Here is a 57,671-nt window from a genome sequence, read left to right on the forward strand (position 1 = left end):
AAGAGGGTTGATTTGCCAGAGCCAGAGTTACCCATGATGACCGTGAATTCCCCTTCATAGATATCAAGATCAACATTACGGATGGCATGATGTTGTTCACTTCCGCTGTTGTACGTTTTGCACAGATTCTGTGCACGGATAATCACCTTTTTGGACAATTCGAATCACTCCCGAGTGCAATATAGGATTCATTCTAGAGGAGGGATGTTGAGGAAGCCTTATCAAATTATGAATAAAGTATTACAGCTGTTGAGTGTGGGCTCAGCAGATCGGCAGATAGAACCGGAAGGTTGTACCTTGTCCTTCTTTACTAGTAAAGGAAATATGGCCTCCATGTGCTTCAATAATGCTTTGGCAGATAGAAAGGCCCAGCCCTGTACCTTCCTGAACACGTTGTTCTGCATGACTCGCCTGGCCTCTGAAGTAACGCTGAAAAACAAACGGCATGTCCTGTACACGTATTCCCTGACCCGAATCGGCAATCGTCACATTCAAATGCTCAGATTCCAGTTCCATATCTATACGTATCGTGTCTCCTGGAGCTGTATGCTTGAGGGCATTGGCGGCAAGATTGGAGATCACCTGTTCAATTCGAGTGGGGTCGATAGCGATTAACACATTGGGGATGTAGTTGGGTCCTTTATAAATAAGCCCCTTTGTTAGGACAACATGTTCAATAGGTTTCAACATCGTCTCCAGTATAGGCCCACTGTACAACTCACGGGTTTCCACCGAAATTTGCCCCAATTCCTGAAGTGCATGAACTAGCAGATCCTCCACAAGGCGGGCTGTTTTATCCGTATGGGTTCGCATCACTCCCATATATTCCATCAGCGTCTCCTGATCGTTGCATAGTCCTTCCTCAATAGCTTCTATGTATGCTTTTATCGTGGTAATTGGTGTTTTAATGTCATGAGATATATTGGTGATGAGTTCTTTTTGTGCTTGTTCCTGCTGAATACGCTGCTCGCTCATATGTTTAATCTCCGTGCGCATGAGATCAAACATGGCATATACTTCGAGCAATTCATCGTTCCGGTTGTACTGGATTTTTTCTTCATAATTGCCTTTAAGCATGGATTCCGCATGTTGCTTCAATTGATGGATGGGAGAGAGCAGGTGTTTGTCCAGTTTTTGTTTCATCCAGAATAGAAATAAGCTCAGAATCAGTGACAGGAGCATGAGCGCGCTAATCAATATAACCGGAAAAGTCATCGATTGCTGAACCGTAACCATCGCTTGGGGGATGGAAAAGATGGCATTGCCGATCTGACTTCCCGTGGGTCCGTCCATCACAGGAAACGCCATATCAAGCAAATCGTTACCATCCGCGGCCTGAGTGGCATGATGCAGATCATAATGAAGAGCTGTACGCAGATTAACTTGCGTCCCTTCAGAGGTGGGGTTGGAGGACAGAATGACTTTTCCATCCAAGTTTAGATAGGTAAGCAGAACCCCGGTCTCTCTGGCGGTGGAACGTATGACTCCACGAATATTTTGTTCATTAAGATGCTGATGATTTTGCTCCAAAGCGAGTAAGATCGGATTGACCTTGAGTCGAACCTGATTCAAGGATAGATTGGATTCGCCTGAATTTCGATCTTGTAACAACATCATCGACAGTGCAAGGATACTTAAAACGATAATAATGAGAAGCCCAAGTGTTGTTAACAACCAGCGTTTGGACCAGCTGTTCAATGACATGTGGGAGCCTCCAATCTCACTTATTCGTAATTGAATTTGTAACCGACACCCCATACCGTCTTCAGAACGGTCGGATGCGAGGCATCTGCCTCGATTTTTTCACGCAGTCTGCGAATGTATACGGTTACGGTATTTTCATCGCCGTAGGTTGCATATCCCCAGATGGCGTCGAGCAACTGGGCTTTGGAGAATACCTGATTCTTATGGCTTGCCAAGTAATGAAGTAATTCGAATTCCTTGGCAGACAGAGAAACTTCCAATCCGTTTAATGTAACTTTATAGGCTTTTTTATCAATCAACAGGTTTCCAAGATGCAGCAGATCTGTTCTGTCTCCAACGGATGTCATACTGTCATAACGCCTGAAGTGGGCATTAATCCTTGCTAACAATTCGCTCAGCGAGAAGGGCTTGGTCATATAGTCGTCTGCTCCAAAGCCAAGACCAAGTACCTTATCGGTATCACTGCCTCTGGCACTTAGAATGAGGATGGGGATATTGTTGCGCCTTCTGATCTCTCGACAGACCTCGATCCCGTCCATGTCCGGAAGCATAATGTCCAGAATGATGTAGTCTGGCTGCAACATGTCCATCATCTGCAGGCCGTCCTGACCATTACCGGCTACTGCCGCTTCATACTGATTCTTCGTCAAATAGTCTCGCAAAATGCGCGAGATATCATGTTCGTCTTCAATAATAAGAATTTTGCGTGGATTAGCTTGCATATGTATCGCTCCAGTATAAGAATATCAAAATAGAAAATAGAGCTTTGGTTGAGTCTGTAAGGAACCTATGTTTTTCACTATACAGGTTTGTTCATGATGCGTCATGGAAAAATGCTAAAAGCTGTGCGGGAAATTACCAGCTAGTTAGAATGAAGATAGGCCTATAAATACACAATAAGGTATTTTTTTAAAATAAAAGATAGTACTATAGAATCAGAGAATCTAAATGTTATTTCTAGGGAGAAATAAAAATATGAGTGAAAAGACTAGTCGTTTATTTCAACTTATAAATGCCATCTATGCAAAGCCAGGGATAACTGCGAGTGAACTTGCGACGAAACTCGAAGTATCCCAAAGAACGATTTACCGTGATATTAGTCAGATCTCTTTATTCACGACGTTGATGCTTGAAGATGAAGAAAAACGAAACGGAGGGTATCGTTTTCTGAACGAAAACTTTTTGGATCCCATTCGTTTTAATGAAGAAGAAGAACTAGCTTTCACTTTGCTTCCTTCACTACTCGAAAGGGATAAACGTCCTCCCGGATTTGACAGTGCATATGATAAAGTAATGGCTTCCCATCGAAAGAATCAGACCCAGCGCAGTAATCTCGTCCGTGATATTACGGATATGATTCAGATGGGAACCCCTGCGTACCGAACAGAGTATCCTAATTTTCTTCATGAAATCATTCAAGCGATATTGGACAAGCGAACGATTGACACCGTATATCATACTCAATCCAGGGATGAAACAAGCAACCGAATGATCGATCCGTATTATCTGATTCCAAGAGAACAACGTTTTTACTTAATCGGTTTCTGTCATAGAGCACAAGGTATGAGAGTTTTTCGATTGAGCCGTTTCCAGCAAGTACATATCACGAACGAAGTATTCTATCTAGGCGATTTCAATATTCAACAATATTTAAAAAATACATGGTCGATTCATCCGGGACAGCGCAACACTCGGTTTAGGGTTCGTTTTGATTCGAAAGTGGCTCGTTACATTCGGGAGGAGGAGCTCTTTGTTCAACCATGGATGAAAGAGTTAGCAGATGGATCGCTTCTATTTGAAGTAACGGTGAACAATGAGCATGAATTCATCATGTGGTTACTGCAGTACGGCCCCGACGCAGAGATTCTGGAACCACAATCGGCACGAGAAGAGATGAAAGCACGCATGGCAGCCTGGATGAGAATGTATCAATAATACTTTTGAGAGGAGAAAGAAGGCAGGATGGATGAGCAGATGAGGAATCGAAAGAAAAACTATACAGATTGGTTGAGGCGCAAAAGGAAATCGAATGGACAGTCCTACTCCGAAAATACGATCAGCTCATATGTTTCTGCACTAACTACGGCTCCGGCAAGATTAAATGGAGTCTCGTTGGAAACAACGAATGTATTCGAGGTGGATTCGGTTAGCGAGTATTCTCAGATACGATTGAGAATGGAGCAGGCTCAAAATTTTAATGAGATCAATGAAAAAGCGGGAAATCGCGCCTTTCAGTACAGTTTGGCGTATTACGAGGAGTTTCTTAGAGGATTCGAGTCCAGAGGAAGTCTGGCATTGGAAACAAAGCCATTGGGAGAACAATACGCTATTTCAGACGCCAGACTGAAGCTGTTAGATAAAAATATCATCCTATACGGTCCTCCAGGGACTGGGAAAACGTATCATACCGTCTTGTACGCTGTGTCCATCATAGAGAATAAACCTTTGGACGATATCCGCGAAGAAGCGGAGACGGCTGGTTACGATCATATCAAATCACGATACGATGCTTATAAGGCTCAAGGACAGATTGCTTTCACAACATTTCATCAATCTTATGGTTATGAAGAATTTATCGAGGGCATTAAACCTCAGATGTTAGCTGATGAGGGGCAAGAAAATTCGAGTGGAGACATTTCCTATGAAATTGCTCCTGGAATTTTCAGACGTTTTTGCGAAGCGGCGCAAAAACCTATCGTTCAGGATCAAAATGATTATGGTATTCGCCAGGACCCGACGATATGGAAGGTTTCGTTGGGTGGCTCCGGGGAAAATGCCATCAAAACGGATTGCTTCAACCATGACCGGATTCGAATCGGGTGGGATTCTTATGGGGAAATCTTGAATGAAGAAACGAACTATGAGCACGGTGGTCAAGCTGTTCTGAATAATTTCATCGTGGAGATGGCTATCGGAGATTTGGTCCTCGTTCTGAATGATAAGGCGACCATTGACGCAATCGGCGTCGTCACAGGAGACTACGAATGGCTTCAGGACGCGCCGCAATTCAAGCGGTCACGCAAGGTGAGCTGGCTAGCCAAGAATATCCGGGAGAACGTACTGGAGTTAAACGGCAATACCAACCTGACCCTTAGCTCCGTCTACCGTCTTAGTCGAATTACATTGGCAGACGTATTATCCATCTTGGAGAAAAAAGAGAGTGCTCCCATGAAGTCGGCCATTCAGAATAATGAGAAAAACTATGTATTCATTATCGATGAAATCAACCGCGGTAATATTTCCAAAGTTTTTGGTGAGCTGATTACCCTTATTGAGGGTAGCAAGCGTCTGGGTATGGCAGAGGAAACTCGTTTAACGCTGCCTTACTCACAAAAGCTCTTTGGCGTACCTAACAATGTCTATCTTCTAGCCACGATGAATACGGCAGATCGCTCAATAGCCCGGCTGGATATGGCTCTGCGGCGGCGGTTTACTTTTGCAGAGATGATGCCTGATCCAGGATGTCTTGCCTCACATACGGTTAGCGGACAATTAATCAATTTATCGCAGATGCTGGAGACGATGAACCGTCGAATCGAAGTATTATATGACCGTGAGCATACGATTGGACATGCTTATTTTATTGAAGTGAACAAGGCTCCGTCTTTGGAGTTGCTGGGACACTTGTTTCAGCACACGATTATTCCTTTGCTACAGGAATATTTCTACGACGATGTTGAGAAAATTCGGCTTGTTCTTGGAGATAACAATAAACCTGAAGAAGAGCAATTTATTGTTCAGACCGAAGTGAACGTTCAGAGGTTGTTTGGCAATCTGGAAAATGTGAATCTGGAAGATGAGATGGTCTATAGGGTGAATACAGCAGCCTTTGAAAAAGTAGAATCCTATCTGAAAATATACGAATCAGCAAACTTGGATTAAGTGGGGAGCACATGAAGAGCCGGCTATTAGAAAGTCGTAAAACTAGAATCACCGACATTCCACAACAGAAAAAGATCTTTACTCTTAAAGAGTATGAGGGACTATGCAAACATAGCAATGGAAAGGTGCTCGGTTATCATTATCTCAATGAGCATGCCTTTGATCAATTGGAGCGGTTTATACTGGAAAACAAAGGTGGCGATCATGGGACGGATGCGCTTGAACTTCTGAGTGTCACGAGCAGGCGAGGGATCGGAAAGCTCATTAGTGCAAAAAACTATGTGGGGATCATCACGATGGCGGATGGCACACAGATTGAGATTTTGCCCAAAGTATTTGAACGAAATAATGAAAGCTCGGATGAAGAGACGAAGCGCATCTTTCTTCATATGCTAAGTGTAATAGGCGAGATCCCTTATAAGATATTCCAGCAATCGGGCCTCCACACGGAACGGCACACCATATTTGATATTTTTATTCGTATGTTCATCAATGAGGCAAACCATTTGGTGAAGCATGGATTAAAATCCAATTATGTCGTACACCAGGACAATGAACGGTTCCTTAAAGGGAAACTTCTATTTGCCGAGCATATCAAACATAATGCAGCACATAATGAACGTTTTTACATTCAGTATGATCTGTTTAGCTGCAATCGCCCGGAAAATCGCTTGATCAAATCAACCATTGAGCTGCTGTTAAAAATCAGTGCCGGCTCGCGTAACAAGAAGGATTTACATATTTTGTTGAATTCCTTTGATCAAGTGGAAAGTTCATTGAATTGGGAGCAGGATTGGTCCAGCGTGACGATGGATCGATCGAATAAGGAGTATCGAACCATTATGGAATGGTGCCGTGTATTCCTGCTTGGTCATAGTTTCACTCCATTTCGAGGTGATGGAGCAGCTTATGCGCTTCTGTTCCCGATGGAAAAGATTTTCGAGCGCTACGTGGCAGTATTGCTGCGTAAATCCCTTACACCTGAGGGACTGAAAGTTCGAACGCAGGATCAATCGAAACATATGTTTCAAAGCCCCTCAAGGTTTAATCTGCGCCCGGACATTGTCGTGGAGGGAAATGGAAAGGTTGTGGTTCTCGATACCAAATGGAAACTGCTGACATCGAGGCCGGATTACGGGATCTCCCAGGCAGATATGTATCAGGCGTATGTTTATGCTAAGAAATATGGAGCAAGGACAGTGTACTTGCTCTATCCTTGGCATCCTGGTCTTTCAATAATTAAAGAACAGGTTGTGTATGACAGCGGAGATGGAGTGAACGTAAAGATCGGTTTTATTGATTTGAGCCTGGGGAAGGAATCTGTATACAAAATAATTGAAAGTATGTTAGAAACGATGAAATAGTATGTATGTTCGAGACAGGTACTGTCGGAGTACGATGGTAGGGTTATCTTAAGTAGAACTGTTATATATTTTCATTAATTTTAATCCATAATTCTGATAAAATACTAGGGTTAAAGGTAAGAACGAGAAATCGTTATTCCTTTCGAATGGAGAAAAGTGTTATGACAGATACTAAATTAGAATTCATCCGTTCCGAATTGTCTGACATTGCAACGAGAAGACGTAAAATTGCATTTTTAATTCCAGAAATCCAAGGTATTCATTATATATCTAATGAAATAGAAAAAATGAACATACCTATTGTAAATACGAGCTTGTACTTATCAGAACAATTAAAATTAGTTGCTCCTGATCATCGTCCATTTAAAGTTAGTGCACTGTTGAGAAAACTGATTAACGATAAAAATAGAGAAATTGTATGCTTGTATAATATAGAGTACCTATTCGATCCAGAGTTACAAGTAAACCCAGTAAAGTTGCTAGAAGCAAACAGCGGGAATACAGTTCTATTAGTTTTGTGGCCTGGTAAGGCGAAACAAGGTGTACTTTATTATGCAACCCCAGAACATCCAGAGTATTATAAGAATACTGAATACGGAAATAGCATTCTGTTTTATTAATCGCGGAGGGATATATTATGAAGTATAGAGATTTAATTCAATTTGAACCTATAAAATCTGTCGTCGTTTTGAAGGATGCTGCAGAAGAGCAGCTAGCTCAGCAACTAGTTCAAACCTATGTAATATCGGACCGTATGGAAGAAGTTATTGATGACATTATTTTCGAGCAACTTCAATTTCAACGTCCTATTGACCATAAGGGGATAATGATTGTTGGTAATTATGGTACTGGTAAATCCCACTTAATGAGTGTAATAGCTTCTATTGCTGAAACTGTTGGGACATCACAATACATCCATCATGAGAAAATTGCAAAAAAGGCTAAAGAAATTGAAGGAAAGTTCAAAGTGTTACGGGTTGAATTTGATGGAATCCAATTGCCACTTGGTGAAGTGCTGTTCCGTGAAATGAGCAATTTTCTTCAAGAAAATAGTGTGGATTATGAAATGCCAAATGTAGCTACATTGGTAAGTAACAAGGACGAAATGAAACGAATGATGGCGGCATTTCATGAGGTATATCCGGATCAAGGATTTTTGTTGGTAATAGATGAATTGCTTGATTATTTGCGAACGCGCAAAGAGCAAGAACTCATTCTTGATCTGGGCTTTTTACGAGCTATGGGGGAAGTTGTACAGTCTACTCGATTTAGATTTATTACAGGCGTGCAGGAGATGCTATTTGAGAATCCCAAGTTTCAGTTCGTAGCCAACGAGCTTCGTAGAGTTAAGGAGCGTACTGAGCAAGCGATCATAGTTCGTGAGGATATCGAATTCGTTGTCTCTCAACGCTTGTTACGAAAGGATGACCGTCAAAAGGCACTAATAAGAGAACACTTGTTAAGATTTGCTCCACTTTATGAGAATCTTGGAGAACAAATCGAAAAGTATACAGCATTATTCCCTATTCACCCCGCGTACTTAACAGCATTTGAGAATGTACGTGTTGTGGAGAAACGTGTAGCCTTAACTACCATTAGTGATGAGATTGAGAAGCTTCTTGATACGGAAGTTCCTTTAAACAGCCCTGGGATGGTCTCTTACGATAACTATTGGATGTATATCCAATATGATCGTACTTTGCGTACGGATCGAGATGTACGTGAAGTATTGGAAAAGTCGGATGTCCTGATGGATCGGATAGAAAATGCCTTTCCTAGAGCAAAGACGGCATATAAACCAATTGCTAAACGTATCGTGCGGGCGCTTTCTGTATTCAGACTTTCAACGGACGATATTAAAGTTAAGATAGGGGTCACTTCAGCAGAATTAAGGGACCAATTATTTCTGTATTTTGATTTTCCAGATTTGGACTCTGATTTCCTCAACGCAACAATAGATACGATATTGAACGAAATTATGAAGTCGGTAAGCTATCAGTTTATATCCCTTAATCGAGATAATGGACAGTATTATCTTGATTTGGACAAGGTGACCGACGTTGACTCCCTAATTGAAGAAAAATCAGGGATGCTAGTTGGCAACCAACTCGATCGGTATTACTTTGAAATTCTAGAAAAATTAACTGACGACGGATCTCCTAGTATAGCGTCTGGTTACCGAATTTGGCAGCACGAGCTGAATTGGTGGTTAAGAAAGGTAACACGTCCGGGATACATTTTTTTCGGTGCGCCGAATGAACGTTCCACTGCACAACCAGAGAGGGATTTCTACATTTACATGCTCCAGCCATATGATCTCCCAAAATTCAAAGATGAAGCGAAACCGGATGAAGTATTTTTTAAGCTAGATACAAAGGATGAATCATTCCATACTGCACTTCGTCTTTACGCAGGCGCGAGGGAAATGTCCATTACTGCTTCAAGTGCAACGAAAAAGCTGTATGATGATAAAGCCGCGGAGTTTTCAAGAAACTTAATGAACTGGCTTGTTGAGAACATGCCATCCGCTTATAAAATGACGTATAAAGGAGTAACGAAGAAACTCGCTGAATGGAGCCTATCGGCTCCAGCTCAAGCAACAGTTCGGGAAATCATTGATGCAGCGGCAAATGATTGTTTAACTACATGGTTTGAGGAGAAATATACGGATTATCCCACATTCCGACTTAGTAACATTAGTATTACTCGCGAAGCCATGCTAAAGAATTATATTCCAGAGACATTATCGAATATCTCTAATCCAAAAACCAAGACGGCAAGAATTATACTAGAAGGTTTAGTATTACTGGATGGAGAGAAAATAAATGTGCAGAAATCCGGATATGCCAAATGGGTCTTGAACTTGTTAAATAACAAAGGCCATGGACAGGTACTTAATTCTTCTGAATTAATTGAACTTCTCCAATCTCAAGGGGATTGGGAAGTCAAGAAGACGATAGAATTTCAATTAGAACCTGAGCTTCTGAGTGTAATATTAGCTGCATTAGTCTACACTGGCGATATAGTGATCACGATTAATGGGGAAACTTATGATTCTATGAAGTTTAACCGATTAATTGCTTTGAAGGCAGAAGGAATTGCTGAATTTAGCCACATTAAGAAACCAAGTGATCTACCATTAGCAGAGTTGCGAGCATTGTTTGACTTATTTAATATTAGTCATGGGCTACTACAGCCAGATTCACAAACGAATGGGGTTCAGACTCTGCAAACTAAAGTACAGCAACGGTTAACTCAACTGGTTAAACTACAGCACGAGCTTAAAGACAAAATTCCTACATGGGAATTACCGCTCCTGTCGGATGAGGAATTGCAGGAGTATCAAAGCAAACTCCAAAGTTTGAATCAGTTTCTGCAGAGCCTTCAAGTGTTCGATACACCGGCTAAACTGAAAAATTTCAAAAAAAGCATGGACGAAATTCAAGACCAGCATGAAAAACTCTTGCTAGTGGATAAGCTTATTAATTGGCGTGAGCTTGCTTCTGAAATCACTAAGAAAGCGAACTATATCGTAAGCGCTAGTAACCATGTTTCAATTACTGATGAATGGTACGTACAGGTTGAGGGTGTATTGGGAGACTTATACGACGCTATAAAGTTTAATAGCGACTGCGGTGCTGAACTTAAGGTGATAGACCAATTAAAAGCTCAATATATTGATTCCTATTTCGCGCAACACGCAGCATCAAGCTTAGGAGCTACGGATGAGAATCAACTTAATCAACTTAAACGTGATGGACGAATCGATACTTTGCAAAAGATTTCTGGAATCCCGATTCTGCCTACTCAACAACTACAAATATGGAAGGCAAAATCCGATGAATTGAAGATTTGCTGGAAGTTACAAAAAAGTGAGTTAGAGCATTCTCCGATTTGTCCACATTGCCGATTCCGTCCAAAGGATGAAAAGTTCTCTCAACAGGTAACAGTGGGACAGTTGGAAATCGACTTAGAGGAATTACTTAATTCTTGGACAAGTACCTTGTTGACTAACTTAAATGATCGCGAACTTCGAGAGAATATTGAATTGCTCACGGGAGAGCAGAAACAGTTAATCAAACAGTTTATGGAAGATAAATCATTGGGGGTTCCCGTTGATGTGCGTTTAGTCCAAACAATTAAGGAAGTGTTCGAAGGAATACAGAAAGTTGAATTGCCATTAACCCGGTTGCTAGAGATGGTCGGTAACGGAAGTCCGTTGACTATTGAGGAACTACGAGTACGCTTTGAACAATTAGTAAGAGAACAGGTCGGTTCCCAATCGTCTAATCGAGTTCGAATTATGTTAAAGAAGGAGTAACTTAAGATATGAGTGATGAATTACAACAAGGAATCCTTTTTGATATGGAAAATGAAACCCAAACAGGCTTAGTAACTTGTTTGGGTTTAACATTTGAGAACGATGAAGCGCGTCGCGCATATTTTACAAAGGAATTACGTGAAAAGCTACCGGAACTCAAGAAAATTGAGGGTTATCCAGAAGGTAAAGATGAGCATATATTGGCATTGTCCGATCCACCATACTATACAGCATGCCCGAATCCATGGATTAATGATTTTATTTCGCTTTGGGAGACGCAAAAAAAAGATGTCTATGGGATAAATTGCGACTTCTTCGATAGGGAGCCATTTGCTGCTGATGTTAGCGAAGGGAAAAATGACCCTTTATATAATGTTCACAGCTACCACACAAAAGTACCCTATAAAGCGATTATGAGGTATATATTACACTATACTAATCCTGGGGACATTATTTTAGACAGCTTTTCCGGCACAGGGATGACGGGAGTTGCCGCACAAATGTGCGGTAGTCCTTCAGTACTAAAAGAAATGGGTTATAGGGTGGGAAATGACGGAGTTATTTCACAAAATGGACTTAGTTCTACTTCTAAGTTAGGGAAAAGGAAAGTAATATTAAAAGATTTGTCTCCGGTGGCAACACATATCTCTCGAAATCAAAATGGCACGTTTGATGCTGCAAAGTTTGAACGTGAGATTGATGAAATAGCAAGTAAACTTGCGCTTGAACACTCTTGGATGTATGAGACTAATCATTCAATAGACGGACAGATACAAGTTGATGGCAATGGAAGGATTACTAAAGGAGAGGTAAACTTTACAGTATGGTCTGATGTTTTGAACTGTCCATTCTGTTTAAATGAATATGTTTTTTTTGATGTAGCAGTTAATGAAAAAGAAGGTAAAGTTGATGATCAGTATTTCTGTCCTAATTGCAATGGAGAAATATCAAAGAAAACTTCAAATAAAACCTTTGTTTCTAAGTATGACAAGGCAACAGATTCTATTATAAAAATAATTAAACAAGTCCCTGTATTGATTAATTATACTATTAAAAATAAGACATTTAACAAGAAGCCAGATATAGATGATTTATCACTTATTGACAAGATTGAGAACAGTGAAATGAACTATTCGTTTCCAATTAAGAGACTGCCTGAAGGGGATGAAGCAAGAAGAAATGATATAAATGGAATCACGCATGTACATCACTTCTTCACAAAGAGAAACTTAATAGTTTTAGGACATTTAAATGAATTAGTTAAGAAAGGAAATAATCCATATTTAGGTTTTTTATTTTCAAGCTTACTGTATCGAGCTACACAAATGAACAGAATCCATTTGAAAAAATATTTTTTTGGTGGAGGAGGATTCAATGCTGGCTATTTAAAAGGAACATTATACGTTTCATCTCTTCCAATTGAAACAGCAATTATTAAACAGATAAAAGATCGAAAAAAGGCAATTGTAAATGGTTTAAGAAATATTGTTGGCGAAAATGGTGATTTTTCCATAAGTACTTCTTCTGCAACGGAATTAAATTTTGCTAGTAATAGTATTGATTATATCTTTACAGACCCTCCATTTGGTAGCAATATAATGTACTCCGAACTTAATTTTATTTGGGAATCTTGGCTCGGTGTGTTTACTAACAATGATACTGAAGCAATTATGAACAAGACTCAAAATAAACACTTAACAGAATACCATGCTCTAATGGTTAAAAGTTTCAAAGAATACTTTAGAGTGTTAAAGCCAGGTAGATGGATAACGATTGAATTCAGTAATTCACAGTCCAGTGTTTGGAATTCTATTCGAGATGCTCTTGAAAAGGCAGGATTTATTATTGCCAATGTTGCTGCACTAGACAAGAAGCAAGGAAGTTTTAAAGCCATAACAACATCTACAGCAGTTAAACAAGATTTAGTTATTTCAGCGTATAAGCCAAAAAGTGATTTTGTTGAGAAAATCATGCTTGAACAAAACACGGAGGCTTCAGCATGGTTATTTGTGCAGCAACATCTAGAGAAATTACCTATATTTATTGGTGAGAAGGGAGCAGCAGATTTAATCGTTGAAAGAACACCGCGTATTCTATTTGATCGTATGATCGCCTACCATATCCAAAATGGTTATATTGTCCCGGTTTCTTCAGCAGATTTCCAAATTGGTGTAGAGCAAAGATTCCCTATGAGGGAGGGAATGGCTTTTTTGGAAACACAGGTTGCTGAATATGATAAAAAGCGTATACATGCAAAGGAATTTTCTCAAATTTCATTGTTCGTTTCAGATGAAAACAGTGCTATTGAGTGGGTTAGACAGCAACTTATGAAAAAACCTCAGACTAGGCAAGAGCTGCACCCACAGTATATGAAAGAAATTCAACATATAGCAAAACATGAAATTTTACCTGAATTGAACACGCTACTTGAACAAAATTTTCTAGTTTACGAAGGAATCGAGGATGTGCCCAGTCAGGTTCACACATATCTCAGTTCAGGATTTAGAGACTTGAGAAATCTACCTAAAAATGATTCTTTTTTAAAACTTAAAGCCAAGAATCGCTGGTATGTTCCAGATCCAAACAAGCAAGCAGACTTAGAAAAACTACGTGAAAAATCGTTACTTCGGGAATTTGTGACATATAAAGATGAGTTAGTCGGTAACCGTAAAAAGCTTAAACAATTCCGAACCGAAGCTATTCGTGTAGGTTTTAAAAAAGCTTGGGGAGAAAAAGATTATCAAACAATTGTATCAATTGGTGAGCGCCTTCCGGAAAAAGTACTTCAAGAGGATGATAAATTGTTAATGTATTACGATAACGCACAAATCAGACTTGGCCTTTAGTTAAGGAAGTGTAGACAATTTGAATAATAATTGGCGTCAAAAGGTGCTTGAACATTTTCAAGCACCTTTCTACTCTATTACGTTAGTGACTGACCCTGATTCCTTGCTGCAAGATGAGATCATTATTAGCCAATTGCAGAAGTTAGGGGTAAAAGTTATAGGATTTCAAGATAGGGCCGTATTTAGGTATTGGTACGAAAGTGAATATAGACAAAAAACGTTCCATATGAATTTGCTAATACATCCTAAATCTGATGATACTAGTGATATTCCCTACGATATATGGGTTAATAGCAAACAAATTTCAATAAGCAAAAGTGAACTGTTCCCAATGTTATCGGCTCCAGTAGTAAAGGAGCTCGATTTTAGAACCCTTGATGCACTATCTTTGGTTGATGATATTCCAGTCAGAAGGTCAGACAATGATACCATTGACTTCTTATTTAAACGCATTTACAAATTGCCATATGACTCCGTTGATTCTGTTGCAGAAGTTATCTTACTTTGTATAAATCGTCATCAACTTTCCTTCTCCATACCTGAAATTCTTGATAAATATCTTAGTGAAGTGTTGAATCAGAAAAACACAGATCCACGATTGAGTCTGTCAGATTTCATTCAGGATCCAGATGTAATGTATTCTTTTTTGCAGAAAGAATGGAGGTTTTTCTTAGAACAGGGAGCTTCAAAAACCCATCCATTTTGGGATACTAAATTACTAGATGCACTTGCTGGTCTATTTCGTATAGGAAAATTATTGCCTATATCGAATGAGAAAGATATACTGCCTAATACTTTATTATTTGGAGTAAAACCGCATGATGAAGAACAGTCCAGAGTCATGTCTATTAAGGAGCACTTTAATCAGATCGAAAAAATGCTAGAAATTGAAGTTGATCGACGTGGCTGGATCAATCTTATTGGATTATTCAGCACAGCGAAAACAATCATGTTTGCGTTGGAGTCTCCATTGGAAATTAGTGAGAAATTAAGGTTTCTTGAGCAAGTCATAGAAGAACGATTTGCTAACTGGTTAAAGGACCACTACGGGGCTTTGGCTTCGTTATCAGATCAGCATACACCAGTTATGCTTCATAAAGTAGCTGAGTATGTGCACCTCCAAGGAAGCCCCAGAAAGGCTATAATTGTAATGGATGGTTTGAGCTTTGTGCAGTGGGTTCAGATACGTTCTGAGCTACAGTCTTCTTTAGATTTTAAGGAAAATGGTACATTTGCTTGGATTCCTACACTGACTTCAGTGTCTAGGCAGGCCATATTCTCAGGAGAAATTCCAAAGACATACTACTCAACTATTGGTACAACAGCTAATGAGGAAAAAGAATGGAAGGCTTGTTGGGCTAGATATGGTATTCCGCCGATTCACATCACATATGAAAAATCATTAGGGCAAGGGGAATATGAAAAGGCTAAAATTAGGGCATTATCTAAATCGAGTATTAAAGTTGCTGGACTCGTAGTTGATATTGTTGATAAGTTAACACATAACACAATTCAAGGCCATAGAGGGATGCATGGGCAAATATCTATATGGTTAAAAACCGAGTACTTACAATCATTACTTCAAGATTTATTGGATGCAGGATATGATGTATATATAACCTCTGATCATGGCAACAAAGAAAGCATAGGTATCGGAAGCATTCGTGAAGGCATGTTGGCGGATACTCGAGGAGAGCGTGTTCGGATCTACAATTCAGAGGAGTTACGAGATCGGGCTGCTCAGAAGTACTCGTCGGATAAATGGGAACCCATTGGACTTCCAGATGATTTTTATGTATTGACGGCTAAAAGTGGAGAAGCTTTTGTTAAAGAAGGCGAAGTTGTTGTAAGCCATGGTGGAACCAGCATTGAGGAGGTTATCGTGCCTTTCGTACGAGTTAAGAAAAGAAAAGAATGAAGGTGTCAGATTGAAAAAAGCAGTTGGATTCGATCAAAAATTGCAATTGCACCAGTTAGACCGTATCGTACAGGAACTCTCAAGATCGGAAAGTAGACAGCAGCTATATGATGTTGTTGATCAGAGTTTGATGGCGGATATTGGTGGTTCAAAGGCCAGAATGAATGCTAGAACTATTTTATTTAAAATTTGGGTCTTAGTCGACAATGAAAATGAGGAAATCCGGGATCGAGGATTGAAATTGTTTGTTAACGCCTCAAGAGAGGAACGATTGCTTCTACACTGGGGAATGATACTTCTTGCTTATCCATTCTTCAGGGATGTTGCTGATCAAGTGGGACGTCTTTTTCAGCTTCATGGGGAATTTTCAACTATGCAGTTGAGCCGTAAAATATTCGCGTTGTATGGTGAACGTAGACGCGTAAGTGTAGCATTAAACGCCGTACTTGGAACTTACAAACACTTAGGGATAATTAGTGAGCAGAAAAAAATATATGTGAGTGCTGCAAAGATATCGATTTACAAGTTGGAGTACAAACTATGGCTTATTGAGGTCATGTTAAAATCAGTCGAAAAATCAGCCATAGAATTAAAGCAAATAGCTGTGGAACCTTGTTTGTTCCCATTTAGTCTAGATATAACTGAAAGCGATTTGAGAAATGGTCAGCTACAAATCACGCGGCAAGGTTTAGACATGGTGATGATTGGTTTGAGATAAGGCGGTGAATGAATGATTAAAGTAGGTGAAGTCGTACAAGGAGCTCAGTTTCCAGAGAGTGTTGAAATTAAGAAAATTGAGGCCTTCGATGAAGGCTTCTTTTCTATTTCTGCAAGGACGGGATTCGAATCGATACTATGAGTTGATGTTGGATGAAGCTGACATTGAATCTTTAAAAAGATTAAGTGGGCAGATTGAACAGCAGATAGATGCGAGTGATCTCCTGCATTATCAGCGTTACTATGCATTGTCAGTCAATAGTAAATATTCTTCGAAAAGGGCATTGGGCAATAATAATTTAATACCCAACAACAATCATTAGGCAAGCATGCCAAATCACCTGAGGCCATATTTAATCAACATATTTCAAGTAATGCGTATCTATTCAATAGCAATAGCAATCTGGTTATTGAGTTCGAGCATTATGCTGCCGATGAGATTGTTACTGAACTTGAGATCGACAGATATACCAAAGAAATGGCATATAATAAGCGAGTAAATCAAATTTTGAAAAGAATAGGTAGTAAGCATTATGGTTCGAAAGTGCGAACATTGGCTTTAGTGGAAATCAATGATAAAGAGGAATTCCGAGAGGGAGCCGATCCAAAATTTGCTGTTCGAGAAGCACTACGAAAAGGTGGCAGATTGACGCAGTTTATTCATCCGTTGACGGACGAGAAAAAGATGGATGATTCACGTATGATAAGTTCAATCTTGGATTTACTCAATGATGCGGGAATATTAAGTAATAATACAACCCGGCTTCCTATGGATAAATGTGTCTTATCTTTTGATTTAATAAAATTGAATAATAAGTACTTTCCTGTGGTCTCTAGAATGTCAGGTACCGAAGTTTGTATGAAGATGCTGGGGGTAGAATCGTGGACTCGGCTAGGCGATGCTCCATTCTATGTCGACCATATTAAATTATTAGATAAGCCGAAAAACAGTAATAGCACTAGTGCGATATTCTATCAATTCATGATAGCTATAGTTGAGGAAGAGTTAAGGCACTGGCCTGGTGAAATTGTTGTGTTGTTAAACGCTTCTCTGAGAAATGGCTGGCTACCTTCAATCACCAACAGCAGAATTAATTACGATGAAATTCCCCTTTTGGATGAGCGATTACAAAACGAAACTCGCCTAAGATTTGTTCGGATCAATACCAATGAGGATGTGCCGCAGTATCGGATCATTAATACAATGAGAAAAGAAGCATTTAATAAGGAATCTGGCATTTTCAAAGACGCAGTAGGCATTTACTATGGGATCGGCGGAAGGCCTACGGCTTGGTCTGGGGTGAAAAATAAAGATATCAAGTTTAATGCACCTTCTAAAATGCTTTTGCAGCAGACCGCAGTTGAGTATATACCACTTGGTCCATTCAGTGATGATGAGAGAGATCAATTAGCTATTTTGGTCGATCAGTTAAGAAGAGTTGGTCTTACTTATGATAAGCATACGAAGTTGCCTTATACGCTTAGAATTATAGAAATTCTCAAGAAATACATGCATCATGATGAATGGAAATTCGCCGCATCATTAGATGAAGAGGTTGAAGTTGAGGCTGATGACGTAGTTCTGGTTACCAAAGAGCTTGTTAATTTGGATTAGTATTGAGCTAGCCTCGCAATATGCGAGGCTTATTGTAATATTCACTGATAAAATAATAGAACGTATGTTCGAGACAAGTCGTTGTCAAGAAGATAAGGTATCATATAAATATAAAAGATAGTGATAGTTATATTTATCCATTCACCTGATATAATAGACCTACAAATGTTTGGGAGGAAAGATGATGTATACCAATACGATGAATGCCATAGTTCAAGAAGTCATCAGACTTCTTAACCATCAGAGAAATCTGTTGAAAGATATGTTAAACGAGGAAGAATTGTTGAAGGATGGACAGAGCCAAGAGCGTTCTGTGGATGTGGTGCTGGCAGAACAATGGATAGAAACGCTTGAAGATGAAATAACCAAGGTAGGCGGGCTGGAGATGACGCTGGCTGTAGTAGGCACGATGAAAGCCGGCAAATCAACCACAATCAATGCAATTGTGGGACGGGAAGTGTTGCCAAATAGAAATCGTCCTATGACAACACTCCCCACCATCATTCGCCATAAAGTTGGCCAGACTACTCCGACCATCACGCTGCCTAAATTAGGGCCGTTTAATCATGCCCTTAGTACTTTGCGTGGAGCAATGGAGCGTTTACCCGAAGATGAAGTGAATCAGCTTTCATTTGCATCTACGGAAGATGGCAAAAGCTTGATACAAGAAATTTTGACAGGGGATTTAAAGGAGCTTGGACCTAGTTATTCGGGCGCAGAAGGAATTTATTTATTCTTGAAAGTTCTTAATGATATTTCCCGTCTGTGTAATGAAGAGAAATTAAATGTAACCTCTCCGATCATAGAGTATTCATCGATTACGGAATTCCCGGTCATCGAAGTGGAATTTCACCACCTGAAGGGCAAGGAACAACAATTGCAAGGAAGTCTCGCCTTAATTGATACTCCGGGACCTAATGAGGCAGGGCAGGGGCATCTGAAAAAAATTCTCCAAGAACAACTGCAGAAGGCTTCGGCGGTATTGTCTGTTCTTGATTATACTCAATTGAATTCTGAAGCTGATGCGGCAGTCAGACAAGAGATTGATTACATATCCAGTTTTTCCAAAGATCGATTGTATGTGCTGGTCAATAAATTCGACCAAAAGGATCGCAACTCCATGGATGCTTCTGAAGTGCAACGGTATGTAGGCAAAGAACTGTTTGAAGAAGAAATCCCATCTAATCGGATTTTCCCTGTTTCAAGTCAATTTGGTTATTTGGCAAACTATGCGCTACATGAACTTGATTCAACTGGAATTTTGCCGACTCCGGAAGAAGCCAAGTGGGTAGAGGATTTTGGACAGCGTGCTCTTGGAATTGATTGGGAGGAAGATATAGAGGATGCTGACTTGGCAAGAAGAGGGGCGCAAAAGTTATGGAAAAAAAGTAATTTTTCCGAGCCTCTGGAACAGGTGATTTCAGAGTCATACAGCAAGGCGGCATTCGTTTCCCTTTCATCCGCGGTGGACAAAATGCTTCATTATGACAATGAGGTGATCGACTACTTGAAGATGCGCAGCGGCAGCGTTGCGATTGGCATAAACGAACTGAAGAAGCTGATCGTAGAGCTTGAGCAAGATATTGAACGAATTGCTCAGGCGAGTCAGAGAGCTGACGATCTGTCCTCAAAAACGTTGGGGAAACTAACTTCCATGACCAATGATCTTTTTAGTGATGGTGAACGTACGATAAAACACGTTATTGAACAATTATTCGATCATGGGAAGCGTTTAGAAGACGCACGCAACCAGGCTGAGACAGAAGGGAGACGCAAAAAGAGGGGAACGGGTATTTCTGTGTTCGATACGCTTAAGTCTATTCTCAATGCGCCTAGTCAAGATTTCATTACTTTAGAAACAAACGGTCCCAATGTGTTTTCCAGCAAAGAAGAGGCAGAAGACTTTATTACGAAAATCAATAAAGTACTCGAAAAGGATATGGGAGTCATTTCAACGGAGATCCAGTCTCGTGTGACCCAAATTATCCACTCCCTAGAGCGTGACATAAATAAGGAAGTACAAATTAATGTTTCCAACATTTTGGAGCACGCCGCAGATATTTTAAATGAATTCTTTGATTTAAATCTATCTTTTGAAAATCATAAAATAAAACCGATCAAAGTAGATTTTAATCAGCTTAGCAGTAAATTTACGGAAGAGAAGACTGTGGAAAAAACCAGAACAAGATATGAGAGAAAATGGTATACACTTTGGTTAAAAGAGCATGCAGTCTCTTACAAAGTCAGCGAGCAAGAATATCACGTGGATACTAGAGAAATAGGCAAGCAAGCTGTGAAAGAATTAAAAAAAGCCCATCAGCAACTTCACAACGATTTGAATGCATACGTAACTAAAGAATTAGGCGGTAACGTAAAATCGTACTTTGATGGACTTAAGCAATATCTGGACAAATACCGTGGGAATATTTTAGATGGCCTTACTGACAAGCAAGCGGATGAGAAAGTGTTGGGAAAGTTATTAGCGGCTATGAAACAGTATCTTTCAGTAGCCGAGAATCACATTGAAGATGTTACTCCCGTGCATTTGGAGTTGAAGCAGATAAATAATCTTGCCAAGGAGGTTGTACAAGCATGACGACTGTCACGGATAACGATCAACGGGAATTGGAAGACCTCCTGGAGAAAATACCCGTGCTTCATGATAAACATATCGTCGATTTAGTGAACGGCCTGGAAGTGGCCAAAGATCATATACGGGTACGAGAGAGTTCCAACAACAGTTTCTTTCAAAGGATGGTTGATTCGTTCTCTGGAAAATCGGCATTACGGCAACAACGGATCGACCAGAACCTGTCGACAGGTCTGGAATCTGCCGTGGTGTGGCTTGAGCATCTTCAAGCCCAGCAGATCCGCAGCGATCGTGCGCTTGCTCATGTGACTTATAAACTTACTGAAACCAGGGCGGGAGTGCAAAAATTGGCTCTACGGCACCTGGAACTGCGGGAAGAGGTTAGCCTCATCTGCGAAAGAATGGGCGAATTGGAAGAGAAATTTCTGGGACAAATGAAAGAGGTCAATCTGCGTTTGGATTCTATCGATATGAGACAAAGTGCTATGGCGCAAATGCATAAGGAGTTTGATCGATGGGAGAGTGGCAGCTATGCTGGATTTTCTCCTCTCTCTCAGCTCACGATCGTGCTGGAAAGCCTAAGCTGGGGTGCCTTTGGAAAATATGATGAGCATAACTCGGAATTCAGGGAACAATTATTCGATAAATGCGTTATTACGCTAAAGCGGCTTGAGGGAGTTCCCCCGAGATTGATTCCGACGAACGAATGGTTGTCCGCCATGAGCCAAGATCGGGCAATAGCTAAAGAATCGCTGGTTTATATGCTTAGTTCGAGCAAGCATAATCATAGGAAAGTGGCTCTGAATACAGCAATAAATGACACGCTTAACCTTCAACCGGGGGAGCATACAGGAAAAAATATTGAGACGATTATACAAAGTCGGGATCTGCCTTATGTTTTTAATGGAAGAACACTAAGCAAGAGGTTATACAAGGAATCTTGTGTAAGGCTGGAGAGTGAGGGGTTTTATGTCTCGGGTTTTTGATCGGTTTGGGTTAGTTTTCTCAGGTGGTGGAGCCAGAGGAGCGTACGAGGTTGGGGTAGCAAAATATCTTGCAGAGCATAATTATGAGCCTAGTGCATATTCAGGTGCCAGCATCGGCGCTCTCAATGCTGTGCTGCTTGGGACGGCGCCGACGTTTCGGGAGGGAATCACCCGATTGGAACAGATATGGAGATCGATACAGCAAGATGAGATTGTCAAGTTGGACCCTGGAGCTTTTGCATTGGTTATGCTTCACGCACTTGGAGCAAGGGTACTGCATTCCCACCCGCAGTTGGCTATTTTGGGTTCGTTGTACCAGTTGGCAAAGGATAACATTACATTCCTAGGCAATATTTCTGATGTCAGCAACAAGATGCAGAACAATTCAATGTATGCTTCTTTGCAAAAGGGATTGTTGGATGACGGATTTTTGAGAAAACTATTAAACGATGAGTTGGAGCTCGATAAAATGACTTATCGAGTTCCCATTTGGATATCTGCATACCGCAGTAGAGGGACTACTAATGATATACTTGCTTATTTGTTATCATCATCAGGAATTAAGGATAATCCGGAATCGGATTATTTTGAGTTTGCAAAGATTCCTAGCGAGGAGAGATTGCAAGTTATTCTGGCTAGTGCGGCCATTCCGGTTGTATACGGCAGTCACATTGTGAAAGGAAAGCACTATGTAGACGGAGGAGTTGGAGGGCAGCGCACAGCCAGAGGAAATACCCCGTTGGCTCCGTTAGTGCAAAATGGATTCAAGCAGTGTATCGTTGTAAATCTATCGGATGGATCTATGTTTAATCGTCATGAATTACCGGATGCGAATGTCATTGAAATCAGGCCTAAGAAATCTCTCCACCCGAAGGGGATCGCTTCTAGCCTTCTTGATTTTAGAGAAGAACGTATTGAAGAATTAATGGCATTAGGGTATGAAGATGCAAAAAGATGCATTTCCAACTCCGTTGCAGCAATGGAACTGGTAGGTGAGAGCAGGAGAAGTGAGGACATGCGAGAAGAGGCGATCAAGGTTCTGGATAGTGACGGTTTTGAAGAAGTAATTGGGAAATTATAGATTTACTTTATGAGCGTTGAATCGTACTAAGGGGTCTCTAACTGCATTACTGATGTCTAATAAAGACTCACATTAGAAATGACGAGATGAGGTGCCGTCAGCTCTAATGTGGATGTGCTCAAGGCGTAATGCGATTTCTGGCTACCTGAGTTGAATTAAACTTGATTCAACTCAGGTAGCAGACTTTCCTCGGATCCTCGATACTCGGCAGGGGAAGTGCCCATGCGGGATCGGAATACCCGATGAAAATAGGAATAGCTTGCAAAACCGCAGGATTCGGCAATATGCTCCAGTGTCATTTCACTGTATTTCATACGTTCCAGTGCTGCATTCAGACGGATCTCAATCGCGTATTGAATCATGGTCTGGTTGTAGTGCTCCTTGAATAAACGGACTGCACGCGACAGGCTGAGTCCGGCATAACGTGCGGCTTCTTCAAGTTTAAAGGTAACCGTGGCATGCTCCTCAATAAAGCGTTTTAACTTTAGCGCAGAGGAAACTGCCCGATCCGTCTGAATATTCTCGGTGATTGCCCGGTCGATATATAGACATAATCCGCGTAGTAACGCATCCTTTAGCTCCGCATTTTCCTCAAGAGGTCCACGACGCTTCTCCAGTAGCATATTTCGCCATAGGCTGATCAGCTTATCATCCACTCCAATTCGGCTTACGGTAGCTCGTTGCTGCCGTTTCCACCAGTGATCGATCCAGCTGCCTTCGCAGAATAGATAATAATCTCCACTGGACAAACGTCCTTCCTTATGTGGTTCATCGACCACGAGATGATAGTCGTCGCCAGGCTTCAAGAGTAACAAATCCCCGCTGGTCATCCTGAATTCTTCATCCTGTACATATACTTTGCACGAGCCTTCGGTCTGCAGGCGGAACAGATAAGTTTGCAGCTCGCCCTTCATATTATGAGTGAACGCCTTATAGTGGTATGAGTAGTCACAGATCAGCACAGATGTCTCTAACGTATCCAAAGATGAAATCCCCCAATATGTTCATCCTTTTACATCATAAGTTTAACTTAACATTTACACGAAAACGGAGAGGACAGAAAGAACCTGAAGAAACGAAGTGTTCGCCTTTATCTCCAGATTTTATCCTTTTGAAAAGGAAATCAAGAAAATCTGGGGATAACAGCGATCGGAAGGTTGTTCTGTCATCGGAGTGCCAGTGTAAATATCTTCAGTTGAAATTATCTACATTCAATAGATGCAAAATGATGGAAATAAAATTTGATCAGATAGTTCATGTTCTGACTATATTGTATATGTTCATTCTAGCCTGTTTTGCGTTAGGATGATACCAGATAGAGCAATGAAAGCAAATTTGAGAACAGAGGTGTATCCTACATGAAAAAACTTAATATTGGTTTGCAATTGTTTACACTCCGTGATGAAACTGCAGCAGATTTTCGTGGTACGTTGCGTAAGGTAGCGGCCCTTGGATATGAAGGTGTGGAGTTTGCCGGATATGGCGATATTCCAGCTGAGGAAATGAAAGCGCTACTAGATGAACTTGGACTGAAAGGATTCAGCAGCCACGTTTCACTACATGCGATGCGCGAAGACTTGCAAAAACAAATCGATTATCTGAAAACAATTGGTGCACAATATATCATTTGCCCTTACCTGATGCCAGAAGATCGTCCTGAGAGTGCAGAAGGTTGGACCAAGCTATTCGCTGAGTTACAACAATATGGAGCTGAAGCAGCGAAACAAGGATTGATTTTCGGATACCATAACCATGACTTTGAATTCCACGGCCAGGTTGGCGATGCCAATGCGTTTGATGCCATGTTCGCTCAAACATCACCGGAAGCGGTGAAAGTGGAAATGGACGTATGTTGGGTACAATTTGCGGGACAAAATCCGATCGAGTATATTAAACAATATGCGGGTCGTTTGCCGCTGCTTCATCTGAAGGACTTCAGCAAAGACGAACAGGGCCAGATGAAAACACTGGAACTGGGACAAGGTTCAGTTGACCTGCCAGCTGTTATTGAAGGCGCTACGAATGCAGGCGTGGAGTGGTTGATCGTGGAACAGGATGTCTGTCAGAATCCTCCACTTGAGAGCGTATCCAATAGCTACAACTGGCTGAAGCAGAACTATTTGAACCAATTCTAATGGACCATCGAACCATGAAAAATGCTAATCTATTTGTCAAAGGAGACTTATGTACATGAGTAAAATTAAAGTTGCTGTATTCGGCTGTGGAGCCATTGCCGAGCGCAGACATATCCCAGAGTACGCTGCCAATGAGAACGTAGAGCTTGTCGCTTTTGCCGATCCAATTGTGGAGCGTGCGGAGAAGATGGCCGAGACTTATGGAGGTAAAGCGTACTCCAGTTACGAAGAATTGCTTGCAAACGAAACGGTTGATGCCGTTAGTGTGTGTACACCGAACTATCTGCATGCACCAATGGCGATTGCTGCTGCAAATGCAGGCAAGCATGTATTGGTTGAGAAACCAATGGCAGTATCCACTGAAGAAGGCGAGCAAATGATCGAAGCTGCTAAGAAAAATGGCGTGTATCTGATGGTTGGACACAACCAGCGCCTAATGCCTCCTCACGTGAAAGCGAAAGAAATTCTCGACTCCGGCAGACTGGGAAAAGTCCTGAATTTCCGTACTTCCTTCGGTCACCCGGGTCCGGAAGCATGGAGTGTGGACGGAGCGGAAAGCTGGTTCTTCCGTAAAGAAGAAGCGATTATGGGCGCCATGGGAGACTTGGGCGTGCACAAATCAGACTTCATCCGTTACTTGCTGGATGATGAAGTATCTGAAGTGGCTGGTTTCATCAGCACATTGCACAAAGAAGGCACTAAGGTTGACGACAACGCGACTTGCTTGCTGCGCATGAAGAGTGGAGCGATCGGAACGCTGGTAGCGAGCTGGACGCAATACAGAGCCGGAGACAACAGTACAGTTCTATGGTGCGAGAATGGTGTTATGAAGATCGGAACAGTCGAAGGCGATGAAGTTATTGTTGAGCTGACCAATGGTACAGTTGAGACGTACAAAGTCGGAGCCATGGCTACTAACGAGAAACAAGTGCCGAGTGGCGTAATTGATGCTTTTGTAGAGTCGATTGTGACCCAAACACCTCCAGCGATTTCTGGAGAAGAGGGCTTGCGTTCCCTGCAAGTTATCTTGGCAGCTTTCGAATCCGAGAAGACAGGTCAGATCATTAAGCTGTAATTCAACCGAATGACAGTGCAATTTCTAACATTTTATATGTACTAATCTATGATATAAGGGACTTATCTCAGAGAAGTGTTCTGGGGTAAGTCCTTCTCTATTTCTTCCCAGGCAAGTGTGGGAAAGTGAACAGTGTATATGGTAATTCGTGCAACAAGGTTAAAACATCTGATCGCTTGTGCAGAACAGAAAGAGGCTGACATTTCACGCTATCGCGGAATATCAGCCTCTTGGAGTCATTAAATTGAATGATAGAATGTTTAACTTTCTTTAGATGCCAGCTGGCACATTACTGCCCAGATCCAGCCATGCGATTTCAGCTGGAGTCAGCGTGATACGTGACCCTTCGTCACAGGAGAGCAGTTCTGCCTGATTCTGGGCTCCGATCAGCGCACAGGTTGGGAACGTCTGATTCAATACATAAGCAAGTGCAATCTGGATTGGTGTTGTTTTCTTGGAATTCGCCAATTGTTCAGCCCGGCGCAACCGTTCCCAGTTGCCATCACTATAGAATACACGCACCAGATCTTCGTTATCCCGAACTTCAGGTGTGAATCTTCCAGTGAAGAAACCACGCGCTTGGGAGGACCAGGATAGCAATGGAAGCTTGGTTTGATCATGCCATGCCAGCGTCTCTGCATCTGCTGATACACAGCCTTCCCAGAAAGGTTCGTTTGCTTTGGCGAGACTGAGATTCGGACTGCTGAAGGTAAAGCCCTTCAGGCCATTCGCCGCAGCGTACGCATTGGCTTCCTCCAGGCGCTTCCAGGTCCAGTTGGATGCACCGATGGCTCCGATTTTGCCAGAGTTAATATGCTCGTTCAGTGCTTCAAGAATAACACTAACAGGAGTATTTGGATCATCCCGGTGCAAGGCATACATCTCTACGTGATCGGTCTGCAGACGCTCCAGACTTTCCAACAAGTCACTACGGATGGAAGCAGCGTTAACACGTGGTCCATTCTGGTCATGATGCGCGCCTTTGGTGAGAATGACGATCTGGTCGCGGTTACCACGTTCCTTCATATAACGACCAAGGACTTCTTCACTCTGTCCACCACAATAGATATGTGCTGTATCTACAGTGTTACCGCCAATGGATAGAAATGCATCCATATTCGTAGCTGCTTTATCGTAGGCATCATGCACGAAATAATCGGTTCCTTTAATCAATCTGGAGACGGGTTTACCTGCACCAGCAATTTCGATATATTCCATAAGTCATTTCATCCTCTCGATTATAGTGTAATTCGTGTACGTTGTTCCGCTGAACGAAGGCAAGCTTCCAATACTTTCATATTAGCTACCGCATCGGAAGGGGCGAAGCGCAAATCCTTGCCCTGAAGTACAGCACGTGCCATATCATCTCCCTGTAGAGAGTAGTGGTTCACTTGCGGGACTTCAATCTCTCTGCGTTCACCACCAGCCGTTACATAGAAGTTGGAACTGCGGTCCTGTCCGCTGATAAATGCCGAAGGGACTTCAATAATCCCGTCGGATCCCAATACCTCCAGCGTGTTGCGGAAGGCTGCCCACATGCTGCTGTCAAAGGTCACGCCAACGTGATTATCGAATTCCAGCAGTCCGGAAGCCATCATATCGACTTGATCATGCTGTGGGGAGAACATGCCAATAACAGTGGCTGCACTTGGTTCTTGACCAAGTAGCAGACGTGCTACGCTGATGGAATAACATCCGATATCATACAGTGCACCTCCGCCCCAATCCCGCCGAAAGCGGACATTGCCGGATGCATTGGAGTTATTAAATGAAAATGTGCTGTGCATACCACGAATCTCACCAATCTCACCGCTGGCAATGATATCTCGGATCTGCTCATATCTTGGATGATGGCGGTACATGAATGCTTCAGCCAGATGCACACCTGCATCTGCACAAGCTTGAACCATCTCCTGAGCTTCCTGTTCTGTCAGAGCCAGTGGTTTTTCGCACAAAATATGTTTGCCTGCTTCAGCAGCCCGGATCGTCCATTCCCGATGAAGATGATTCGGCAGTGGGATATATACGGCATCGATGGAATCATCAGCGAGCAAAGCTTCATAACTGCCATAAGCCTTGTCGATCCCAAGTTGTTCGGCCGTCTGTTTGGCTTTATCTTCGTCTCGACTGGCAATCGCGGTTACTTCATTTAACTCGGATTGCTGCAGGCCTGGAATGACGGATTCCACAGCAATGCTAGCGCTACCAAGAATGCCCCAACGCAATTTTTGAACTGAATTCATGTGTTGTATCCTCCCGTTTATGAATGTATATTGTGATTATAAAGAATAGACCAATGAATTAAAATGATAATATATTGAGGTTAGTTAACACAATATTGTTGATCAAGGAGAACCGGCTATGATGAGACAAACCGTATTGCTTACCCTGCAGGATATTCCATATTTTTGTTATCCCGAGTCCGTCGGACATTATATGGACCACGTCCAGCATTCCGTGTTGCGTGAGGCTGGCGCACTGAACAACTTTAATATTCACTACGTCGCTTCGGGCAAGGGATATGTGGAAGTGGACGGGGTGGTGCATGAGCTTCGCGCAGGTCAGGCGTTTCTCTATTTCCCGCAGCAGCGGCAGCATTATTATAGTAGTGAAGATGATCCATGGGATGTACGATGGGTTCATTTTTACGGTGAACGTCTGCATGATTATATGATCGAGCGGGGGTTACATCGCAATCTATTGTGGACACTGCGGCAACGCAGCTCTTGGGAAGAGGCTCATCTGGCCTTGCTCACTGAAGCGGAACAGAACACCATGCTGCGTCCAGCTCAGCTATCCACACTGACCTATGCCGTACTTGCCGAGTTCGTGCAGCATGCAGTACCTTTAAAGAGCACACGTACCACAAGTAAGGCGGAGAGTCGGGTTCTTGCACTTCTTCCACAGATGCAGCAAGAGGCCTGTCAACCTTTCCTGTTACAGGATTGGGCGGATCTCGCAGGTGTGAGTTCGTATTACTTTTGCAAAATGTTCAAGAGTGCTGTGGAGATGACGCCCATGGAATTTATCACTCGTTCACGACTACAGATGGCGAAGCAATGGTTACTCGAACGTCCTACGGCCAACATTGGACAAATCGCGGAGGAAGCGGGATATCCCAATGCCAGTTATTTTAACCGACAGTTCATGGCTCATGAGGGGATGACACCTACGGATTACCGCGGATTGTATCATAATTAACCCGTATCCTTTCGATGTTGCCAGCGCTTGAGGTATAGTGGTTTGACACAGAGCTCAATCAAGTCTATTATGGATAAATTAAATCCGTGTATAATGAGGTGCCCTCATGAAATATTCAAAAGCGACAAATTATGCTTTGCATACGATGCTTCATCTTGTAAGCACTGCCCCCGAACAGCTGGTTAGTGTACACCAACTTGCAGAATTGCAGAAGGTATCACCAACCTATCTGTCCAAAATATTGACCAAATTGGTTAAGGCGGGCATGATCGAATCAACTTCTGGCGCCAATGGTGGTTACCGGCTTAGTCGTAAAAATCCAGATCCTTCTTTCCTGGAGATCATTCATGCGATTGAAGGTCAAGCGTCCCTGTTCGAATGTTCCCAGAATCATAACGCAGGCTGTTTGATCCAGCAGGTGATGGTGCAGGCGGAAGAAGAGATGGAAAGTTTTTTGAACAATAAGAAAATGTCGGAACTGGCTTCCCAGATGAAGGGTGCACATTCCCTGTAACTTGCACTAGAAGTGATCTTTCCCCAACCTCGTGAGAGGTAAGGAAAGATTTTTTTGTATCGTTGTACCTAATAGAAGGCGAATGGTACAATAAGGAAGGTATAGTATGCATACATACATGATCCTAATCTTACATCACATTTTACATCTCTGGAGGGACAACACATGAGCCAATCAACGATCACAGGACTGGAACAATTGCTCGCGCTTGAAAACATTCGGAACACCAAGGCACGTTATTGCCGCTATATTGATACGAAGCAATGGGATACTTTGGGCGATGTGTTTGCTCCGGATGCAGTGGCCGATTTCAGTACAGAGGGCAACCCAATTCCGGTATTAACAGGCCGTGATACGATCGTACAAGTATTCCGTGATCTGGTGGATGTTGCCGTAACCGTGCATCATGTTCATAGCGCCGAAGTTGAATTTGTATCTGAGAACGAAGCAAAGGTCATCTCCCCAATGGAAGATTGGGTTACGTTCCCGGAGGGCAATGAGAACAAATCCTTCCACGGATTTGGGCACTACCACGAAACTTTTGTCAAAATCGACGGCCAGTGGTACATCAAACATACAAGTCTGCAACGTCTTCGTTTGGACCTGTTTGAATAGTAGATAAATTATTAGAGAAGAAAAAATTATTACTAATAGAAGCCCTAAGGAGCACGATGATGCGTCCTTGGGGTTGTTTTGTATTTTGCTTCTGTGTGAAAGGTCAGTGGAATGAATACAAAGGGCGACGAGCCCTAGAAGGCACGCTCCCAGACGGGCTCTCGACCAATTGGGCTTCGTAGTTCGTCATCTTCCACTGGGAAATGTCCTATGTATGGAATTAAGTTATTTAAGTGGAAGCTTACGCTTTTTCGTTATATGATTCACGTTATAAATGTTAACAAGTTTTAATTCGAATTTTCGAGGGTGATATTTATAAAAATTTTCATTGAAGTAATAGACCACACAGAAGAAGAGGAGATCCGCATCAGGTGTCACCAAGTAGACGAAAAAATACATGAGCTCGTTAATAAAGTAAAAACCGAAACGCTCATGATACTTGGCTATCATGAAGATAAGATTAGCCGCATCAAAATTAGTGATATTTATTATTTTGAAGCTGTTGACGGAAAAGTGTTTGCGTATTGTAAGAACACCGTTCATGAGGTCAAACAAAAGCTTTATGAACTGGAGGAACTTTGCCAAGAGAAACATTGTTTTCGGGCCTCCAAATCCACCATTCTAAATATAGCTAAGATTTCCAGTGTTCATCCGTCCATCAGTGGCCGTTTTCAAGCAATATTGGATAATGGGGAGAAGGTAGTCATATCACGGCAGTATGTGCCAACGCTTAAACACATACTTGGATTATAAAAGGGGACCTATATGAAGTATTCCGAGCTCATAAAAGAAATGATTAGAGATTTCTTAATTATATTCGCTTCTATAATGATAATCATCGCTATTTTACGGCAAATCTATGCTCCTGATGCAAGTTTCGAATTACAGACTATTTTTACAATTATGGCTTTCTCTTTTCTGGGTACTTTGACCGGAATTATTTTATATACGCCGCATGCGATTAGCGAGAATAAAATGCGCATCCGAGTGATTTTACATTTCTTTTTTCTGGAAGCCCTATTAATTTCTCTGGCTGTCATATTGAATCTTGTAAACGGTACTTTCAGTATACTATTATTGGCTTTGCAAATTGCCACAGTATACGCTATCCTTCGCCTACTAACGTATAAGAATGACAAAAAGGAAGCTGAAAAGATCAATGAAAGACTACAAACATTTAAAAATAAGGTTTAGAAGATATACACAAACTGCTCCTAAATAAAGTCGTATTTGTAGCGTAAGTACACTTCATTGCGTTGTTTTTACAACTTATTGGCTCTCAACTACAGCTTATCGTTTATGCGTATACACCTGCTCTGCCATTTATTATGATGAACTCATAAAAAGTTGGAGGAGGAGTAGAGAAGCCTTATGGAGATTTTAATACTTGTCGTTACTTTGGTCTCTGAGCTGGCAATTGCGGTTTATTCCATTGCAACCAAGCAAAGCCGCAGCAAGATAAAGAGTTGGACGAGAATCGCAATGTTTATAGGATTCATGATGCTAAGCTTGGGGAAGGTTGTCGTATGGGAGTACACTTGGGGGCTGTTTGCATGCTTGCTCTTTATATTAGCGTTCAAGGAAATAGTTGCACTTCTGCGCAAACAAACAAACCCAGCACGTTACAAAGCGTTCTCTACGATATGGAAGTCCCTTCTGTTAACACTGACCGTAGTTGTTACCCTTGTTCCTGTTTTACTTTTTCCACAGTTTAGGTTGCCGCGAGTGACAGGTCCGTATGTAGTGACTACTGCCACATACAGCTATATGGACAAGAATCGAATCGAAGAATTTACGGATCAGAAAGACAAGCGGTCTGTTAACGTGGAATTTTGGTATCCTGAACAGGCAGACGTAACCTATCCTTTGCTTGTGTTCTCCCATGGAGCATTCGGTATTAAAGCAAGCAACACTTCTACCTTTACAGAACTTGCGAGCCATGGTTATTTCGTCGTTTCGATTGACCATCCCTATCATTCATTTTATACCGTTTCCGAGGATGGAAAAGTCGTGACGATTAATCCCGAATACATGCAAGAAGTCAACAATGCAAATAAAGATGGGGTTTATTCACTTGGTGAGTTTTACGAGCTTACTCAAAAATGGATGAAATTGAGAACGGATGATATGAGTTTTGTCATGGATACGATTCTGGAACAAGCCGAGCAAAAGAAAGATTCTGTATATGGACGCATCGATACACAGAAAATAGGTGTCTTCGGTCATTCTATGGGGGGTGCAGCAAGCGTGGCACTGAGCAGAGAACGCGATGACATTAACGCCGTAGTAAATATAGATGCTCCGTTCTTTAGCGAGCTTGTGTATGATAAAGTTACGAACGAAATAAATGCAAAATCCGAAGCTTTCACCATCCCGCTTCTAAACGTTTATTCGGATGATGTGTGGATACAGCTCTACAGCAGTCCTCCGTATATCGCGAATCGTATTTCGAATGAAAATTTTAAAGATGCATACAACGTTCATTTTAAAGGCGCAAAACATTTAAGTTTAACCGATCTACCTTTATTCTCGCCTATATTGGCAGACCTGTTGCATGTAGGCAGAAAAGCAAATATAGATAAATATTACGCGATTGAAACTCAAAATGAACTCATCCTTCGTTTTTTTGACTATGCTCTAAAGAATCAAGGTCAGTTTGCTCCAAAAGCGACGTATTGAGTACTAGTTCAATAAAAGACAAGAAGGAAGCCGGTCAGATTGATTAGCAGAGCTGTTGTCAACTAGAGGAGTGACAATACGGATCGTTGCAGAAATGCTGACGATCCTTTTTGATATACATTGAAAAACCAGGTCTGGACCGTCGTGGCCCTTACCTGGTTTCTTGTGTTTGATAGCGATATAACAGGTTAGGATGAAATTCTAGATCTGATGACTTGTTTTCGTGACTTTCCGTGACTGCATTCTCAGATACACCTGAGAGAAAATAACGGATGCCAGTGCGACCACAGTCATGCCCCAGAAAATATTGGTGTACGCTGAGGATAGTGGCATGTTTTGCATCGCCGTTAATGCTACGCCGGTAACAGCAACACTGAAAGCACCGCTGAAGAACTGACTAAGTTGGAACAGCCCCATACCTGCGCCCACCTGATCCATGGTCAGATTGCCAGACAATTCATTGGATACGCTGGTGGTCAGGGATGAGAAACCAACGCTGAGCAGGACATACACGGCCATGATGGCGTAGATGTTATTGTCTGCAAATAAGGCGAATAGTCCGGCAGCTGCCAGTAGTAGCCATGGTGCAAACTTCAGCAGCAACGTATTGCCATGTCGGTCAATCATGCGGCCGATCCGGTTGGACAGCAGCATGGACACGACTGCACCCGGGAAGATGACGAGTCCCGATTGAGCAGGTGTCAGTCCATATAGATGCGCCAAAATTTGAGGTAACAGGAACAACGTTGAGAAGTTATTAATGTACGATACAATCCCCAGCGAGCTGAGCATCATATATTTTTTGTCTTTAAACAAAGCAGGTTGAACAAACGGATCTGCCGCGCGCCGAATTCGGAGCCAGAACAGAAGCAGTGCCGCAGCACCGATAACAAGTGTGTACCACTGACGGGAAGTCAGGAATAATAGCACACCCGTAGTACCGATGGCAAGAAGCACAGCACCCAGCAGGTCAAATGAACCCTTTTGCGGTGTTTCCCGAGGAAGCAGTTTGAAGAATACAGGAATCAAGAATAACGTTAATCCCGTAACGATAAACAGATCATGCCATCCCAGAAACTGTGTAATACTTCCGCCAATGACGGGACCAAGTCCAAGCCCAAGTGAACTGGCGGACATGATGACAGCCATCGATTTACCCCGGCGATCATGTGGAATGTACCGGGTAATCAGCACAATGGCAAGCCCCGGAACCGATGCAGCACCCGCAGCCTGGATCAGACGTGCAATGAGCAAAATGATGAAATGATTACTGAAGAACCCGAGAACCGATGCCGCACCAAGTAACGTAAGCCCGGTCGTGAATAATGTACGAATAGGTATGAAATCCGATAGACGTGAGAACGTAATCGAGGAAATGGCAAATACAATGGAATACCCTGTAACAATCCATGAGGAAGCGACGGATGTAAGCATAAATTCGGCTGCAATTTTGGGCAGGGCCAGATTAAACATCATTGTATTCATAACAACGAGTACAACGGTGAAGCCAAGCAAGCTTACGATTAATCCTTCCTGTATTCCGGTCCGTTCCCCTGATGATGCGGTTGCGGTGTTGTTCATAAAAACCTCCTAGAGTGATGTGTATTTCGCAACATTTCAGAAACGGTGTGTAACATTTGCAAAATGTAGTATGATGTCAATCCCGTGCCAAACAGGCAGGGGTTACATAACGAAATCATTAAAGTTCGATTGGTGTCGAACATTAGAAATATATCATGGATCTGTGTTAAAATACAATGGATAGTCTGAAAAAAGGAGACTACAATATGAAGATTTTACATCATCCACAAGTATCAGATATTGAACTTTCCTCCGTATTGTACGCATTAAGCGACCCGACCCGTCTTGGGATTGTTGCCGAAGCAGCGAGAAGCGGGGAGCAGCCGTGCAGTCATTTTCATGCACCTGTTGTGAAGTCAACGATGTCGCATCACATTCGCACTCTGCGGGAAGCCGGAGTTATTCGGGTCAGAGTGCAGGGCACACAGCATTTTCTCACCCTGCGATCCGATGATTTGGAAATGCGCTTTCCAGGACTCCTGCAACCGTTATTGCAGGCCGCAGCTCAGTCGAGCACAGGTCTTTCCTAAATGTTGTCCTTTCTTCAGGTTGAAGAGGGGACATTTTTATTTTCTGAAATACCTCTAATACTGCTGCGACATTCTGTGTCGTACCATGCCCTATATAATAACGGTGAACACACAAACCATATCGAAAAGAGGTTCACAACCATTGGCAAAAACTAAAAGAGGACGCGTTTTGTGGAGTCTTCCTTCCAGGGGCCGGGGAACATGCCCGGTGTGTAGCAGTACCCGAATTAAATTGTTGTATACGCAAACAAAAACAGACGGTACAAGTCTGAAAGTATGCAAGAAATGCTCCAAAGCCGTGCAATCCAGAGTGGATAAGGCACATGTATAACATAACTGGCCTGTTCTTCGGAACGGGCCATGTCTTTTGATATAATCGAATATATTAGGAATGGATGAGATGGGGGCGGGAAGATGAGTAACATGCATCGGATTCACTGGTTTGACGAACAGATTCGGGGTGGACGTTTTCCGAATAGCAGCTGGCTTGCCCGTGAATTTGAAATCTCCCGTCGTCAGGCTCAGCGTGATATTGAATATATGGCAAGTTCCTTGCGAGCCCCTTTGGTGTATATGGCAAAATATCGGGGCTATTGTTATGAGGATCAGACTTTTCGATTGCCCCATTTGTATATGACCGAAGAAGAGCAGCGTGTGCTGAAATATCTGGCGCATCGTTACCGGCATTACGATTATGATCAATCGGACGCGGTGAAACGTGTAGCACATTTGCTGGAGCGTTTTACGTTGGAGGAACAACAGATGGGAAGTAGTGAGCTCCCAGTATTTTCGGCGCAACCGAAGCAACTGCAATTCTTTGAATTGTTGTCCCACGCCATAACTGACTTGCGCAGAGTACATATTCATTACAGGGATCACGATGGAGAACGACAGTTTTCCTTGTGTCCATTAAAGATGATATCCCAGTTTAACGCCGATTACGTGGTGGGTTATGAAGCAGACCCTGTACAGCAAGTGGCCATTCGTTTGGAGGGCATTGTTCATGTATCGATCTTGGATGAGAGATTTGAGTACAGGTCAGATACCCTCTTAGGTGGATGGGAAGAACCACTGCCTGTGCGTAAACCGTTTGTAGCTGAGGTTCGCTTGAAGGAATTGCAGCAAATGGACCTATGGCAAGGGTATCGTATCCAGGCTAGGCACGATCAGATTTATTCAATTGAATTTTATGACACGGATGCTTTCTTACAGCATTTGTTTGTTAGCGAATGGGAGGAACTTTTGTCTCCTGGGTGGCTTAGACGCAAGCTTCAGCAAAGCGCAGAAGGATTAATTGACAGGCTCGCGATAAAACGTAAGCAAAACGTGGAATAAAGCAGCATAGAGAGGAGAAGATCCGTCCTTGGCTGAGAATATTTTAGATAACCTCATCATGAAGCGGGAGTCCAAATCGTACGTGGATAGTCTGCATGCGATACTCACCCATACAGGCCAGTTTCAAGGTTCCAAGGTTGTACTTGCCGGATATACGGGCATGGCTTTCAAGCTATCGGTGCATCGCAGACTACTTCCCATGTCGGTTACAGCATATGGACAATGGGGGGAAGCACATCGTCCTGGAGTCGATAACCTGGGGATATTCACGATCTGGGATGGGGGACGTACACGTCATTCCACGTTCAGTTATTATCAGCAGGATGCAGTGAATTGGGTGAGACGGAGTATTGATGAAGGCACTGGTGTAGTTTACTGGATTCCTGAGTTTGGTGTTATTCATGGATATGATGACAGTGACCGCATCTTTTATGTGCAAGACGGATGGAGCAAGGACCCGCAGATTTTGTTGTATGACAATTTCGGCTTAAACTTTACCGGATTTTGGTATTGTCAGGTGTTTGGTGATCAGGTCCGCATCCCTGAACAGCAGATGCTGCTGGAATCCCTGCGACTGGCGATTGAGGATTGGGATATTCCCTATCGTCTGTTACCTGATCAGAATATTACTTCAGGTAGAAAGGCATATGATGTGTGGGTGGAGGCCCTGCGGAGTGGGGATTTCGATGAAACCGGTGCAGGTTATATTTTGGAATCCTTCTGCCATTCGCGAACCGAAATAAGGATGTATTTGCAGGGTGTTCGAGGGATATGGAACGAACTGGATCAGGCTTGTGCATGTTATGAACAGCTTGGGACGTTAATTGACCAAATGAAAGGATATATGGTTCAGCAGGAGAATAGACATGTCTTGCGACCAGACACCACAGAAGATTTAGCACAAGTACTCGTGAAGGCGAAAGCACTGGAGGAGCAGGCCATTGATTATTTTCGAGTGATATCCAGGAAGTATCCTGACCGTAAAAGGTCCACTATACCACGGTGGGGAGCACATTCCGCACGATAGGATGAGAGGGGAAGGGAGTGAAGGATGATGGCGACAAAAGTAGTATTGCAGGACTGGATTCAATCCCCGCAAGCTGCGAGTTTTGCTGATGAATATAGATCATGGAGCGGTGTGAGCGCATATACAGATGCGTTGTTTCGCATTTTATTACATAAACAGTGGACGGTTTTCCCACACCACATGATTGCAGGTATGACAGCAAGTGCATTCCGATTAGTGGTGGATCGGCGTCTGACGTCAGAGTCAATCTCCGCATACAATTGGATGGCAGAGAACTTTGTCGCAGCAGACTTCATTGGTGTGACAACGGGACAACATGGTGGATTTTCATTTGAACCGACTTTTCCGCTCTATCAGAAGCAGGCTCTGCTGGATATCAAAGCTTCCATTGACCGGGGCGTAGGTGCGATTCTCTGGCACGATCAATTTGTCATTGTTACTGGATATGATGATGTGGAACGGGTCTTATTCATCTGTGAAAGTCAAGGTGATGAAATCATTCGTCTGCCCTATGATTCGTTTGGTAGGAACAGTACACCCTACTGGTATTATCAGGTTCTGGAAGCCTGTGCACCTATCGATTTATGGGAAGTCTGCAAGGAATCGTTAATCCAGGCCGTGTACAAATGGGAAACCCATGACTATATGCTGCCGCCCCAAGATTACGCCTGTGGAGCGGCTGCGTATGCCGCTATTGCTGCTGCTTTGCAGTCAGGAACATATGACGCAGAACAAGCGGCAACTGTACTTCGCTATTATGCCAAATCAAGATTGGATATTGCCTCTTATGTTGCAGGACTTAAGCATCTGTCCATTCAAATGGACCAGGTCATAGACGAGTATGAGCTACTCGCAAACCTGTACACAATGATCATTGAGGAAATAGACAACTCCATCTCTTGGGATTCGAGAGAACCCGAATGTGTGCAAAGAGTAATTGAGCTTATCCGGAAGGCAGGGGCTACGGAACAACGTGCCATTGATGCCATTAAACATGTCTTTCCAGAGACGATAGGCAATCGTTTTAAGGATGTTGGATTAAGATGAATGGAGCATGATAGAGAAAATTGAAAAACTCAGCAGGAATAAAACCGGACAGGCGCAGCCGATCCGGTTTATTTGTATTGAACATATATGCACATCAACTCATGTGATCCACGCTAATCATAACTTTTACAAGAAAAAATAACCAAAATTTTAATTTTGGGGTAATCCAAATCCCCTCTTGTTCCGAATATTATATTAGATGGTCTTTTTTGGATGATGATATTCAAGGACAACAGGGGGCGGGAGTATGGTACATAATCCGGAAACCATTCAGGAATGTATCGAACATGCACGGCAAAGGCTCTACCAGATTGCAGCTCAATACCCGGAACTATGGCATCCGGAGGTTATTCGCCAATCCATGGTGCTGGATGAGTTAATTAATGAATATAACAATGCAACTCGCGGGAGAACGATCTCGAATCAACTGAAATCATGATCTTTCTGAACAAAGAATTCCAAGAGGGGATTCCGTGTGTTTGCCTTACTCTTTTACCGCCCCGAGCACAATTCCCTTTACGAAGAAACGCTGCAAGAACGGATATACGAGCAGAATCGGCAGAGCGCCAATAAAGATCTGAGCCGCGTTCACCGTACGTTGAGACATGTTCTGGAGCTGCGTTGCATCCACATTCATGTTGGAGAAATCCTGCTGTACAATTATGGTCTGCATTAACGTAGCGAGTGGATATTTGGAAGCATCATTCATATAGATCAGCCCGTCGAACCAGGAATTCCATTGACCTACCATCGTGAATAAAGAGATCGTCGCAATGGCGGGCATGGAAACAGGCAGATAGATTTTGAACAGGGTTGTGATATGGTTGGCTCCATCGATAAATGCGGCTTCTTCCAGCTCTTTTGGCACGTTGCGGAAAAAGTTCATCATGAGAATCAGGTTCCAGACAGCCACCGCTCCCGGCAAAATGAGAGCCCACATCGTATTCATCAATCCAAGCTTCTGGATCAAAATATAGGACGGAATCAATCCCCCGCTGAACAGCATCGTGAAGATGAAAAACCACGCATATAACGAACGTCCTTTAAAGTGCAGACTCTCCTTGGATAACGGATAAGCCGTCAGGAAAACAAGTGTCATACTGAGCAGTGTGCCAAGAACGGTACGTTGGACTGAAATCCAGAGTGCGCTGATAAAGTTACTGTTACCAAATGTTTTGGTATAGGCGTCCACCGTAAAATCAATCGGCCACAGTGTTACCAGATTGGCGGATGCTGCCGCTTTACCACTGAAGGAAACCGCCAGAATATGGACCAGCGGCAGGATGCACAGGATCGAGACGGCCGCGATGAATATCAGGTTGAAACCATTGAATATACGGTACCCGGTTGTTTTGTGATACACCTTGATTCCTCCTCTGCATTTTGCATAATTCGATTTGAATCGCTCGCGTGTACAAGATATAGACGAACTGAACCATTTCGATCTCTATCTTTTTTATTGAAGTCGCTGTCTGGATTTATGCAAAATGCTTCTTAAAAAATACGGTAATTGGCGATTTTGTACGCCATCCGGTACGCAGAGATGACCAGGAACATCGCGACAAATGATTTGAATAGTCCAACAGCGGTTGCAAAGCTCATTTTGCCATTCAGAATTCCCATCCGGTAGACAAAGGTATCGATAATATCGCCTTTCTCATATACCAGTGGATTGTACAGGTTAAAGATCTGGTCAAAACCTGCATTCAGGATGTTGCCCAGCGATAACGTACCTACCACGATAATCATCGGTACGAGTGCAGGCAGGGTAATATGTAATGTCTGTCTAAGCCGTGTTGCCCCATCCACCTCCGAAGCCTCATACAATGCCGGGTTAATACCCGCCAGTGCTGCCAGAAATACAATCGTTCCGAATCCAAACTCCTTCCACACATCACTGACAACCACCGTTACACGGAACCAGTCGCCATCTCCCAGAAAAAAGATCGGTTCAACACCAGCCGCCGCTAACACCTGGTTTACCAGCCCACCTTCCGGTGATAACATATCGAGCAGAATGCCGCCCAGGACAACCCAGGACAGGAAATGGGGCAGATACACCAAGGTCTGTGAGAAACGTTTGAACGTGGAGTTCCGAACCTCATTCAGCAAAATGGCGAACACCACGGGGGCGAGAAGTCCGGCCACGATTTTCATCGTAGCGATCAGCACCGTGTTCCAGATAACCTGAACACTGTCGGGATATTCGAACATGAACCGGAAGTTGTCCCAGCCCACCCATTTGGAGCCAGTGAATCCCAGCCACGGTTTGAAATCTTGAAAAGCAATAATAATGCCGCCCATGGGCACATAGGCGAACAGTAAAGTGAGCAGTACAGCAGGCAACAGCATTAGATGCAGCGGCCATGTGCGTTTGAAATTCCAGCGGGTACGTTTGCGTGGATGGGGTGTCATTTTTCGCACCGGCGTATTGGTTGTTAACGGTTGTTCTATAGCCATCAGGGTCCCTCCTTTATCTCGTCCAGCCCTGAAAGTGAGGCGAATAAGCCTCTGTACAGAGTGGAGCAACTGAATTATAGCAACGGAGAAAGGTCGACTATAGAACAACATTTCAATGCGGATGTTGAAATATTAACTTGTTGAGGAAACAGAGGTCTTCAAGTCACAGGAAAACGGGAGAACAAAAAATCATATAGAATTGTAAGGGCTTTCAATATAAAATAGGACTTCGGTGTAGAACGACTCCAAATTCAGGGACAGGGTGAAACGATGAAATTCACAGTATTTGCGAAGACGGTCATTCTCTTAATCTGCCTGCTCGTACCCATTCTGCTGCTGTATACATACGCGAACCAGGCAAATGTGGACATGGTCGTTGAAGAGAAACAACAGTCGAGTCTGAACCAGTTCAATTATTTCAGTTCGCAGGTGGATAAAAATATCGAGCAGCTCTCGCTGTATGGCCTGACATTGCTGCGAGATCCGAGTATCCTGCATTACCGTTACATGACGGACTCCACCAGCCAATATGAGAAGAACAGTATCTATCTGGATATTCTCGACAAATTATCGTTGTACCAGTCCACCAGCCGCTGGAAGAACGATATTACCATTGTCCTGCCACAAGCGGAACTTGTGTTATCCACCATGTCCAGCCGGACGGTCTACGATGAGAAGATGTTGACGTTCCCGCAACCTGGCCAATGGCAGCTGGAGAAGGGGAGTTTCACCTACTTTTTCACGGATAACTACGAGTGGAATGAAAAACCGATGAATACAGGCGTGCGAACGGTGATGGAGATTAATTTTGACCCGATGAACGTGGTTGCCATGTTGGATGATTTTAAAGAAACGCAGGGAGGAGATCCCTTCTTGCTGGTACCAGGTAACGATCCGTTGCTGAACCGTACGGCGGACCCCGAACTGGTCGAAGCGATCATGCGTGATATGCCTTTTAACGGGCCGGAGAGGGAAGGCAATCATCAATTGGAAGTGGGCGGTAAACAATATCTGGTCAGTTACGTGCACTCCAAACAACTGCAAGCGGTATACGTGAACCCTGTGGTATTGGATGATTTGTTAACCCCGATGGACAAGAGCCGAAATATGTTTATTACCTCCATTCTGTTACTGCTCGTGCTAAGTATTGGGGCTGCACTGCTTTTGTATCGAAAAGTTCAGGTGCCCATCCATCGTTTGATGAGAGGGTTGCAACAGATTCGCAAAGGGCAGCTGTCCACGCGGATTCCTGTCGATCACTCTCGGGATGAATTCGCGTACCTGACCCAGAGTTTCAACCATATGGCAGAGCAGATTCAGGAACTGATCGAGAAGGTATACGAGGAACGTATCCGTTCAAGGGAAGCCACATTGAAACATCTACAGTCACAGATCAATCCGCATTTCCTTTACAACTGCCTGTTTTATATCAAAAATATGACCCAGCTTGGCAACCGGGAAGCGGTTATTGCCATGTCGCTAAGTCTGGGAGACTACTATCGCTACATTACGCGGGGCGAGAATGATATGACGACAGTAGAGGAAGAAATCCGGCTGCTGGACCATTATTTGTCCATTCAACAGATGCGGACCAACCGGCTGACCTACGAGATCGCCGTACCGCAGCAACTGATGTTTCTCCACATTCCGCGACTGCTCATTCAACCCATCGTAGAGAATGCGGTGATCCATGGCATTGAGCCGATGGAGGGCAGTGGGCATGTCGTTGTAACGGGGATGGCGGTACCCGAACATATTGAGGGTCGGACATATACAAGATATAGCCTGTTTGTTGACAATGACGGTGTCACGCTGACAGCGGAAGAGATTGCGGAATTGGAACGGGAGATCAATGAACCGATGGGTGAGGAGATTGGAACAGGCACATGGAATGTGCACCAGCGTCTCGTTACGCGATATGGGCTGTCGTCGGGGCTTCATTTTGGAGCGATTCCCTATGGTGGACTTAGTGTAGAAATTCGATGGTTTGAGGAGGAACAACCGCATGATGAATCTGATGGTCGTGGATGATGAACATTCCGCAGTAGAGTCGATCGCTGTCTCGATACCGTGGAGAGAACACGGGATTGGTCAGGTATTCAAAGCCTATTCAGTCAAAGAAGCCTTGGAACATATGGCATCACATCAGGTCCATATTATTATCACGGATATCCGTATGCCGGGTATGTCCGGTCTGGATCTGGTCAGTCACATCCGCCAAAAGTGGGAACAGACAAAATGTATTATTTTATCGGGGCATGCTTCCTTCGATTATGCGAAGCAGGCGCTCAAACATGGGACAGTCAGTTATCTGCTCAAGCCGGTCCGAGATGAGGAACTGATCGAATCCGTGCAGCAGGCCGCAGTGCAGATTCGCCTGGAGGGTGAGAAACAATTGCTGCATCAGCGGGCCATGTATTCGGTAAGGGAACATCTGCCTGAGAAGCGGGCGGAACTGATGAAGGATGTACTGTTAGGGCATAAATTTGCGGATGCTGAACTCGAAGGCAAGCTGGAGCAATTGGAGATCGGGTTCCGTCCACAGGATAAAATGCAACTGCTGCTCATCCGGTATGATGATCATCAACCTACACATAAAGCGTTTCGACTGATGAAGTATGCCATCTCAAATGTGGTGGAAGAGATTTACGGCAGTACCTATCATCTCTGCCATACGGATGACGCCTATGATGATCTGGTCTTCATGGCCAGTCCCAAACAAACTCAGGCCGAACCGGAAATGCTAATGGGCCGACTTGGAGAGCGGTTGATCCATAGTGTGAGGCAGTATCTGAACGCGACCATTTCCTTGTCCGTTAGTCGTATGGGGCGTTTCCCGGATCAGGTGCCGCAGCTATATCATCAAGCCGTCAGTGCACTTCGCAAGCAGGCTGAGGCAGGAAAAGGATTACATCTGAATGCGTCGGCGGGAACCAATGGGGCCACGTTGAAGTCTCTTGCAGCGCTCTATGAACCGCCGGGTCTGACGACGTTACTGGAAGCCGGGCGCATGGAGGATGCACACCGTAAGATTGATCAGATCTTTGCCGAACTGTCAAACAGTGTGTTCCCGGAACATGTGTATGTGGCTTTTCATTATCTGGCGGCAGCATTCTCCTATATGGCTCATCGGGAAGGAAGGCAGTTAACCGAAGTGCTTGGTGAGCAATACCAGCAGCTGCTCAAGGATGGATATGGTATCTCGCTGCGTAGTCTGGAAACGTGGACCAGATGTGTGATGAAGCAGTGGGCAGAGAGCACAAGCGATGCGGGACAGGATGCCGGATCAACGCTGATTCGGCAGGTACAGCAATGGATTGACCATCATCTTGGCGAGGATTTATCGTTACAAGTCATTGCCGGAGAGGTGCATCTGCACCCGGTATATCTGTCGAAAATGTACAAACAATCCACAGGTGAAGGCATTAGTGATTATATTATCCGTTCCAGAATGGAACGTGCGGTTCATTTGCTCAAGCATACGGCGATGAAGATCTATGAAGTCGGTCAGGAAGTGGGGTACAACAACACGCCTTATTTCATTCAGGTGTTCCGCAAACATTATGGACTGACCCCGCAAGATTTTCGGAACGGTTAACAAATCGATATGAACATTGAAATTGTGATATATGTTTGCCTCCCCGGCTGCACTATCCTTTTCATGTAAGGTGCATTTGGCACATCTGGGTATCCAAGTTACCTGAGGAGGGGTTAGTTCATGTATAGAAAAATGATGACGGCATTGCTCGCAATCACGATGGTTGCTGTAACAGCCTGTAGTTCGGGGGCCAAGGAAGAACCGGCGAAGGAAGCCGCTGCACCACTTGCTCTGCAAGACGGGAAGTATGAACCGGCGGTTCAGATGAGTTATTTGCGGGCCTGGAATGATGACACGAAGTTCAAGAATGGGGAAACGGCACAGAACAATGTGCATACCAAATGGGCTAAGGAACGACTTGGCATCGATCTGACCACACCGTGGGCTGTATCGGTTACCAATGATGCATTTTACACGAAATTACGCTTGTCTCTGTCCGCTAACGAAGAACTGCCGGATATCGTCTCCATTCGGGGAGACTACAATCTGGTCCGGGAATTAATTGAGTCCGGCAAATTTGCGAATGCAGGCGAGTTGTTTGACAAGTATGCTTCGGACACATGGAAACAGGCATCCGAATCGGCACCCGAGGAATGGTATCCATACATGTATGAGGGCGAGCGTTACGGTATTCCGATTTTCGATTATGCGTACAACGGCGATTCGGTCATGTTCATTCGGGAAGACTGGCTGAAGAAGCTGGGACTGGAAGAACCAAAAACCATGGATGAGCTGGTTACGGTCATGGATGCTTTTACGAATCAGGACCCGGATGGGAACGGCAAGAAAGATACGTATGGTCTGACCGTGGGCATGAAAAATGCGCTCAATACCTGGATGACGGAATCCGGCTGGATCTTCGGCATGTACAACACGATGCCTGGACAGTGGAATGATGCTGGAGACGGCACACTGCAATATGGCTCCATCCAGCCAGGTGTGAAGGAAGGTCTAGCAACGATGAAAGATTGGTTGTCCAAAGGTTACCTGCCCAAAGAAGCGGGTGTCTATGACGAGATCAAGGCAGCAGAACTGTTCACCGCAGGCAAAGCTGGCATTATCGTGGGACCACACTGGATGCCAAACTGGCCGATTGATGATGTGAAGAAAAATGTGGATGGTGCCACGTACAAGGCCATTGCTTTACCTACGGGGCCAACAGGTGAGAGCCACCAGCATGGTTCTGGTGCAAGTAACGGGGTGGTGCTGATTAACAAAGACATGGCGAACCCGGAGATTTTCTTCACATATCAAAATTATCTATTCGACAACTTTGCCAACCCGGAAGTGGGCAGCGAGTTCGAACATGGCTTCGCACAAGGATATGACTATGACATCGTGGATGGCAAAGTTGTTGGTGAAGCTGAAGTGAAGGACGGCGTATCACCACTCAAATATACGATTACGTATGATGGTGCACGGATTCCGAATCTCATGATGGATACGCTGGCGGAACTTGCGAAGGGCAAGGAACCGGAGACTCCTTTTGAGAAAAATACGAAAATTGCCAACAAACCGGAAGTGTTTGTAGCCGCTGAGGTGGTCGTTGCGAATAAAGATAACGCGATCAAGAGCAAGTTCACCGGGGCACCAACCGAGACGATGAAAATGAAGAAGGACGCAATCGACAAGTTGGAGAAAGATACGTTCAGCAAGATCATCTATGGTCAGGTAGGCATTGAGGAATTTGATGCGTTTGTGACAAAGTGGAAGTCTATGGGCGGGGATGATATTACCGCCGAAGTGAACGAGTGGTATAAGACAGTTAATTAATTTAAAAAGCAGGGGAGAACTGATGAATTCATCAGTCTACCCTGCTTTTTTTGTCTCGAATAACATTTATGGAAAAATAGAACCTATGAAGTGAATACCAATAATCTATATATATTGAACTAAAACATTCACACGAGAACGAAGAGGGCAGAAATAACCTGAAGAAGCGAAGCGGTCGCCTTTATCCATAGATTTTTACCTTTGTAAGAGTGAATGAAAAAAATCTGGGGATAACAGTGATCGGAAGGTTGTTCTGTCATTGGAGTGGTAAGTGTGAATAACCTTTAGTTCAATCTATATCGTACAGATCGATTATGACTGGCAGCGGACAAAAGTTACTTGTTTTCCTAGAATCACATTCTCAACCTTCCATCCGGCATTTAACCAGGATAGTGCCTGTGTATGATTATTAGAATTATTCACCCACCATTGTTCGCGATTATACGCTGTAGGGGGTAACGTAAATCCGAGAATCTCCTCAAGCTCTGCATATGTAAGGGTGATTGAAACTTGATTCAAATAGTTTTCCAAGGGGAAGTATTTGCTGTAGCTCATTTAGTCAGACCTCCTGAAAAGGAATACAATGATTATACAACGTGGGGATGACTATAGCGAGGGCATGCCGAGAGCATACATAGATATGAAAGGAATCTGTAGATCTCTTTGACTAGGGCGTGTCTTAAATCTCACTTAAGGGCATCTTTCACCGCCTTTTCGCCCCCTGCTGCGTCACTTTCTCTTGACGTACCCCGGTACGCCTGCAAAAAAGTTCCTTGCCTGGAACAAAAATTCGGCAAAATTTGCTCCTTTCGGAGTTCTAAGACACGCCCCGCAAACAACCGTGCGTAAGCCTTATTGTTCCGGGTGTACTTGAGAGAGTAAAATAATAGGTAATATACGAACATCAATACGTATTTATAACATAGATGTCCCGGATTGATCCGGGATTCATAGAGGTTCAAGTGTGGTTGATGAACATCATAAGATGCATGGGAAGGCAGGAGATCAGATGAGTACACTTTATGATCAGGCGATGGAAGAGATGATTACGACGATCCATGAATGGTTTGATGAACAGGAAAAGCGGGATGACTTGGAAAGTGTTGTGAAGCGAACCACACTGCAAATGGGTATTTTTAATGATATTGTACTGGATTACAAACCTGGACGGACCATGGTAGACAGCCTGGATCTGGGTTTGGATGATGATGATGTGAAATCAAAGCAGGCAGGAGTCTTTACCGAGGAACAGGTACGGAACGAGATCGGGCCTAAGCTTGTAGAGGTTGTTCAGGGAAGATTGGACAAGCTGGCAGATACTCCGTTGATTGACTACCGCTTCACCTTACGAGGGAAATTCCCAACAACCGAAGGTATGCTGCAACTGACTTTATTGGAATGGATAAACGAAGAGAAAAGAAAGCTGCTCCTTGAGCGTATTCATACCTATGTAGACAAGAATCTGGAGAACAGTACATATCCAACGAAGCCATTGGATTCCTTCTTTTTGACAAGTCATCTGCTCGATCCAAAGCTGTTCCCGGAGTTGGATGTAGCATGGACCACCAGACAGTATGACCGGATTCAAGAGTTGAATCAGGGTCGTCCGGAGGCACTTGCGGAACATCGTGGTGAGATAACTCGTGCGGTGACGGCATGGGCGGAGAATCAGTTTTTGCCACAGTATTATAATGTTCAGTCTTCGCCTTATCGTACCAATGAATATTCACTAAAGCCCGGAGCAACACTGGAGTCGAACGTTGAGACACAGGAAGGCCAACATTTGGACGAGCCTGGGAAGGCGCAAACATCCGAAACTCAACCAATCGATCTGCTATTATATGCGGCGGTCATGATTCTACGTTTTGAGCCCAGTTATAGCAAACCCAGAGGTCTGACTTTCTTGGAACTCGCGAAGCAACTCGGTAGCAAACGTGCGGCACGTATGATGACAGAAGGTAGCGGAACGTATGCGAAGGACGACATTCATGTGAAAACGGAAGAAGTAGAATGCAAAGCAAATGATGTATTTGCTCTGATGACCATTCACATTCGTAAGGAAGGGGCTGGTGCCTATCAACAGGCACTTACCTTTATCACTCATTTATTGAAACAGGGCTTTCCGAAAAGTTATAAGATCAAGCTCAAGTCCAGCGTAAAGCAGTATTTGCCGATCAAAGGGCTCGCGAAGTCGGATACCCACCGATTCTTTGCCAATGCACTGGAGTACCCGGAATTGCATCCACTTCTGGAAGAGTATGCGCGTGAGGCTATCCAGGAGTTTGAGTTCTACGAGGATACCGAGGGAGAGAAAAGCTGTATGCCGGGCAGTTATGCAACCTTTGGACTGGGGCTTGTGGATGAGCAGTATTTCCCGTTGGTTGAATATTACATGGGTGAAGTGGATGATGAGCATCAGTTGATTCAGGATAAGTTCATTGCGGCATTTGTAGAACAACAGGGTGTCACGGCTCAAGCCATACCTGCGTTAGTCGCCAGCTTGCGTCGTTCGACCGATAGTCTGAAGCTGAAGATTCAGCCCGAACTGGAGAATGAGGAAATACTCGAACTGCTGGTTAGACAAATTCAAGAACTTGAGCATTATGAAGCGGAACGTGTACTCTATCCGATCTTTGGCAAAGTGGAGAAGCTCTCAACGCTTGCTCGCAAGGCCGAGGGAAGACGGAAGGAATTATTGATGGAACTTTTGCAGGCCGCAGAGAAATAAAAATGTAAACAACACAAGTAAGATTGTGCTGTGCCAGCCAGTAAAGCATTTTAGAAAAGTGAATGTGCATAAGGAGGGTGGAGAAAGTTATGGAAGCATTGAGACGAGACATCTGGCAGGGGTTGAATGCTCAGGACAAAGAGGCTTGGATGCGTAAGCTTGTTCGTCAGTTACCAGACGGTATGGTATATGAGGGTCTCGAGACATTTGAACGGTTTGGTCAGCGAATAGAGACAGGTGTATTTACGGAGGATGGGCTGAGATTTGTGTTTGTGCCTGGGGATCAAGTAACACTCGGCTGGGATCGTTGGCAGCATGGTATGAACGAAGAGACATCAGCCGACCTGCATGAAACGGTCAGTGAGTATGGTGTGGAGGACGTGGATTCGTTTCTGGCGAGTCAAATGTCGCCTGTAAGAACGGTCAACATTGCGCCGATGCTTGTTGAATGCGAACTGATCTCACTTGGCTGGATTGAAGTGTCCAAGGAGGAAGCATTTGCACAGGAAAATCCTGATTTCCCTTCAGCACTGGAGCAGTTTAAGCAGTCGGAGATCCGTGAATATGAACTGCATCAACAGTTTCGTCTGATTCGCCAAAGTGAGAATGAAGTCCGAATCCTGTGGTTCAACGAAGGAATAGAGTTGGAAGACGTTGTGAGGGAGGAAGCTGCGGCGGGTTTTGGTTTGCTGACTGAAGACGAATGGGAGTATATCTATGGCGGCGGTTGTCGCACGTTATTTTCCTGGGGTGACAGCTTCGACTATACGATGAGATTGAAGCACTTTGGAAGTCTGGAAGGCGTGGATGAAATTGTGGATGGATCGGTAGAGACGGCCTCTGTACGGGTTGAAGAAAAGGATGATCGTCCTTATGATCTGGAAATGCCAAATTTCTTCGGAGTGCAATTTGCCGGAGACCCCTACAAGTATGAGCTTACGCTCGATTCGGCTGGAGATGTGATGCCCAAAGGCGGAGACGGTGGTAGCCTGATATGTGGTGGAACAGGGCCGCTGGTTGGTTTCTTGCCTGCTGCTGCGGTCTATTATCGAGACGTTAATGCCAGTGAACTCGACTGGGAGGATTTGATGGATGCGATGGTCTATCGCAGGGTTGTTCGTTTGGCTGAACTAAAGGTTTGATGGGTTAACCGAAACAGCTATTAAGCGGTAGCATCCATACGTAGAAAGAGATTTAGTGAATTCTAAAGGGCAGTTGACAGATAAATGAATAGATCTGTCGCTGTCCTTTGGAATGTTCCATTAGGGCCAGAAGATGGAAGAAAAAGTAATGAATATTTAGATCAAAAGTTCTATACTTAACGAGTCTCAACCAAATCCATTACACAGAGAAGGAGTTAAGTATGTCCAGAGTATCCAAATGGCTCATCGTCAGTTTAGTTTCAATTTTTATACTCAGCATGTCGCAATTCACAGTCTCAGCGTCCACTTCAATAACTCAAACGGCTCAGAACGCAGAGCGATCCATTTCATCCACAGATCGGGTGCAACATAACATTCGTTTTGCAATCAGAGGCACGGAGGTGACCGTGACTACGCTTCGAACGAGTTTTGATACTGGTGAACTCAAAGAAAATGAGTACCATTTTACCGATCCAGCTATTCTCCCTAGAATACATACCGGTCTGACGACAACTTCCCATCAGTATGATCCTATCGTTAGTGACACACCAGCAGGGTTAAAAGGATACATAACTTATTATGCCACGGATGATAAGCAGCATTATTACGTTTTGTACGAGTATGACTATAGCTCGAACACACTTCGCAAGGTCCATGAGGGTGAAAACCGTATCCACTTGGAACCTCAAATCGGAATATATTATACGATCTATGAGAAAAACGTACCTAAATCCAACTACTATTCCATGGTCACAGGAAAAAAAGTATACACTCGCGGAAAGCTTTTGCTGGAAAGGGATTTTACAGATACCAAATATGTGGTATCACCGATTCCACAAACCCGTAATTTTGGGGTTTATTGCACAGATACTTTAGATTGTCACTATCTTGAATATGGCGGTATAAAGGGGAAGAAGGCCAAAGTAAGCGACTTGTGGATGAAGCCCGACCAGAAGACGGGCTTGTCTACTAAAGCTTTTCAGGTAAGTGCAGATGTTCATCTAAATGTTTCTCAAGGCAACACGAGGGATCGGAAATCAGACTGGACTGTGGTTGTAACCAAAAATGGCAAAAAAACTACACTGATTAAAGAGCGAGTGGGCTATGTGCAATCATTTATCTCACCCGAAAGAAAAACATTGGTTCTGGTCACAGAGAACGGTCTGGATAGTAAAATGGAGTCGTCCAAGGTACAAGTCTATGATTTGAAGACCCTTAAGCGGATTCGTTCCTATGATTCTCCTTATCGCGCTCGTACCGAAAGTATCCAGTGGATTACTGAGGATGAGTATATTATTGAACAGTATTTTTCCAATCCAGGCTCTTACCCGCCATCCTTATATGTTATTTCAGAAAATAAACATCTTAAATTGAATTATGGTACGTACAGTGACTGGAAAAAATATTGGAATTCTTTTCAGTTCTCTAATGTGTTTTTCCCGATGGAACCTGTAGCTATTAAGTCTGATCAGGGTGTATTGGAGTATAAAGGGCAGCCCACCTTCTATATGGAAGGTCAGCATTATGTTCCTTTAGAAGAATTCACTAAAGCATTTCATATTCAATATAATCTCGGGAAGGATCGGCTCACCTTCACTCGTGGTCAGCGTTCTTCCAGTGTGAATCAACCTTCAAAACAATTGTTGACGCTATACAATCAGACTTTTATTCCTTTAGGTCAGTGGAGTAAGGACTTGGGGCTCAAAGTGTCGGAAACAAAAGCAACTGGTTACAACAAACAATTAAGCATGAGCGATGAAGAAAAGGGAACTGATCTAGCCATGGATTCCAAAATTCTTCCTTTTCATGCAAGAGCACGATGGATGGATCGGGTAGGGGAGAGTTACCAATTAGATCCGGTAAATACAAGGCCGATGGAATCAGCTGTGCCAGACCGAATTGATGGTGTGGTGCTTAATTTTGATCGAACATTGACCATTTCCTCCTCTAAAGATTCAATTACAGAGTTGCTGTTCATCAATCCAGACTACACTTCGGTGCTCGGGAAAGTATCTTTAACGGACATACCTGAGAGGAAGTGGGGATTTAGCACAGCCAAGATTCCAGAAAACATGTTACAAGATGGTGCGCTTAACGTGATTGTTCCCGTGAAAGAAGGAAAATCAACGATGGTGTACTCCTTAAAGCTTCCAGAACCATTTGATAAAAATAAATTCTAAAGAAAATAAGCAGTTCCGGTACAGCATCATTTTTGCTGTGCCTTTTTCATTTTTTTGGGTAAATATAATCAGGCCTAATGGCTTAAGATCAGGAGTGGGGGCGCATTGAGCCCAGCCAAGGTTCCTTTTACAATAAAAGAATAGAATCTTTCGCCGACCTCTTTAAATTGACAGCATGGAAAAGGGGAATGACTTTGCCTTCATATACATCGTTTCAGTGTTGCGGCCGGGAGGCCTTGTTGCTGTTCCAACTGATGAATATTCCGGAAGCGGATCAGCTTCTCATGGATCTGAAAGACCCTCCATTACAGGGTGAACAGGCCAAGCATAGCTATGAACAAATTCTCACAGGTCTTGTTGAAGAAGGTATTATTGAATTGGACAATCAACAGATCACCATAGACCCGCAAATATACAACCTGCTTACAGGCTGTAAGCTCAGTAGTGCAATAACCAGACTAGATTTGCGTGCAACAGATGGGAAATCATCGGTGACCTATGGATTTTTGTCAGGCATGCAGATGGTTGAGTGGGTCTGGGAACCTGCACAAGATCAGGCGCTACTCACTTCTTTTGACGAATTCGAAAAAATGTTTCAGGTCATTGGGAATCGGATTGAACTACCTGATCCATTAGCTTCCAATGTGAACCCTCAATCACAGGATACAATTCGTACACCCATGCAGGTAGAAACGTTGCAGCGTCTGTCTGCGTTGGCGGTCGATTCAGCGCTGGAGATGATCGAATCTATTTTGCAAGAGGACCGGCATCTGGATCAGACTTTGATGCAGACATTGGCTAAAGGCTTTGCCACGCTGGAGAAGTGGGGGCAGTATGAAGTGTACACCCGAGGACAGGAAGGACAGCCGCAAACCATTTATTTTATAGGTAGTATCCACGGTAATTGGTTGTTCCTTGAGGGGGAAGAGAATGGTCTATTTACAGCTTTCAAGATAACGGAAGAAGAACTGGTGCAAAGCCTGTTTCTGCTAACGACGCGTTCATTATCCGTACTGTCCGGAGTTTAAGTCCGATATGAGTCATACATATATGTAAACTAAGGGGGAATCCAGTTGACCAAAATTGTCATGAAGTCAGACTATCTGAATTCACTCGCACAGCAGATTGAACAGGTGACGGCACAACTGCAACAGGTGGACAGTGTTCTCCAACATGCCATTCAGGGAGCTGCCTGGCAGTCGGGGAATCGACAGACTATTATTGGTCTGTACCAGACACATCAGCATCGGTTTCAGACGGCTGGACAGAGCATGCAGCAGCTGGCTGCATATGTAAAGACAACCCGTGAGAAGATGGAACAGGAGGATCAGTCAGGGGGGACATTTGGGCTTACGGGTATTAATCCACTCGCTCCTTTTGATGGCCCTGGGAGCACGGTAGGAACATTGACAGGAGCAGCGGCAGTTGCCAGATTGGGTTATCGCGTGAAGAACGGTTATATGATCAAGGCTCAATTGGATCGGAATTCTCCTCGCGTTCTGGTCCGTGAGAGCTATGATTCAGTTAAAGACAATAAGGCTGCGAACGGCAGACCAAGGGATTACAAAATCCATTATGTGCGTGATATCGAAGCCAAAATTGCCAATGGAACGGCTACTCCTCAGATTAAAGAAGTAGCTTCTATGATCAAGCCTGGTTATGCCGTAAAATCGGCCTTGACAGACAAGCTTGGCTGGGCAAGTGTGGGAATAGACGTGTTTACAGATACCCAAGAGAACATCAATCAGAACGCGGGCAGTGACAAAATTGCTGGTGATATCATTGGGAATGTTGTCGTAGGCGGTGCAACAACGGTAGGTGCAACGCTGTTGACTGCGGCCATCTTGCCTGCGGCGGCACCTGTGCTTGCAGTAGGTGCAGTGGGGTTGGGCGTTTCCGTAGGTCTGACTTACCTAGCTGAAGGGGTTACGATGAATATGGATTTGGACGGTGACGGGAAGGATGATTCGGTGAAGGATGTTGTTAAGCATGGTGCGAAGAAAGCCTGGTCCACAGTGGCGGGGTGGTTTAAATAAATGGCGAACAAAAAACGTTCAAAACCCTCGGCCCGTGACGTCGTTGTTTCTACAATGTATGAAGGCACTCTTTACCCAAGGGAAACATTTGAGAACTATCTGGTCATCTATGCGGCAGATGGTATTCGACTGAGTGTAGGTACGCTGGTTCTGTTTTTTCTTAACGTATTTCTGCTCATTCCCGTGTTCAGTGTCCCGTTCCAATCTATGTATGCGTATATTCTCGTGCCACCGCTAGTCTTTATGAATATATGGGCGATTGCCCTTATTGCTGCCCCACGCAGACTCCAACTGAATTATGTATTGTTCCGAGGGGTATTTGGCATCGTTTGTTCTGTGGGATTTATGGTGATTATACAGAAATTTGCCTACGGGACACTTGCTCTGACGACACCTTGGTACGCCATTGGATCATTTGCAGTATATGGTTTTGCCTTGTTTCAATACGTGAAGTTTCGTTTGCGTAAGCTACGGCAGCCCCCTCAGCGGAAAAAAGGGGATAAAAGCCCGGGTATGCCTGTTGCCACATTAACGATGATTACGGGCGGAGCATATCTTCTGGCCAATATTTCACTGGCCTTTGTTACGCAGCAGACTGTGGCTGTTGTGCTGATGTGTGTATACATTATGCTGGCCTTTGTCGTGTTTCACTTCATTATGGACTTGCATCGGTATTACTGGCTTCGCCAGGTTATGAACAAATCAGAGGGGTAATTGCAGGATAGAGACATAATTAAGGAGGGCGATCATTTTGGAAAAAAATATAGCTTCGTTTCTGCCGAATGGGTCTGTTATTCGTTTAAAAGAAGGCACCAAGAAGCTTGTCATCTATGGACGCAAGCAGATGTTAATGACAGAACCACCCCGTCAATTTGATTATATTGGCTGTCTATACCCTGAGGGTTACATTAATCCGGATTATACGTATGTATTCAATCATGAAGATATCGAAGAGATCATTTTCAGAGGGTATGTGGATCAGGAGGAAGAGGCATTTGCGGCGGAACTGGAGCGTAAGTAGCCCGAGTTGTAAAGGTCGGTTCTACATATGAGGAAATGAAAAAAAACGGATCAGTCCTAACGTGACTGATCCGTTTCGCGGAAACGCGTCGCTGTCTGTTGAAGACTGGTGCTGGTTTCCTGTAAACCGCGCAAATAATGACCGATGTTTGTCATGCTGTCATTCATACGCCCGAGAAACTCTCGCTGGCGTTCCCCTTCCCACTGTCCCTCAGACTGATCAATCATCGTTTTGAGTTGGGTAAGAATATCATGTCCGTTCTGGGATGCCTTATTGAACTCACCCGCAAGTTGTTGCAGTTCTTCTGGGGACAGATCAATACGCTGGTTCATGAGGTCCACTCCGTTTCTCTTCTTGCATAAGATAATGTATATTCCATTATAACCCCATCTTTTTCAAAATGAAGCTGGACAAAAGCCTTGTTTTCAGATCAGTGTAGCGTGTCTTACATAGGACAAAACACACATCAAATCAGCCCCAGCTCATAGAGCGGGACCGAAATGATGTGTGTTTCTTTTTTTGTTTATTTCACTTTTTGTACAGATACCGCCATTTGCTCCAGTTGAGTGTGAGTCAATTGGTTATTCGGCGAGCTGATGGTTACATAACGATCATCCAGCTTGAATGTGAGCATATCCGTTTGGTCTGGTGTATACCATTTGGCTGATACGCCATTAGGCAGTTTTACCGTTTTACCATCATAGCTGAACGAGTAATCTTTAGGGGATACCGTTATATTCATACGATTAAAAACAAAGTTTACACCATCACCGCCCGCACCTACGCTTTTGAACGTATCTCCAGCAACCATATGTTGTGGGGCATAGGCTGTTGTGAACCCGTCAAACTTCGCAAATGCTTTGCGAATGTTATCCAATTGTTGTTTGCTATAGTTCACATCTGCAAATGCAGTGATCCCTTGATCATTGTTGCTGTTGGCTTTTTGAACAGAGACAGCGACTTGTTGCAACTGAGCTTGGCTCAGCTTATGATCCGGGGAGCTAAGGGTAACGTAGCGATCATCCAGTTGGAATGTGAGCATGCCCGTTTGATCTGGTGTGTACCATTTGGCAATAACACCATTGGACAGTTTCACGTCTTTGCTCGTATAACCGTCCGAATAATCTCTTGGAGACACATCCACTTTCATATGGTTGAAAACAAAACTGACGCCGTCGCCACCCGCACCTACACTTTTGAACGTGTCACCTGCAATCATCTGCTGAGGGGCATAAGCGGTCTCGAACCCATCGAATTGTGCAAAAGCTTTTTGAATCGCCTCTTTTTGTGCTGCGCTATACGTTACATTTGTCAAAGCTGATGGATTGCTTGTTGCTTGGCCGATAATGACCTGTCCTTTTTTGCCGTCATAGGATACAGGCACATGCAGTGCATCGGCAAGTGCTCGTACGGGCAGATAAGTAGAGTTGTTATAAGTAATTGGAGCAAGTTTGTTGCCATTGCCATCCGTTGGTGAGTAAGCCGCGCCATCGACATTAAAGCTGATTCCATGGTTAAGGTATGCAGAGATTTTCTCCAGTTGCGTTCCGGCAAATACACCCGTTGCTCCTGTTAATGTCATGCCCAGTACCATCATCGTTGCTACGGATTTCTTCATGTTTTTTTTCATCATATATCTCTCCTTCAAGTTGGGGGTTAGTTTTGTTTAATGGGCTCGCTGTCCCTTATGGCTTTATATTAAACCCCGAACATATCCAGAATAATTCTGAATTATCTCCAACTTGTAAACATGTGTATATATACGGAGAATGTAGAACAAAAACTGAAGCTGCTTGGCGTGTTTGAACGTATTCTTTGCCGAATCGAAACATTTTAGTTAAAAAGATAGAGGATTAGTCCGCCAAAACCAAGGACAATCGCACCAACGTATACATAGGAAAGTTTGCTTAGGTTTTGCTTTGTGCGGCGGTCATATTCGGGGTTGCTGGTCTGATTGGCTTTGGAATTTC

General features: G+C 43.6%; 50 protein-coding genes and 1 pseudogene (2 of these 51 cut by a window edge). 38 read left to right on the plus strand and 13 right to left on the minus strand.

Annotation, left to right across the window (positions count from 1 at the left end; translation table 11 throughout):
- The 3 genes from MHI01_RS22780 to MHI01_RS22790 form a co-directional block, all read right to left on the minus strand.
- Nucleotides 1–158, minus strand: the start of a protein-coding gene (locus MHI01_RS22780) for an ABC transporter ATP-binding protein (RefSeq protein ID WP_101314572.1). 601 nt of this gene lie to the left of the window's left edge; the window shows 158 of its 759 coding nt (coding positions 1–158); it begins with the start codon at nt 156–158; the stop codon falls past the left edge of the window.
- Between the two features lie 103 nt (nt 159–261).
- The gene (locus MHI01_RS22785; RefSeq protein WP_340984183.1) at nt 262–1,704 is read right to left on the minus strand and encodes a HAMP domain-containing sensor histidine kinase; all 1,443 of its coding nucleotides are present in this window, start codon (nt 1,702–1,704) and stop codon (nt 262–264) included.
- A 20-nt stretch (nt 1,705–1,724) separates the two neighbouring features.
- Complete coding sequence (locus MHI01_RS22790; RefSeq protein ID WP_340984184.1) at nt 1,725–2,426, minus strand: response regulator transcription factor; 702 nt, start codon at nt 2,424–2,426, stop codon at nt 1,725–1,727.
- A 253-nt stretch (nt 2,427–2,679) separates the two neighbouring features.
- On the opposite strand from MHI01_RS22790, the gene MHI01_RS22795 reads away from it, so the two are divergent.
- From MHI01_RS22795 to MHI01_RS22855, 13 genes are all read left to right on the plus strand, one after another.
- Nucleotides 2,680–3,639 (plus strand): helix-turn-helix transcriptional regulator, encoded by a 960-nt coding sequence (locus MHI01_RS22795; RefSeq protein ID WP_340984185.1) that lies wholly within the window; start codon nt 2,680–2,682, stop codon nt 3,637–3,639.
- Between the two features lie 39 nt (nt 3,640–3,678).
- On the plus strand, nt 3,679–5,586 hold the full coding sequence (locus MHI01_RS22800; protein WP_340984186.1) for an AAA family ATPase: 1,908 nt from the start codon (nt 3,679–3,681) through the stop codon (nt 5,584–5,586).
- Between the two features lie 11 nt (nt 5,587–5,597).
- The gene (locus tag MHI01_RS22805) at nt 5,598–6,950 is read left to right on the plus strand and encodes an McrC family protein (RefSeq protein ID WP_340984187.1); all 1,353 of its coding nucleotides are present in this window, start codon (nt 5,598–5,600) and stop codon (nt 6,948–6,950) included.
- 161 nt (nt 6,951–7,111) lie between these two features.
- Nucleotides 7,112–7,570 carry a BREX-3 system P-loop-containing protein BrxF gene (gene brxF, locus MHI01_RS22810; protein WP_340399534.1) on the plus strand — a complete coding sequence of 153 codons (459 nt, stop codon included), beginning with the start codon at nt 7,112–7,114 and terminating at the stop codon, nt 7,568–7,570.
- Between the two features lie 17 nt (nt 7,571–7,587).
- A complete protein-coding gene (locus MHI01_RS22815) occupies nt 7,588–11,271 on the plus strand; it encodes a DUF6079 family protein (protein WP_340399533.1) in 3,684 nt (1,227 codons plus the stop codon).
- An 8-nt stretch (nt 11,272–11,279) separates the two neighbouring features.
- Nucleotides 11,280–14,117, plus strand: a complete 2,838-nt coding sequence (locus tag MHI01_RS22820) for a DNA methyltransferase (protein WP_340984188.1) — start codon at nt 11,280–11,282, stop codon at nt 14,115–14,117.
- Nucleotides 14,118–14,136: 19 nt separating this feature from the next.
- Nucleotides 14,137–16,035, plus strand: a complete 1,899-nt coding sequence (pglZ, locus tag MHI01_RS22825) for a BREX-3 system phosphatase PglZ (protein ID WP_340984189.1) — start codon at nt 14,137–14,139, stop codon at nt 16,033–16,035.
- A gap of 10 nt (nt 16,036–16,045) precedes the next feature.
- On the plus strand, nt 16,046–16,753 hold the full coding sequence (locus MHI01_RS22830) for a hypothetical protein (protein WP_340399530.1): 708 nt from the start codon (nt 16,046–16,048) through the stop codon (nt 16,751–16,753).
- 12 nt (nt 16,754–16,765) lie between these two features.
- Entirely contained in the window at nt 16,766–16,894 is a 129-nt protein-coding gene (locus MHI01_RS22835; RefSeq protein WP_340399529.1) for a hypothetical protein, read from the plus strand.
- 336 nt (nt 16,895–17,230) lie between these two features.
- Nucleotides 17,231–18,367, plus strand: coding sequence for an RNaseH domain-containing protein (locus MHI01_RS22840; protein ID WP_340399528.1), 1,137 nt, complete (start codon nt 17,231–17,233; stop codon nt 18,365–18,367).
- 184 nt (nt 18,368–18,551) lie between these two features.
- A complete protein-coding gene (locus MHI01_RS22845; RefSeq protein WP_340984190.1) occupies nt 18,552–20,963 on the plus strand; it encodes a dynamin family protein in 2,412 nt (803 codons plus the stop codon).
- Nucleotides 20,960–21,943, plus strand: coding sequence for a diguanylate cyclase regulator RdcB family protein (locus tag MHI01_RS22850; RefSeq protein ID WP_340399526.1), 984 nt, complete (start codon nt 20,960–20,962; stop codon nt 21,941–21,943). Before MHI01_RS22845 ends, MHI01_RS22850 begins: the two co-directional genes overlap by 4 nt.
- Nucleotides 21,927–23,024 carry a patatin-like phospholipase family protein gene (locus MHI01_RS22855; RefSeq protein WP_340399525.1) on the plus strand — a complete coding sequence of 366 codons (1,098 nt, stop codon included), beginning with the start codon at nt 21,927–21,929 and terminating at the stop codon, nt 23,022–23,024. The genes MHI01_RS22850 and MHI01_RS22855 overlap by 17 nt, the downstream gene beginning before the upstream one ends.
- Before the next feature lie 155 nt (nt 23,025–23,179).
- On the opposite strand, the gene MHI01_RS22860 is transcribed toward MHI01_RS22855, so the two are convergent.
- Nucleotides 23,180–24,007: a helix-turn-helix domain-containing protein gene (locus tag MHI01_RS22860; protein ID WP_340399524.1), complete on the minus strand. Its 828-nt coding sequence runs from the start codon at nt 24,005–24,007 to the stop codon at nt 23,180–23,182.
- A gap of 375 nt (nt 24,008–24,382) precedes the next feature.
- Here MHI01_RS22860 and MHI01_RS22865 point away from each other — a divergent pair, with 375 nt between their 5' ends.
- Both MHI01_RS22865 and MHI01_RS22870 read left to right on the plus strand, forming a co-directional pair.
- Nucleotides 24,383–25,159, plus strand: coding sequence for a sugar phosphate isomerase/epimerase family protein (locus MHI01_RS22865; RefSeq protein WP_340984191.1), 777 nt, complete (start codon nt 24,383–24,385; stop codon nt 25,157–25,159).
- 55 nt (nt 25,160–25,214) lie between these two features.
- Nucleotides 25,215–26,234 carry a Gfo/Idh/MocA family protein gene (locus tag MHI01_RS22870; RefSeq protein WP_169481403.1) on the plus strand — a complete coding sequence of 340 codons (1,020 nt, stop codon included), beginning with the start codon at nt 25,215–25,217 and terminating at the stop codon, nt 26,232–26,234.
- A gap of 270 nt (nt 26,235–26,504) precedes the next feature.
- On the opposite strand, the gene MHI01_RS22875 is transcribed toward MHI01_RS22870, so the two are convergent.
- Nucleotides 26,505–27,452: an aldo/keto reductase gene (locus MHI01_RS22875; RefSeq protein WP_340984192.1), complete on the minus strand. Its 948-nt coding sequence runs from the start codon at nt 27,450–27,452 to the stop codon at nt 26,505–26,507.
- A 20-nt stretch (nt 27,453–27,472) separates the two neighbouring features.
- Complete coding sequence (locus MHI01_RS22880) at nt 27,473–28,477, minus strand: Gfo/Idh/MocA family protein (RefSeq protein WP_340984193.1); 1,005 nt, start codon at nt 28,475–28,477, stop codon at nt 27,473–27,475.
- A 118-nt stretch (nt 28,478–28,595) separates the two neighbouring features.
- Here MHI01_RS22880 and MHI01_RS22885 point away from each other — a divergent pair, with 118 nt between their 5' ends.
- The 6 genes from MHI01_RS22885 to MHI01_RS22910 all read left to right on the plus strand — a co-directional run bounded on the left by MHI01_RS22885 (nt 28,596) and on the right by MHI01_RS22910 (nt 33,243).
- On the plus strand, nt 28,596–29,435 hold the full coding sequence (locus MHI01_RS22885) for an AraC family transcriptional regulator (RefSeq protein WP_091019159.1): 840 nt from the start codon (nt 28,596–28,598) through the stop codon (nt 29,433–29,435).
- A 106-nt stretch (nt 29,436–29,541) separates the two neighbouring features.
- A complete protein-coding gene (locus MHI01_RS22890) occupies nt 29,542–29,949 on the plus strand; it encodes an RrF2 family transcriptional regulator (RefSeq protein ID WP_017692155.1) in 408 nt (135 codons plus the stop codon).
- A gap of 165 nt (nt 29,950–30,114) precedes the next feature.
- Nucleotides 30,115–30,564, plus strand: a complete 450-nt coding sequence (locus tag MHI01_RS22895; RefSeq protein WP_100529881.1) for a nuclear transport factor 2 family protein — start codon at nt 30,115–30,117, stop codon at nt 30,562–30,564.
- A gap of 306 nt (nt 30,565–30,870) precedes the next feature.
- Nucleotides 30,871–31,317, plus strand: a complete 447-nt coding sequence (locus MHI01_RS22900) for a LytTR family DNA-binding domain-containing protein (RefSeq protein WP_207765612.1) — start codon at nt 30,871–30,873, stop codon at nt 31,315–31,317.
- Nucleotides 31,318–31,329: 12 nt separating this feature from the next.
- Nucleotides 31,330–31,758 (plus strand): DUF3021 family protein, encoded by a 429-nt coding sequence (locus tag MHI01_RS22905; protein ID WP_340984197.1) that lies wholly within the window; start codon nt 31,330–31,332, stop codon nt 31,756–31,758.
- A 177-nt stretch (nt 31,759–31,935) separates the two neighbouring features.
- On the plus strand, nt 31,936–33,243 hold the full coding sequence (locus MHI01_RS22910) for an alpha/beta hydrolase family protein (RefSeq protein WP_340984198.1): 1,308 nt from the start codon (nt 31,936–31,938) through the stop codon (nt 33,241–33,243).
- A 201-nt stretch (nt 33,244–33,444) separates the two neighbouring features.
- Here MHI01_RS22910 and MHI01_RS22915 read toward each other — a convergent pair whose 3' ends face one another.
- On the minus strand, nt 33,445–34,824 hold the full coding sequence (locus MHI01_RS22915; RefSeq protein ID WP_047841635.1) for an MFS transporter: 1,380 nt from the start codon (nt 34,822–34,824) through the stop codon (nt 33,445–33,447).
- Nucleotides 34,825–35,030: 206 nt separating this feature from the next.
- On the opposite strand from MHI01_RS22915, the gene MHI01_RS22920 reads away from it, so the two are divergent.
- The 6 genes from MHI01_RS22920 (at nt 35,031) to MHI01_RS22945 (ending at nt 39,202) form a co-directional block, all read left to right on the plus strand.
- On the plus strand, nt 35,031–35,354 hold the full coding sequence (locus MHI01_RS22920) for an ArsR/SmtB family transcription factor (RefSeq protein ID WP_282320173.1): 324 nt from the start codon (nt 35,031–35,033) through the stop codon (nt 35,352–35,354).
- A 142-nt stretch (nt 35,355–35,496) separates the two neighbouring features.
- Nucleotides 35,497–35,685, plus strand: a complete 189-nt coding sequence (locus MHI01_RS22925; RefSeq protein WP_076253532.1) for a hypothetical protein — start codon at nt 35,497–35,499, stop codon at nt 35,683–35,685.
- Nucleotides 35,686–35,768: 83 nt separating this feature from the next.
- On the plus strand, nt 35,769–36,689 hold the full coding sequence (locus MHI01_RS22930; protein ID WP_076319697.1) for a helix-turn-helix transcriptional regulator: 921 nt from the start codon (nt 35,769–35,771) through the stop codon (nt 36,687–36,689).
- 28 nt (nt 36,690–36,717) lie between these two features.
- Entirely contained in the window at nt 36,718–37,716 is a 999-nt protein-coding gene (locus MHI01_RS22935) for a hypothetical protein (protein ID WP_340984199.1), read from the plus strand.
- A gap of 27 nt (nt 37,717–37,743) precedes the next feature.
- Nucleotides 37,744–38,763, plus strand: a complete 1,020-nt coding sequence (locus MHI01_RS22940; protein ID WP_340984200.1) for a hypothetical protein — start codon at nt 37,744–37,746, stop codon at nt 38,761–38,763.
- A gap of 247 nt (nt 38,764–39,010) precedes the next feature.
- The gene (locus MHI01_RS22945) at nt 39,011–39,202 is read left to right on the plus strand and encodes an aspartyl-phosphate phosphatase Spo0E family protein (protein ID WP_036606805.1); all 192 of its coding nucleotides are present in this window, start codon (nt 39,011–39,013) and stop codon (nt 39,200–39,202) included.
- A gap of 45 nt (nt 39,203–39,247) precedes the next feature.
- On the opposite strand, the gene MHI01_RS22950 is transcribed toward MHI01_RS22945, so the two are convergent.
- A complete protein-coding gene (locus MHI01_RS22950) occupies nt 39,248–40,126 on the minus strand; it encodes a carbohydrate ABC transporter permease (protein WP_036606808.1) in 879 nt (292 codons plus the stop codon).
- A 131-nt stretch (nt 40,127–40,257) separates the two neighbouring features.
- The gene (locus MHI01_RS22955) at nt 40,258–41,178 is read right to left on the minus strand and encodes an ABC transporter permease (protein ID WP_340984894.1); all 921 of its coding nucleotides are present in this window, start codon (nt 41,176–41,178) and stop codon (nt 40,258–40,260) included.
- Between the two features lie 315 nt (nt 41,179–41,493).
- Here MHI01_RS22955 and MHI01_RS22960 point away from each other — a divergent pair, with 315 nt between their 5' ends.
- From MHI01_RS22960 to MHI01_RS22970, 4 genes and pseudogenes are all read left to right on the plus strand, one after another.
- Nucleotides 41,494–43,254 (plus strand): sensor histidine kinase, encoded by a 1,761-nt coding sequence (locus tag MHI01_RS22960; RefSeq protein ID WP_340984201.1) that lies wholly within the window; start codon nt 41,494–41,496, stop codon nt 43,252–43,254.
- Nucleotides 43,241–43,516 (plus strand): annotated as a pseudogene (locus tag MHI01_RS31010) (response regulator); the annotation flags it as partial. The gene MHI01_RS22960 and the pseudogene MHI01_RS31010, both read left to right, overlap by 14 nt.
- A gap of 945 nt (nt 43,517–44,461) precedes the next feature.
- Nucleotides 44,462–44,821: a helix-turn-helix transcriptional regulator gene (locus MHI01_RS31015; RefSeq protein WP_445744931.1), complete on the plus strand. Its 360-nt coding sequence runs from the start codon at nt 44,462–44,464 to the stop codon at nt 44,819–44,821.
- A 120-nt stretch (nt 44,822–44,941) separates the two neighbouring features.
- Nucleotides 44,942–46,594, plus strand: coding sequence for an extracellular solute-binding protein (locus MHI01_RS22970; RefSeq protein WP_340984204.1), 1,653 nt, complete (start codon nt 44,942–44,944; stop codon nt 46,592–46,594).
- A 312-nt stretch (nt 46,595–46,906) separates the two neighbouring features.
- Here the strand turns inward: MHI01_RS22970 and MHI01_RS22975 are convergent, their stop codons facing one another.
- Complete coding sequence (locus MHI01_RS22975; protein WP_340984206.1) at nt 46,907–47,149, minus strand: DUF7662 domain-containing protein; 243 nt, start codon at nt 47,147–47,149, stop codon at nt 46,907–46,909.
- Between the two features lie 454 nt (nt 47,150–47,603).
- Here MHI01_RS22975 and MHI01_RS22980 point away from each other — a divergent pair, with 454 nt between their 5' ends.
- From MHI01_RS22980 to MHI01_RS23010, 7 genes are all read left to right on the plus strand, one after another.
- Nucleotides 47,604–49,322: a DUF6138 family protein gene (locus MHI01_RS22980; RefSeq protein WP_340984207.1), complete on the plus strand. Its 1,719-nt coding sequence runs from the start codon at nt 47,604–47,606 to the stop codon at nt 49,320–49,322.
- Nucleotides 49,323–49,411: 89 nt separating this feature from the next.
- Entirely contained in the window at nt 49,412–50,464 is a 1,053-nt protein-coding gene (locus MHI01_RS22985; RefSeq protein WP_340984208.1) for a hypothetical protein, read from the plus strand.
- Between the two features lie 221 nt (nt 50,465–50,685).
- Nucleotides 50,686–52,644 carry a hypothetical protein gene (locus MHI01_RS22990; protein WP_340984210.1) on the plus strand — a complete coding sequence of 653 codons (1,959 nt, stop codon included), beginning with the start codon at nt 50,686–50,688 and terminating at the stop codon, nt 52,642–52,644.
- 239 nt (nt 52,645–52,883) lie between these two features.
- A complete protein-coding gene (locus MHI01_RS22995; RefSeq protein WP_340984211.1) occupies nt 52,884–53,672 on the plus strand; it encodes a hypothetical protein in 789 nt (262 codons plus the stop codon).
- A gap of 45 nt (nt 53,673–53,717) precedes the next feature.
- Nucleotides 53,718–54,680: a hypothetical protein gene (locus MHI01_RS23000; RefSeq protein WP_340984212.1), complete on the plus strand. Its 963-nt coding sequence runs from the start codon at nt 53,718–53,720 to the stop codon at nt 54,678–54,680.
- A gap of 54 nt (nt 54,681–54,734) precedes the next feature.
- Entirely contained in the window at nt 54,735–55,394 is a 660-nt protein-coding gene (locus MHI01_RS23005; RefSeq protein WP_282322270.1) for a hypothetical protein, read from the plus strand.
- A 37-nt stretch (nt 55,395–55,431) separates the two neighbouring features.
- Nucleotides 55,432–55,701: a DUF4176 domain-containing protein gene (locus MHI01_RS23010; RefSeq protein ID WP_340984213.1), complete on the plus strand. Its 270-nt coding sequence runs from the start codon at nt 55,432–55,434 to the stop codon at nt 55,699–55,701.
- Between the two features lie 56 nt (nt 55,702–55,757).
- Here the strand turns inward: MHI01_RS23010 and MHI01_RS23015 are convergent, their stop codons facing one another.
- From MHI01_RS23015 to MHI01_RS23025, 3 genes are all read right to left on the minus strand, one after another.
- On the minus strand, nt 55,758–56,033 hold the full coding sequence (locus MHI01_RS23015; protein WP_076212874.1) for a WXG100 family type VII secretion target: 276 nt from the start codon (nt 56,031–56,033) through the stop codon (nt 55,758–55,760).
- A 191-nt stretch (nt 56,034–56,224) separates the two neighbouring features.
- Nucleotides 56,225–57,331, minus strand: a complete 1,107-nt coding sequence (locus MHI01_RS23020; RefSeq protein WP_340984214.1) for a stalk domain-containing protein — start codon at nt 57,329–57,331, stop codon at nt 56,225–56,227.
- Between the two features lie 203 nt (nt 57,332–57,534).
- A protein-coding gene (locus MHI01_RS23025; protein WP_017692174.1) for a hypothetical protein crosses the window boundary here: on the minus strand, nt 57,535–57,671 show its 3' portion. It continues 70 nt past the right edge of the window; only the last 137 of its 207 coding nucleotides appear in the window; the start codon falls outside the window, past its right edge; it ends in the stop codon at nt 57,535–57,537.

Origin of the sequence: Paenibacillus sp. FSL M7-0656 (genome assembly GCF_038003225.1) — a bacterium.
Classification (GTDB): domain Bacteria; phylum Bacillota; class Bacilli; order Paenibacillales; family Paenibacillaceae; genus Paenibacillus; species Paenibacillus amylolyticus.

Bases quoted from the DNA above. Each gene is read 5' to 3' on its own strand.
- MHI01_RS22785 (WP_340984183.1), bottom strand. From the start codon at position 1,704: ATGTCATTGAACAGCTGGTCCAAACGCTGGTTGTTAACAACACTTGGG.
- MHI01_RS22790 (WP_340984184.1), bottom strand. From the start codon at position 2,426: ATGCAAGCTAATCCACGCAAAATTCTTATTATTGAAGACGAACATGAT.
- MHI01_RS22795 (WP_340984185.1), top strand. From the start codon at position 2,680: ATGAGTGAAAAGACTAGTCGTTTATTTCAACTTATAAATGCCATCTAT.
- MHI01_RS22800 (WP_340984186.1), top strand. From the start codon at position 3,679: ATGAGGAATCGAAAGAAAAACTATACAGATTGGTTGAGGCGCAAAAGG.
- MHI01_RS22805 (WP_340984187.1), top strand. From the start codon at position 5,598: ATGAAGAGCCGGCTATTAGAAAGTCGTAAAACTAGAATCACCGACATT.
- brxF (WP_340399534.1), top strand. From the start codon at position 7,112: ATGACAGATACTAAATTAGAATTCATCCGTTCCGAATTGTCTGACATT.
- MHI01_RS22815 (WP_340399533.1), top strand. From the start codon at position 7,588: ATGAAGTATAGAGATTTAATTCAATTTGAACCTATAAAATCTGTCGTC.
- MHI01_RS22820 (WP_340984188.1), top strand. From the start codon at position 11,280: ATGAGTGATGAATTACAACAAGGAATCCTTTTTGATATGGAAAATGAA.
- MHI01_RS22835 (WP_340399529.1), top strand. From the start codon at position 16,766: ATGATTAAAGTAGGTGAAGTCGTACAAGGAGCTCAGTTTCCAGAGAGT.
- MHI01_RS22840 (WP_340399528.1), top strand. From the start codon at position 17,231: ATGGCATATAATAAGCGAGTAAATCAAATTTTGAAAAGAATAGGTAGT.
- MHI01_RS22845 (WP_340984190.1), top strand. From the start codon at position 18,552: ATGTATACCAATACGATGAATGCCATAGTTCAAGAAGTCATCAGACTT.
- MHI01_RS22850 (WP_340399526.1), top strand. From the start codon at position 20,960: ATGACGACTGTCACGGATAACGATCAACGGGAATTGGAAGACCTCCTG.
- MHI01_RS22855 (WP_340399525.1), top strand. From the start codon at position 21,927: ATGTCTCGGGTTTTTGATCGGTTTGGGTTAGTTTTCTCAGGTGGTGGA.
- MHI01_RS22865 (WP_340984191.1), top strand. From the start codon at position 24,383: ATGAAAAAACTTAATATTGGTTTGCAATTGTTTACACTCCGTGATGAA.
- MHI01_RS22870 (WP_169481403.1), top strand. From the start codon at position 25,215: ATGAGTAAAATTAAAGTTGCTGTATTCGGCTGTGGAGCCATTGCCGAG.
- MHI01_RS22875 (WP_340984192.1), bottom strand. From the start codon at position 27,452: ATGGAATATATCGAAATTGCTGGTGCAGGTAAACCCGTCTCCAGATTG.
- MHI01_RS22880 (WP_340984193.1), bottom strand. From the start codon at position 28,477: ATGAATTCAGTTCAAAAATTGCGTTGGGGCATTCTTGGTAGCGCTAGC.
- MHI01_RS22885 (WP_091019159.1), top strand. From the start codon at position 28,596: ATGATGAGACAAACCGTATTGCTTACCCTGCAGGATATTCCATATTTT.
- MHI01_RS22890 (WP_017692155.1), top strand. From the start codon at position 29,542: ATGAAATATTCAAAAGCGACAAATTATGCTTTGCATACGATGCTTCAT.
- MHI01_RS22895 (WP_100529881.1), top strand. From the start codon at position 30,115: ATGAGCCAATCAACGATCACAGGACTGGAACAATTGCTCGCGCTTGAA.
- MHI01_RS22905 (WP_340984197.1), top strand. From the start codon at position 31,330: ATGAAGTATTCCGAGCTCATAAAAGAAATGATTAGAGATTTCTTAATT.
- MHI01_RS22910 (WP_340984198.1), top strand. From the start codon at position 31,936: ATGGAGATTTTAATACTTGTCGTTACTTTGGTCTCTGAGCTGGCAATT.
- MHI01_RS22915 (WP_047841635.1), bottom strand. From the start codon at position 34,824: ATGAACAACACCGCAACCGCATCATCAGGGGAACGGACCGGAATACAG.
- MHI01_RS22920 (WP_282320173.1), top strand. From the start codon at position 35,031: ATGAAGATTTTACATCATCCACAAGTATCAGATATTGAACTTTCCTCC.
- MHI01_RS22930 (WP_076319697.1), top strand. From the start codon at position 35,769: ATGAGTAACATGCATCGGATTCACTGGTTTGACGAACAGATTCGGGGT.
- MHI01_RS22940 (WP_340984200.1), top strand. From the start codon at position 37,744: ATGGCGACAAAAGTAGTATTGCAGGACTGGATTCAATCCCCGCAAGCT.
- MHI01_RS22945 (WP_036606805.1), top strand. From the start codon at position 39,011: ATGGTACATAATCCGGAAACCATTCAGGAATGTATCGAACATGCACGG.
- MHI01_RS22955 (WP_340984894.1), bottom strand. From the start codon at position 41,178: ATGACACCCCATCCACGCAAACGTACCCGCTGGAATTTCAAACGCACA.
- MHI01_RS22960 (WP_340984201.1), top strand. From the start codon at position 41,494: ATGAAATTCACAGTATTTGCGAAGACGGTCATTCTCTTAATCTGCCTG.
- MHI01_RS31015 (WP_445744931.1), top strand. From the start codon at position 44,462: ATGAAGCAGTGGGCAGAGAGCACAAGCGATGCGGGACAGGATGCCGGA.
- MHI01_RS22970 (WP_340984204.1), top strand. From the start codon at position 44,942: ATGTATAGAAAAATGATGACGGCATTGCTCGCAATCACGATGGTTGCT.
- MHI01_RS22975 (WP_340984206.1), bottom strand. From the start codon at position 47,149: ATGAGCTACAGCAAATACTTCCCCTTGGAAAACTATTTGAATCAAGTT.
- MHI01_RS22980 (WP_340984207.1), top strand. From the start codon at position 47,604: ATGAGTACACTTTATGATCAGGCGATGGAAGAGATGATTACGACGATC.
- MHI01_RS22985 (WP_340984208.1), top strand. From the start codon at position 49,412: ATGGAAGCATTGAGACGAGACATCTGGCAGGGGTTGAATGCTCAGGAC.
- MHI01_RS22990 (WP_340984210.1), top strand. From the start codon at position 50,686: ATGTCCAGAGTATCCAAATGGCTCATCGTCAGTTTAGTTTCAATTTTT.
- MHI01_RS23005 (WP_282322270.1), top strand. From the start codon at position 54,735: ATGTATGAAGGCACTCTTTACCCAAGGGAAACATTTGAGAACTATCTG.
- MHI01_RS23015 (WP_076212874.1), bottom strand. From the start codon at position 56,033: ATGAACCAGCGTATTGATCTGTCCCCAGAAGAACTGCAACAACTTGCG.
- MHI01_RS23020 (WP_340984214.1), bottom strand. From the start codon at position 57,331: ATGAAAAAAAACATGAAGAAATCCGTAGCAACGATGATGGTACTGGGC.